Origin of the sequence: Burkholderia sp. USMB20 (genome assembly GCF_000949135.2) — a bacterium.
In the GTDB taxonomy this organism is placed as follows: Bacteria; Pseudomonadota; Gammaproteobacteria; order Burkholderiales; family Burkholderiaceae; genus Burkholderia.
Genome location: NZ_JTAN02000010.1, coordinates 228,326 through 284,499, shown reverse-complemented (window position 1 = coordinate 284,499; position 56,174 = coordinate 228,326). Strand labels below are relative to the sequence as shown.

At 69.1% G+C, this 56,174-nt stretch carries 56 protein-coding genes and 1 pseudogene (2 of these 57 running past the window's edge); 25 read left to right on the top strand and 32 right to left on the bottom strand.

The window, feature by feature from the left end:
- The 9 genes from flgJ to PL79_RS12470 all read right to left on the bottom strand — a co-directional run.
- Positions 1-113 carry the beginning of a flagellar assembly peptidoglycan hydrolase FlgJ gene (gene flgJ / locus PL79_RS12510; protein ID WP_044847879.1) on the bottom strand. Its footprint begins 886 nt before the window's first position, so the window shows 113 of its 999 coding nt (coding positions 1-113); it begins with the start codon at positions 111-113; its stop codon lies off the left edge, out of view.
- Positions 114-1,292: a flagellar basal body P-ring protein FlgI gene (locus PL79_RS12505; RefSeq protein WP_044847897.1), complete on the bottom strand. Its 1,179-nt coding sequence runs from the start codon at positions 1,290-1,292 to the stop codon at positions 114-116. It lies immediately after the preceding gene.
- Between the two features lie 5 nt (positions 1,293-1,297).
- On the bottom strand, positions 1,298-1,987 hold the full coding sequence (gene flgH, locus PL79_RS12500) for a flagellar basal body L-ring protein FlgH (protein WP_044847878.1): 690 nt from the start codon (positions 1,985-1,987) through the stop codon (positions 1,298-1,300).
- A gap of 21 nt (positions 1,988-2,008) precedes the next feature.
- On the bottom strand, positions 2,009-2,797 hold the full coding sequence (gene flgG, locus PL79_RS12495) for a flagellar basal-body rod protein FlgG (protein WP_014895799.1): 789 nt from the start codon (positions 2,795-2,797) through the stop codon (positions 2,009-2,011).
- A 35-nt stretch (positions 2,798-2,832) separates the two neighbouring features.
- Positions 2,833-3,591, bottom strand: a complete 759-nt coding sequence (gene flgF, locus PL79_RS12490; protein WP_044847877.1) for a flagellar basal-body rod protein FlgF — start codon at positions 3,589-3,591, stop codon at positions 2,833-2,835.
- Positions 3,592-3,611: 20 nt separating this feature from the next.
- Complete coding sequence (gene flgE, locus PL79_RS12485) at positions 3,612-4,853, bottom strand: flagellar hook protein FlgE (RefSeq protein WP_044847876.1); 1,242 nt, start codon at positions 4,851-4,853, stop codon at positions 3,612-3,614.
- Positions 4,854-4,881: 28 nt separating this feature from the next.
- On the bottom strand, positions 4,882-5,628 hold the full coding sequence (locus tag PL79_RS12480) for a flagellar hook assembly protein FlgD (RefSeq protein ID WP_044847875.1): 747 nt from the start codon (positions 5,626-5,628) through the stop codon (positions 4,882-4,884).
- A gap of 67 nt (positions 5,629-5,695) precedes the next feature.
- Positions 5,696-6,121, bottom strand: coding sequence for a flagellar basal body rod protein FlgC (gene flgC, locus PL79_RS12475; protein WP_044847874.1), 426 nt, complete (start codon positions 6,119-6,121; stop codon positions 5,696-5,698).
- 37 nt (positions 6,122-6,158) lie between these two features.
- Complete coding sequence (locus PL79_RS12470; protein ID WP_044847873.1) at positions 6,159-6,647, bottom strand: flagellar basal body rod protein FlgB; 489 nt, start codon at positions 6,645-6,647, stop codon at positions 6,159-6,161.
- A gap of 684 nt (positions 6,648-7,331) precedes the next feature.
- Here PL79_RS12470 and flgA point away from each other — a divergent pair.
- From flgA to PL79_RS12455, 3 genes are all read left to right on the top strand, one after another.
- Positions 7,332-8,141: a flagellar basal body P-ring formation chaperone FlgA gene (gene flgA / locus PL79_RS36605; protein WP_235879257.1), complete on the top strand. Its 810-nt coding sequence runs from the start codon at positions 7,332-7,334 to the stop codon at positions 8,139-8,141.
- Between the two features lie 119 nt (positions 8,142-8,260).
- Positions 8,261-8,593, top strand: coding sequence for a flagellar biosynthesis anti-sigma factor FlgM (flgM, locus tag PL79_RS12460; protein WP_044847871.1), 333 nt, complete (start codon positions 8,261-8,263; stop codon positions 8,591-8,593).
- Positions 8,594-8,678: 85 nt separating this feature from the next.
- Positions 8,679-9,119: a flagella synthesis protein FlgN gene (locus PL79_RS12455; RefSeq protein WP_039317824.1), complete on the top strand. Its 441-nt coding sequence runs from the start codon at positions 8,679-8,681 to the stop codon at positions 9,117-9,119.
- A 198-nt stretch (positions 9,120-9,317) separates the two neighbouring features.
- On the opposite strand, the gene PL79_RS12450 is transcribed toward PL79_RS12455, so the two are convergent.
- Positions 9,318-11,168 (bottom strand): M24 family metallopeptidase, encoded by a 1,851-nt coding sequence (locus PL79_RS12450; RefSeq protein ID WP_044847870.1) that lies wholly within the window; start codon positions 11,166-11,168, stop codon positions 9,318-9,320.
- 435 nt (positions 11,169-11,603) lie between these two features.
- Between PL79_RS12450 and PL79_RS12440 the strand changes: the two genes are divergently transcribed.
- Positions 11,604-12,416 carry a helix-turn-helix domain-containing protein gene (locus PL79_RS12440; RefSeq protein WP_044847869.1) on the top strand — a complete coding sequence of 271 codons (813 nt, stop codon included), beginning with the start codon at positions 11,604-11,606 and terminating at the stop codon, positions 12,414-12,416.
- 245 nt (positions 12,417-12,661) lie between these two features.
- Here the strand turns inward: PL79_RS12440 and PL79_RS12435 are convergent, their stop codons facing one another.
- The 4 genes from PL79_RS12435 to PL79_RS12420 are packed head-to-tail and all read right to left on the bottom strand — an operon-like array spanning position 12,662 to position 17,574.
- Positions 12,662-13,903 carry a multifunctional CCA addition/repair protein gene (locus PL79_RS12435; RefSeq protein WP_044847868.1) on the bottom strand — a complete coding sequence of 414 codons (1,242 nt, stop codon included), beginning with the start codon at positions 13,901-13,903 and terminating at the stop codon, positions 12,662-12,664.
- A complete protein-coding gene (locus PL79_RS12430) occupies positions 13,900-14,547 on the bottom strand; it encodes a glutathione S-transferase family protein (RefSeq protein ID WP_044847867.1) in 648 nt (215 codons plus the stop codon). The genes PL79_RS12435 and PL79_RS12430 overlap by 4 nt, the downstream gene beginning before the upstream one ends.
- A 54-nt stretch (positions 14,548-14,601) precedes the next feature.
- On the bottom strand, positions 14,602-15,564 hold the full coding sequence (locus PL79_RS12425; RefSeq protein ID WP_044847866.1) for a complex I NDUFA9 subunit family protein: 963 nt from the start codon (positions 15,562-15,564) through the stop codon (positions 14,602-14,604).
- A gap of 57 nt (positions 15,565-15,621) precedes the next feature.
- Positions 15,622-17,574: a lytic transglycosylase domain-containing protein gene (locus PL79_RS12420; RefSeq protein WP_044847865.1), complete on the bottom strand. Its 1,953-nt coding sequence runs from the start codon at positions 17,572-17,574 to the stop codon at positions 15,622-15,624.
- A gap of 8 nt (positions 17,575-17,582) precedes the next feature.
- Between PL79_RS12420 and PL79_RS12415 the strand changes: the two genes are divergently transcribed.
- Positions 17,583-18,188 (top strand): 5-formyltetrahydrofolate cyclo-ligase, encoded by a 606-nt coding sequence (locus PL79_RS12415; protein ID WP_044847864.1) that lies wholly within the window; start codon positions 17,583-17,585, stop codon positions 18,186-18,188.
- Positions 18,189-18,268: 80 nt separating this feature from the next.
- Here PL79_RS12415 and PL79_RS12410 read toward each other — a convergent pair whose 3' ends face one another.
- On the bottom strand, positions 18,269-18,781 hold the full coding sequence (locus PL79_RS12410) for a winged helix DNA-binding protein (RefSeq protein WP_044847863.1): 513 nt from the start codon (positions 18,779-18,781) through the stop codon (positions 18,269-18,271).
- Between the two features lie 148 nt (positions 18,782-18,929).
- Here PL79_RS12410 and pxpB point away from each other — a divergent pair, with 148 nt between their 5' ends.
- The 3 genes and pseudogenes from pxpB (at position 18,930) to pxpA (ending at position 21,465) form a co-directional block, all read left to right on the top strand.
- Positions 18,930-19,586 (top strand): 5-oxoprolinase subunit PxpB, encoded by a 657-nt coding sequence (pxpB, locus tag PL79_RS12405; protein ID WP_044847862.1) that lies wholly within the window; start codon positions 18,930-18,932, stop codon positions 19,584-19,586.
- A pseudogene (locus PL79_RS12400) lies at positions 19,583-20,646 on the top strand (biotin-dependent carboxyltransferase family protein). The gene pxpB and the pseudogene PL79_RS12400 overlap by 4 nt, the downstream one beginning before the upstream one ends.
- Before the next feature lie 54 nt (positions 20,647-20,700).
- The gene (gene pxpA / locus PL79_RS12395; RefSeq protein ID WP_044848860.1) at positions 20,701-21,465 is read left to right on the top strand and encodes a 5-oxoprolinase subunit PxpA; all 765 of its coding nucleotides are present in this window, start codon (positions 20,701-20,703) and stop codon (positions 21,463-21,465) included.
- Positions 21,466-22,035: 570 nt separating this feature from the next.
- Here pxpA and PL79_RS12390 read toward each other — a convergent pair.
- The 10 genes from PL79_RS12390 to PL79_RS12345 all read right to left on the bottom strand — a co-directional run bounded on the left by PL79_RS12390 (position 22,036) and on the right by PL79_RS12345 (position 33,401).
- Positions 22,036-23,181: a TraB/GumN family protein gene (locus PL79_RS12390; RefSeq protein ID WP_044848859.1), complete on the bottom strand. Its 1,146-nt coding sequence runs from the start codon at positions 23,179-23,181 to the stop codon at positions 22,036-22,038.
- Positions 23,174-24,190, bottom strand: coding sequence for a peptide ABC transporter ATP-binding protein (locus tag PL79_RS12385; protein WP_044848858.1), 1,017 nt, complete (start codon positions 24,188-24,190; stop codon positions 23,174-23,176). Before PL79_RS12385 ends, PL79_RS12390 begins: the two co-directional genes overlap by 8 nt.
- Complete coding sequence (locus PL79_RS12380) at positions 24,187-25,185, bottom strand: ABC transporter ATP-binding protein (protein ID WP_044848857.1); 999 nt, start codon at positions 25,183-25,185, stop codon at positions 24,187-24,189. The genes PL79_RS12385 and PL79_RS12380 overlap by 4 nt, the downstream gene beginning before the upstream one ends.
- A 2-nt stretch (positions 25,186-25,187) precedes the next feature.
- A complete protein-coding gene (locus PL79_RS12375; RefSeq protein WP_044848856.1) occupies positions 25,188-26,105 on the bottom strand; it encodes an ABC transporter permease subunit in 918 nt (305 codons plus the stop codon).
- 4 nt (positions 26,106-26,109) lie between these two features.
- Positions 26,110-27,120, bottom strand: a complete 1,011-nt coding sequence (locus tag PL79_RS12370) for an ABC transporter permease subunit (RefSeq protein WP_044848855.1) — start codon at positions 27,118-27,120, stop codon at positions 26,110-26,112.
- A 117-nt stretch (positions 27,121-27,237) separates the two neighbouring features.
- Positions 27,238-28,866 carry an ABC transporter substrate-binding protein gene (locus PL79_RS12365; protein ID WP_044848854.1) on the bottom strand — a complete coding sequence of 543 codons (1,629 nt, stop codon included), beginning with the start codon at positions 28,864-28,866 and terminating at the stop codon, positions 27,238-27,240.
- 313 nt (positions 28,867-29,179) lie between these two features.
- Entirely contained in the window at positions 29,180-30,487 is a 1,308-nt protein-coding gene (locus PL79_RS12360) for an MFS transporter (RefSeq protein ID WP_044848853.1), read from the bottom strand.
- A 188-nt stretch (positions 30,488-30,675) separates the two neighbouring features.
- Positions 30,676-30,987, bottom strand: coding sequence for a high-potential iron-sulfur protein (locus tag PL79_RS12355; protein ID WP_021163765.1), 312 nt, complete (start codon positions 30,985-30,987; stop codon positions 30,676-30,678).
- A gap of 172 nt (positions 30,988-31,159) precedes the next feature.
- Positions 31,160-32,269, bottom strand: a complete 1,110-nt coding sequence (locus tag PL79_RS12350) for an NAD(P)/FAD-dependent oxidoreductase (RefSeq protein WP_044848852.1) — start codon at positions 32,267-32,269, stop codon at positions 31,160-31,162.
- A gap of 151 nt (positions 32,270-32,420) precedes the next feature.
- Positions 32,421-33,401 (bottom strand): AAA family ATPase, encoded by a 981-nt coding sequence (locus PL79_RS12345; protein WP_044848851.1) that lies wholly within the window; start codon positions 33,399-33,401, stop codon positions 32,421-32,423.
- A gap of 227 nt (positions 33,402-33,628) precedes the next feature.
- On the opposite strand from PL79_RS12345, the gene PL79_RS12335 reads away from it, so the two are divergent.
- The 8 genes from PL79_RS12335 (at position 33,629) to PL79_RS12300 (ending at position 41,828) form a co-directional block, all read left to right on the top strand.
- Positions 33,629-34,357 (top strand): nitroreductase, encoded by a 729-nt coding sequence (locus PL79_RS12335; protein WP_044848850.1) that lies wholly within the window; start codon positions 33,629-33,631, stop codon positions 34,355-34,357.
- A gap of 147 nt (positions 34,358-34,504) precedes the next feature.
- Positions 34,505-34,993 (top strand): hypothetical protein, encoded by a 489-nt coding sequence (locus PL79_RS12330; RefSeq protein WP_044848849.1) that lies wholly within the window; start codon positions 34,505-34,507, stop codon positions 34,991-34,993.
- Between the two features lie 5 nt (positions 34,994-34,998).
- Positions 34,999-35,814, top strand: a complete 816-nt coding sequence (locus PL79_RS12325; RefSeq protein WP_044848848.1) for an endonuclease/exonuclease/phosphatase family protein — start codon at positions 34,999-35,001, stop codon at positions 35,812-35,814.
- A gap of 359 nt (positions 35,815-36,173) precedes the next feature.
- Positions 36,174-36,944 carry a ferredoxin--NADP reductase gene (locus tag PL79_RS12320; protein WP_044848847.1) on the top strand — a complete coding sequence of 257 codons (771 nt, stop codon included), beginning with the start codon at positions 36,174-36,176 and terminating at the stop codon, positions 36,942-36,944.
- Positions 36,945-37,360: 416 nt separating this feature from the next.
- Positions 37,361-38,176, top strand: a complete 816-nt coding sequence (gene rqpS, locus PL79_RS12315; RefSeq protein ID WP_044848846.1) for a quorum system sensor histidine kinase RqpS — start codon at positions 37,361-37,363, stop codon at positions 38,174-38,176.
- Positions 38,177-38,183: 7 nt separating this feature from the next.
- On the top strand, positions 38,184-38,840 hold the full coding sequence (gene rqpR / locus PL79_RS12310; RefSeq protein WP_044848845.1) for a response regulator transcription factor RqpR: 657 nt from the start codon (positions 38,184-38,186) through the stop codon (positions 38,838-38,840).
- Between the two features lie 214 nt (positions 38,841-39,054).
- Entirely contained in the window at positions 39,055-40,461 is a 1,407-nt protein-coding gene (locus PL79_RS12305; protein WP_044848844.1) for an amino acid permease, read from the top strand.
- A 341-nt stretch (positions 40,462-40,802) separates the two neighbouring features.
- Positions 40,803-41,828: an XdhC family protein gene (locus tag PL79_RS12300; protein WP_044848843.1), complete on the top strand. Its 1,026-nt coding sequence runs from the start codon at positions 40,803-40,805 to the stop codon at positions 41,826-41,828.
- A 166-nt stretch (positions 41,829-41,994) separates the two neighbouring features.
- On the opposite strand, the gene PL79_RS12295 is transcribed toward PL79_RS12300, so the two are convergent.
- The 6 genes from PL79_RS12295 to fliE form a co-directional block, all read right to left on the bottom strand.
- Complete coding sequence (locus PL79_RS12295; protein WP_044848842.1) at positions 41,995-42,729, bottom strand: PepSY-associated TM helix domain-containing protein; 735 nt, start codon at positions 42,727-42,729, stop codon at positions 41,995-41,997.
- Positions 42,730-43,136: 407 nt separating this feature from the next.
- Positions 43,137-43,457, bottom strand: coding sequence for an EscU/YscU/HrcU family type III secretion system export apparatus switch protein (locus PL79_RS12290; RefSeq protein ID WP_044848841.1), 321 nt, complete (start codon positions 43,455-43,457; stop codon positions 43,137-43,139).
- Positions 43,454-44,560, bottom strand: coding sequence for a flagellar hook-length control protein FliK (gene fliK, locus PL79_RS12285; protein WP_442861544.1), 1,107 nt, complete (start codon positions 44,558-44,560; stop codon positions 43,454-43,456). Before fliK ends, PL79_RS12290 begins: the two co-directional genes overlap by 4 nt.
- Positions 44,561-44,916: 356 nt before the next feature.
- The gene (locus tag PL79_RS12280) at positions 44,917-45,249 is read right to left on the bottom strand and encodes a flagellar protein FliT (RefSeq protein ID WP_044849239.1); all 333 of its coding nucleotides are present in this window, start codon (positions 45,247-45,249) and stop codon (positions 44,917-44,919) included.
- Positions 45,246-45,680, bottom strand: coding sequence for a flagellar export chaperone FliS (fliS, locus tag PL79_RS12275; RefSeq protein WP_044849240.1), 435 nt, complete (start codon positions 45,678-45,680; stop codon positions 45,246-45,248). Before fliS ends, PL79_RS12280 begins: the two co-directional genes overlap by 4 nt.
- 196 nt (positions 45,681-45,876) lie before the next feature.
- Entirely contained in the window at positions 45,877-46,221 is a 345-nt protein-coding gene (gene fliE, locus PL79_RS12270; RefSeq protein ID WP_044849241.1) for a flagellar hook-basal body complex protein FliE, read from the bottom strand.
- A gap of 251 nt (positions 46,222-46,472) precedes the next feature.
- Between fliE and fliF the strand changes: the two genes are divergently transcribed.
- The 7 genes from fliF to PL79_RS36595 all read left to right on the top strand — a co-directional run bounded on the left by fliF (position 46,473) and on the right by PL79_RS36595 (position 53,242).
- Entirely contained in the window at positions 46,473-48,236 is a 1,764-nt protein-coding gene (fliF, locus tag PL79_RS12260) for a flagellar basal-body MS-ring/collar protein FliF (protein WP_044849242.1), read from the top strand.
- Positions 48,226-49,221 (top strand): flagellar motor switch protein FliG, encoded by a 996-nt coding sequence (gene fliG / locus PL79_RS12255; RefSeq protein WP_044849243.1) that lies wholly within the window; start codon positions 48,226-48,228, stop codon positions 49,219-49,221. Before fliF ends, fliG begins: the two co-directional genes overlap by 11 nt.
- On the top strand, positions 49,214-49,897 hold the full coding sequence (fliH, locus tag PL79_RS12250; protein WP_044849244.1) for a flagellar assembly protein FliH: 684 nt from the start codon (positions 49,214-49,216) through the stop codon (positions 49,895-49,897). Before fliG ends, fliH begins: the two co-directional genes overlap by 8 nt.
- Positions 49,891-51,432 carry a flagellar protein export ATPase FliI gene (gene fliI / locus PL79_RS12245; RefSeq protein ID WP_044849245.1) on the top strand — a complete coding sequence of 514 codons (1,542 nt, stop codon included), beginning with the start codon at positions 49,891-49,893 and terminating at the stop codon, positions 51,430-51,432. The genes fliH and fliI overlap by 7 nt, the downstream gene beginning before the upstream one ends.
- A 5-nt stretch (positions 51,433-51,437) precedes the next feature.
- A complete protein-coding gene (gene fliJ, locus PL79_RS12240) occupies positions 51,438-51,896 on the top strand; it encodes a flagellar export protein FliJ (protein WP_044849246.1) in 459 nt (152 codons plus the stop codon).
- 31 nt (positions 51,897-51,927) lie between these two features.
- On the top strand, positions 51,928-52,539 hold the full coding sequence (locus PL79_RS36600) for a hypothetical protein (RefSeq protein WP_235879256.1): 612 nt from the start codon (positions 51,928-51,930) through the stop codon (positions 52,537-52,539).
- Positions 52,540-52,792: 253 nt separating this feature from the next.
- Positions 52,793-53,242 (top strand): flagellar hook-length control protein FliK, encoded by a 450-nt coding sequence (locus tag PL79_RS36595; RefSeq protein ID WP_235879255.1) that lies wholly within the window; start codon positions 52,793-52,795, stop codon positions 53,240-53,242.
- A gap of 43 nt (positions 53,243-53,285) precedes the next feature.
- Here PL79_RS36595 and PL79_RS12230 read toward each other — a convergent pair whose 3' ends face one another.
- Positions 53,286-54,926 carry a GMC family oxidoreductase gene (locus PL79_RS12230; protein ID WP_044847858.1) on the bottom strand — a complete coding sequence of 547 codons (1,641 nt, stop codon included), beginning with the start codon at positions 54,924-54,926 and terminating at the stop codon, positions 53,286-53,288.
- A gap of 217 nt (positions 54,927-55,143) precedes the next feature.
- On the opposite strand from PL79_RS12230, the gene PL79_RS12220 reads away from it, so the two are divergent.
- Positions 55,144-55,608: a hypothetical protein gene (locus PL79_RS12220; RefSeq protein ID WP_135801040.1), complete on the top strand. Its 465-nt coding sequence runs from the start codon at positions 55,144-55,146 to the stop codon at positions 55,606-55,608.
- A gap of 39 nt (positions 55,609-55,647) precedes the next feature.
- Positions 55,648-56,174 carry the 5' portion of a coniferyl aldehyde dehydrogenase gene (locus PL79_RS12215; protein WP_044847857.1) on the top strand. 916 nt of this gene lie beyond the right edge of the window, so only the first 527 of its 1,443 coding nucleotides appear in the window; the start codon lies at positions 55,648-55,650; its stop codon lies off the right edge, out of view.

Sequence of the window (56,174 nt, the reverse complement as noted above, 5' to 3'; positions counted from 1 at the left end):
TTCGCACCGGCCTGCGGCGACTGCTTCGCCTGCGCGCGCAGCGCGTCGAAGCCCTGCACGTCGAGGGCGAAGCGCTGCGTCAGGTCGTTCGCGTTCGGAAGATTCGCCGCCATTCAGATCACCTCCAGGTCTGCGCGCAGCGCGCCGGCCGCCTTCATCGCCTGCAGGATCGACATCAGGTCCGCCGGCGTCGCGCCGAGCGTGTTCAGCGCCTTCACGACGTCGGCCAGGTTCGCGCCGGCCGTCACCATCTTGAGCGCGCCGTTGTCCTGCTTCAGCTGGATCTGCGACTGCTGCGCGACCACCGTCTGCCCGTTCGAGAACGGCCCCGGCTGCGACACCACCGGCTGCGTGTTGACGACCACCGACAGGTTGCCGTGCGCGACCGCGCAGCTCTGCAGCGTGACCATCTGGTTCATCACGATCGAGCCGGTGCGCGCGTTCAGGATCACCTTCGCGGCGGCCTTGTCCGGGCTCACGTCGAGGTTCTGCAGGCGCGCCATGAACGCGACCTGCTGCGCGGAATCCGCCGGCGCGGCGAGCTGGATCGTGCGGCCGTCGAGCGCCGTCGCGGTGCCCGGGCCGAAGCTCGAATTGACCGCGGACACGATCCGCTGCGCGGTGCCGTAGTCCATGTCGTTCAGCTGCAGCTGCAGCACGCCGTTCATCTGCGCGATCGCGTTCGGCACCGCCCGCTCGACGATCGCGCCGCCGACGATCCGGCCGGCCGCGAGCTGGTTCACCTGCACGCGGCTGCCGTTCGCGCTGGCGCCCGCGCCGCCGACCGCCATGTTGCCCTGCGCGAGCGCGTACACCTGCCCGTCCGCGCCCTTCAGCGGCGTGAGCAGCAGCGTGCCGCCGCGCAGGCTCTTCGCGTTGCCGAGCGACGACACGGTCACGTCGAGCGCCTCGCCCGGCCGCGCGAACGGCGGCAGCGTCGCGGTCACCATCACGGCCGCGACGTTCTTCAGCTGCATGTTGTTCAGCGACGACGGCCCGCCGTTGGCCGAGCCGTTGTTGATCGAGATGCCGAGGTTCGCGAGCATGTTCGCGAGCGTCTGCGTCGTGAACGGCGTCTGCATCGTCTGGTCGCCCGTGCCGTCGAGGCCGACGACGAGGCCATAGCCGATCAGCGGGTTGTCGCGCACGCCCTGGATCTGCGCGAGGTCCTTCAGGCGCTCCGCGTGCGCGGGTGCCGCGCCGAGCGCGCACGCCGCCAGCACGAACGCGGCGGCGATCCGCGCGACGGCACGCGCACGGGACGACAGGCGGTGGAGAAGAGGCTGCTGCATCGTCATCACCACGGTGCGATGTTGAGGAAGAAGCGCTGCAGCCAGCCCATCGTCTCGGCTTCGTTGATGTAGCCCTTCGACGAGTATTCGATCTTCGCGTCGGCGACCTGCGTCGAATAGACGGAGTTCGCGCCCGAGATCGTGTTCGGGTTGACGACCCCCGAGAAGCGCACGAATTCGTTGCCCTGGTTGATCAGCATCTGCTTCTCGCCGCTGACCACGAGGTTGCCGTTCGGCAGCACGTTGGTGACGGTCACCGTGATCGTGCCGTTGAACGTGTTCGCCGCGCTCGCGCCGCCGGTGGCCGCGAACTTGTTGGTGCCGGCCGCCGACAGGTTCGCCTTCGCGAACAGCCCGCCGAGGAAGCCGGCCGTCGGCACGTTGAAGTCGGTGTTGCCCTGGCGGTTCGTGTTCGCGCCCGACGACTTGGTCGCGTTGATGTTCTCCGCGATCATGATCGTCAGGATGTCGCCGACGTTGCGCGGCCGCTGATCCTCGAACAGCGGCCGCCCCGCATAACCGGGGTTGTAGATCGAGCCGGGCGCCTGCATCGACATCGGCATCGGCGGCTGCGCCGTCATCGGCTGCTGGATGATCGGGTCGCGCGGAATCTGCGCGCAACCGGCGAGCGCAGCCACCGCGACCGCGCACGCGGCGCGGACGGGGGCTGACGGGAGGAGGCGAACCTGCTTCATGGCGACGACGGGACGTTCCGGTTAGCTCTTCATCTGCGTGACGGTCTGCAGCATCTGGTCGGACGTCGTCACGGCCTTGCTGTTGATCTCGTAGGCACGCTGCGTCTGGATCATGTTGACGAGCTCCTGCACGACGTTCACGTTCGACGCCTCGACATAGCCCTGGTTGAGCACGCCCGCGCCGTTCAGGCCCGGCTGCGACACGTTCGGCGCGCCCGACGACGTGGTCTCGGCGAACAGGTTCTCGCCCTTCGCCTCGAGGCCGGCCGGGTTGATGAAGGTCGCGATCTGCAGCGAGCCGATCTGCACCGCGTTGCTCGAGCCCGGCTGCGTGACCGACACGACGCCGTCCTTGCCGATCGTCAGCGACTGCGCGTTCTGCGGCACCGTGATCGCCGGCAGGATCTGGTAGCCGCTCGACGTGACGAGCTGGCCCTGTGCGTTGGTCTGGAACGATCCGTCGCGCGTGTACGCGTTCGTGCCGTCCGGCATCAGCACCTGGAAGAAGCCCGCGCCGTTGATCGCGACGTCCTTCGAGTTGCCGGTCTGCGTGAGGCCACCCTGCGTGTACAGACGCTCGGTCGCGACCTGCTGCACGCCGGTGCCGAGCTGCAGGCCCGACGGCAGCTCGGTCTGCTGCGTCGAGTTCGCGCCCGGCTGGCGGATGGTCTGGTACAGCAGATCCTCGAACACCGCGCGCGACGCCTTGAAGCCGTTCGTGCTGGTGTTCGCGAGGTTGTTCGAGATCACGTCCATCTGCGCCTGCTGCGCATTCATGCCGGTGGCGGCAATGTAGAGCGAACGGTTCATGTTGAATCTTCTCCTGGGTGCGAGGGCCGGGCCGCTCAGCTGAAGTTGAGCAACTGGTTCGCCGACTGCTCGTTCTGGTCGGCCGTCTGGATCAGCTTCGACTGCAGCTGGAACGCCCGTGCGTTGTCGATCATCGCGACCATCGCGGTCACCGGGTTCACGTTGCTGCCTTCGAGCGAATTCGGTGTGACGACCACGGTCGGGTCGGCGTCGGCCGGATTGCCGTCGGCGGTGCGGAACAGCCCGTCGTTGCCGCGCGCGAGCGTGGCCGGGTCGGGGTTCACGAGCTTCATCTGGTCGACGATCGCGACCGCCGTCGGCGGGTCGCCCGGCATCAGCGCGGACACCGTGCCGTCCTTGCCGATCGTCACTTCCGCGTTCGGCGGCACCGAGATCGGGCCGCCGTTGCCGAGCACCGGCAGGTTGCTCGCGTTGACGAGCTGGCCGTTTTCATCGACGTGCAGGTTGCCGGCGCGCGTGTAGGCCTCGCTGCCGTCGGCGGTCTGCACCGACAGCCAGCCGGCGCCCTGCACGGCGACGTCGAGCGGGTTGCCGGTGCGCGTGATCGGACCCGGCGCGTAATCCGCGCCGGGCGTCGACGCGAGCACGTAGGTGCGCGTCGTCGTCGGGTCGATGTTGCTGCCGTCGCCGAAATTCATCGGCACCGCGCGGTAGGTCGCGAGCTGCGCGCGAAAACCCGTCGTCGACGCGTTCGCGAGGTTGTTCGCGACGATCGCCTGCTGGTCGAGCGACTGCGACGCGCCCGTCATCGCCGTGTAGATCAGTCGGTCCATGGCTGCCGGTTATCCGCGCGTTACAGGTTGATGAGCGTCTGGTCGACGGTCTGCTGCGTCTTGATCGTCTGCGCGTTCGCCTGGTAGTTGCGCTGCGCGGTGATCAGGTTGACGAGCTGCGACGTCAGGTCGACGTTCGAGTTCTCCAACGCGCTGCCCTGCAGCGTGCCGTGGTTCGTGCTGCCCGGCGCGGAGATCTGCGGCACGCCCGACGCGGCCGTCTCGGCGTACTGGTTGCCGCCGAGGCTGGTCAGCCCGTTCGGGTTGTTGAAGTTCGCGATCGCGATCTGGCCGAGCACCGCCGTCTGGCCGTTCGAGTAGTTGCCGGTCAGCTTGCCGTCCGAGCCGATCGAGAAGGTCGTCAGCGTGCCGCTCGCGTAGCCGTCCTGCGCGAGGTTGTTCACGCCGTCCTTGCCGCCGTACTGCGTGGTGCCGGTCAGGTCGAGCGTGAGGTTCTGCGGCGTCGCCGAGCCGTCGGTGGTCGGCACGGTGAACTGGAACTGGCCGAGCGACGCGGTCGGCGTCGCGGAACCCGGCAGCGTCGTGCTCTGGATCGCGCCCGACGTGTCGAACGTGACCGTGCCGAGGTCGGTCGCGGTGCCGCCCTGCACGCCCGCGTAGGCTTCCCACGAGCCGGCCGCCGACTTCACGAAATACATGTTGACCGCCTGCGAGCCGCCGAGCGAGTCGTACACCTGGATCGACGTCGAATAGTTGTACGTCGTGGTGTCGGTCGGGTCGAACGGCGTCTTGGCCGGCACCGTGTCCTGCGAGTTCAGGTTGAACTGGCCGGTGATCTTGGTCGTCGGGGTCGGCGCGATGTTGGTCGTCGGCGCCTGCAGCGCCACGGTCTGCGCGGTGTTCAGCACGCCGTTCTTGCCGGCCGCGTAGCCCATCAGGTTCGCGCCCGCCGAGTTGACGATGAAGCCGTTCTTGTCGCGCTGGAACGTGCCGTCGCGCGAGTACGTCGTCACGCCGTTGTTCGACATCTGGAAGAAGCCGTTGCCGTTGATCGCGACGTCGAGCGACGAGTTCGTCGTGTTGATCGTGCCCTGGCCGAACTGCTGCTGCACCGACGCGAGCGTCGTGCCGATCCCGATCTGCGTGTTGACCGACGTCGCGAGCGAGTTCGCGTACATGTCGGAGAACTGCGCGGTGCTCGACTTGAAGCCGACCGTGTTCGCGTTCGCGATGTTGTTGCCGATCACGTCGAGCGCGTTCGATGCGCCGGCGAGGCCGCTCAGACCCTGTTGATAACCCATTTCGGTCTCCGTTTTCGAGAAAGCTGGATCAGTTGCTGGTGGTCGTGCCGCCGGACGACGACGACGCGGTGTTCGGGAAAATCGACGCGACCTGGGTCAAGCCCACCGTCGTGCCGTTCGACAGCACGAGCCCCGCCGTGCCGTCGGCCTGCTTGATCACGCTCTGTACCTGTGCGGCCGCGAGCACGGTCGGCGCGTACGTCTTGCCGTCGCTGCCCGTGTACTGCGCGCTCACGGTGTACTTGCCGTCCGGCAGCGCGTTGCCGGCCGTATCCGTCGGCGTCCAGTTGAACGGCACCGTGCCGGCCGACTGCTGGCCCGCGTTGATCGTGTTCACGACGACGCCCGCGCTGTTCTTCACGGTGATCGTCAGGTTCGACACGTCGCTCGTGAGCGACACGCCGAACGGCGATGCCGCGCCGCTCTTCACCGCGACGCTGTTGCCCGGCGCGAGCACGTTCGTGCCGATCAGCAGCGCGGCCTGCGTCTGCTGGCCGGCCGCGAGTTGCGTCGACAGCGACGTGAGCGACGTATTCAGCTGCGCGATGCCGCTCACCGTGTTGATCTGCGCGAGCTGCGACGTCATCTGCGAGCTGTCGACCGGGCTCGTCGGATCCTGGTTCTGCAACTGCGTGACGAGCAGCTTCAGGAACGTCGCCTGCAGGTCGCTCGCCGAGGTGCCGGTCGTCGACACGTTGTTGGTGTTCATCGTGTCGGTCGGCAGGGTCGACACGTTGGTGCCGCTGCTGCCGATCGTCGTGCTGGAGGAAGTCATCCTGGGTAGCCTTGTGTCGAAACGGTCGGGTCTGGGCCCGGGTGTGGAAGGTCGCTCGGCGCGCGGCTTACGTGCCGATCGTCAGCGTCTTGAGCATCAGCGTCTTCGCGGTGTTCAGCGTCTCGACGTTGGCCTGGTACGAGCGCGACGCCGAGATCATGTTCACCATCTCCTGCACCGGATCGACGTTCGGCATCTGCACGTAGCCGTTCGCGTCGGCGGCCGGGTTCGCCGGGTCGTAGGTCGACTTCATCGGCGACGGATCGTCGACGACCTTCGTCACGCGCACGCCGCCCACGCCCTGGCCGGACGCGGTGCGCGCGCCGCCCATCGGGTCGGTCGCGAATACGACCTGCTTGGCCTTGTACGGCTTGCCGTCGGGGCCGGTCGCGCTGTCGGCGTTTGCGAGGTTCGACGCGGTGACGTTCAGGCGCTGCGATTGCGCGGACAGCGCCGAACCGGCGACGCCGAAGATGTTCATCAACGAGGGCATGGAGGCTCCTGGTGCTTGTGCTCGGGTTCGGTTGCGCTTACGAGTTCGTCGAGATCGCGGCGATCATCGCCTTGATCTGCTGGGTCATCACGGTCATCCCGGTTTCGTAGTGCAGCGCGTTGTTCGCGAACTGCACGCGCTCGACGTCGAGATCGACCGTGTTGCCGTCGAGCGACGGCTGCAGCGGCATCCGGTACTGCGCGCGGCCGTAGTCATCGGCCGGGCCGCCGGTCGGCATCAGCTTCGCGGTGCCGGCCATGTGGCCGGGTGCCGTCGACGCCATCGTCATCCCGCTCGCCACGCCGGCCGGCTGCGCCATCGGCAGCTGCGCGGCGTTGCTCGGCGCGAGGCCGCCGCCGGCCTGCTTCAGCGAGCGCGCGAGGGTCGACGCGAAATCGGCGTCGCGAGCCTGGTAGCCGGGCGTGTCGGCGTTCGCGATGTTCGACGACAGCAGTTCCTGCCGATAGGCGCGCACGTCGAGCGCCTGTCGGCCGAACGCGAATTCGGCATCGAGTTTGTCCAGCATGTGTGCGTCTCTCCGTATGAAGCGCTGCACGCCCGTTGCGCCGGATGGCGACCCAAGGGGCTTTTTTCCATGACAGCGATGGTAGGCGGCGGGCGCAACCGGCAATCGGACGAATAACGCGGCAAAGGCCCCCTCTATTCATCGTTTGCGCGACGGCCCGGCTCCCTAGAATGCGAATCGGATCAACGGCTTCGAGGACACGGCGATGACAGGCAGCGCACTTCGCGGCAACCACGGACGCGGCACGCGCAGGTCGCGTGCGTTCGCGCTCGCCGCGGCGCTGTGGCTCGCGGTGCCGGCCGCGCACGCGGACGACGGGATGATCGTGATTCCCGGCCGCGGCGAAACGGCCGAGACCGCGCTCGCGCAGGCGAACGCGGCCAGTGGCGGTCAGTTCGGCGGGAATGCGGGGACGGCTTCGGGTACGGGTACAGGTGTGGCCACGACGGTCGGTGCAGTCGGTGCAGTCGGTGCGGGTGGCGCAGGTGGCGCGGGTGGCGCAGGTGGCGCGGGTGGTGCTGCCGGCGTGACCGGCGCGGCCGCGGCCGGCTACGCGGCGCAGCCGGCTGGCTCGATGGTCGTGATGAACGTCCCGCCGCCGGCTGCGTGCGCGCGACGCGGCGCGCTACGCCGCCCGCGCACGAACGCCACGACGCCGCGAACACGCGAACGCCGCGACGCAGTTTGGTCCCAGCGCGCCCGACCGGCGCGTCGCGACCCGTCGTCGCCGGGCAGCGACGCCATCGAATTCCACGCGACGCCATCGCCGCGCGCCTGCGCGCCCGCTCCGCTCAGCCGCGCCCCCCCGCGCGCACCTCGGCGCGCTCCCACGCGGCTCGAGCCGCCGCCGCGCCAGCGGCGACACCGCCCGGCCAGCAGGACCCCGACACGATCCGGCGCACGGCGCTCGCATTCCTGCAGCAGCAGGTCGCGGGCCTGCCGGGCAAGACGACCGCGACCGTCGCGGCCGCGTTTCCGCGCGGGCTCGCCGCGTGCACGACGCTCGAGCCGTTCCTGCCGACCGGCGCGCGCCTGTGGGGCCGCACGACGGTCGGCGTGCGCTGCGCGGGCGAGCGGCCGTGGACCGTCTACCTGCAGGCGAAGGTCGCCGTGCAGGCCACCTATTACGTCGCCGCGCGCCAGATCGCGCCCGGCGAGCCGCTCACCGCGGCCGACCTCGTCGCGCGCGAAGGCGACCTGACGGTGCTGCCGCTCGCGGTGATCACCGATCCCGCGCAGGCGGTCGGCGCGACCGCGCTGGCGCGGATCTCGGCCGGGCTGCCACTGCGCCAGGACATGCTGAAGAGCGCCGCGTCGGTGTCGGCCGGCCAGACGGTACGGGTCGTCGCGGCCGGGCCCGGCTTCACGATCTCGGCCGAGGGCAGCGCGCTCGCGAATGCGGCGCCGGGACAGTCGGTGCGGGTCCGGATGGCCGCGGGGCAAATCGTCACGGCGATCGTCAAGGATGCCGGGACCGTGGAAATTCCGCTGTAGGGCCGGATCGCACCGCAAGATTGTAAAGAATTGTTTATTCGGAGAATTTCGGGCTCACGATGCTAAAGTTCGGGCCGACCCGGCCGTTATCTGGGTCATACCGTCCAGGAAACCCCATCGTGAAGATCGATTCCACTCCGAACCCGAGCCCACTCGCGTCGACCGGCAACGGCGCGGCCCGCGCGCAATCCGGCGCGGCTTCGTCGTCGTCCGCGCAGGCGGCCGACGCAGGATCGACCGGCGGCGACACGAGCGTGAACCTGTCGGGTCTGTCCGGCCAGCTGCGTTCGCTGTCGGCCTCCGGCAGCGCCGACATCGACACGGCCCTCGTCCAGTCGATCAAGGACGCGCTGAACAACGGCACGTTGACGATCGACGTGAACAAGATCGCCGACGGCGTATTGAATACCGCCCGCGACCTGCTGCAACAGCAGCGCTCGCAGGGCAACTGAGCCGGCCCGGGGCCCGTCACGCCCTGACCGGTCCCCTGGTTTGCCGGCATGCGGCCCCGCGTGCCGGCGCGACGAGCATGACGCGATGAGAGAAGAGCTGCTGGCCACGGTCAACGACGAACACGCGACGGTCGAAGCGTTCGCGTCCCTGCTCGCCTACGAGGAAAAGGCGCTGACGACGCCGGAGCCGCTTGAAATGCTGCCCGGCATCGTCGAGAAGAAGAGCGCGCTGATCGACCGGCTCGCGCAGCTCGAACGCACGCGCGACACGCAGCTGTCCGCGCTCGGCTTTCCGGCCGGCAAGAAAGGGATGGACCAGGCCGCCGAGCGCGACGCACGCCTCGCCGGCCGCTGGCAGTTGCTGCTGCAGGCCGCCGAACGCGCGCGCCAGGCCAATGCGACCAACGGGATGCTGATCCGGATCCGGATGGACTACAACGAGCGCGCGCTCGCGGTGCTGCGCTCGGCGCCCGCGCCGGCCGGCGTCTACGGGCCCGACGGGCGGGTATCGGCGCTGATGCGCTGATTCTCCGACGTACTGATTCCCTGACGTACGGATTCCCTGACGCACCGATTCTCTGACGTACCGTTTCACTGACGTACCGTTTCACGGACATACCGATTCTCTGACGTACGGATTCCCGACGGACCGATCACGCCGGCGCATCGACGCGCCGCGCGTGCATCGCGCGGCCCGCCTGCGGCCGCGCGCCCCTTCCCCGCCTTACAGCAGCGGACACGCAGTGACCTGCGTGCCGCGTTCCACGCAAAGCCGTTCGTAGTCGCGCAGGTACGCGCGCTCGTCGTCGTTCAGCAGTTCGACGTCGATCAGGTCCCAGTCGTAGCCGACCGTGACGATGTTCTCGAACGCGACGGTGTCCGATGCGTCGTCGTCCGCGCGCACGATCACGATGTTCTCGATCCGCACGCCGCCCTTGCCCGCCACGTAGATGCCCGGCTCGACCGAAATCACCGCGTTCGGCACCAGCCCGTACTGCGCGCCCGGCGCGAACCGCACGCCGCCCTCGTGCACGTGGATCCCGACACCGTGCCCGGTGCCGTGACCGAAATCGTAGCCGTGGTCGCGGCATACCTGACGCACCGCCGCGTCGACGTCGCCGCCCGTCGCCGTCTTCGGGAAGCGCGTGACGAGCCCCTTGATGCAGGCCTTCAGCGCGACCGTGTAGATCTCGCGTTGCCACGGCTGCGCGACCGTCTCCGGCCGCGTGCGGCGCAGCACGACGCGCGTGCAGTCCGTCGCGAAACCGGCGTCGTAATACGCGCCGCTGTCGAGCAGCACGAGTTCGCCTTCGGTCAGCTCGACGTCGGCGCTCGCCGCCGTGTAGTGCGCGAACGCGCTGTTCGCGCCGTTCGCCGCGATGGACGGGAACGTCAGCGCGACCGCCGAGCGGGCGCCGTACGCGTCGTTGATCGTGCGGGCCAGGTCGTACTCGGTATGGCGCTGCCCCGGCTCGCCGGCCTTCGCCCAGCGCATCGTTTCGGCGATCGCCGCCGAACTGCGCGCGAACGCGTCGCGGAACCGGTCGAGCACCGCCGGCGTCTTGCCGGCGCGCAGCGCCTCGACCGGGTTGAAGTCGGCGTGCCGCGCGTGCGGCCACACGCGGCGCACCGACTCGACGAGCGCGCAGTTGACCGACTCGAAGCCGTAACACACGTGCTCGACCGCGAACCGCGCGAGGAAGCGCTCCAGTTCGGCGAAGTCGCGCCGGATCACGTGCAGCGCCGGATACGACGCCAGTTCGACCGGGCAGCGGTCGCAGCCCTCCGGCAGGAACAGCGCGACCTGCTCGCCGATAGCGAACAGGAAGCCGAGGTGCGACGACGCATTCGGGATGTGATAGCCGCGGCTGTTCAGCAGGTACGCGAGGTCGTCCGACGCGCACGTGAAGAACGCGGTCGTGCCGGGCGCAGCGCCGGTGTGCACGGCGAGCCGCCGGTTCAGCGCGTCGAGGTTCTGCGCGACGCTCGCGCCGGTCATCGCGTCCGGCAGCTCGAAGATCGGCCGCTCGACCACCCAGCCCGGCAGCGCGATCGCGCGGTCGATCTCGCGCTCGACGAGGCCCGTCCAGTCGAGCGACGCCGCCTGCGTCTGCTCGACCAGCCGGTCGCGCTGCGCGACGCTGATCCGCAGCGCGTCGTAGCCGACCCGTGCGAGCCGGCTCGCGTGCGCGAGCAGCCAGTCGGCCAGCGCCTGCCAGATCGTCACGCTCATCCCGAGCTTCTCGATGCGCACGCGCGCCGGGTCGCACTGCTGTTCGGCCTGCAGGTGATAGCGGCCGTCGACGAACAGCACGAACGGCGGCACACCGAGCGCCTCGGCGGTCGCCGCGCTCAGGAAGATGCCGCAGCCGGCCGAGCCGTCGAAGCCCGACAGCGCGTAGCGCGGATTGTTGCGGCGCGGCAGGTATTCGGTGATGTACTCGTCCTGCGACGTGACCACGACCGCGTCGAGCCGGGCGGCGTCGAGCAGGCGCGACAGGCCGGCCTGCGTGTCGGCGACGGACGCGTCGTACGGGGGAAGGCCGGAGAAGCTGTATTTCAGTCGATCGATCATCGGATACCCGTTATGGATTGTTGTCGGCGGCCGGCGGCGTCACGCGGCATGGCGCCCGCCTCACCCGGCACGCTGCCCGCGCGCGGACGACTCGCGGCCCGGCGGGCAGCCGGGCCGTGGTGCCGTTCCCGCAGCAGGCTCTCGGGAAAATTTTTGTCTCACTTAACTTTGTTTGATGCGTGCGACAGAATCTAGAGCACGGTGAAATTGAGGTCAAGCTAAAATTTTCGTAGGGCTAAAATTACCGGTGCGTGCGGTGCGCGACGGCGGCACCGCCGTGCGCGGCGTGGCGGCGGACCGGCGCGACTGCGCGGTACAATGCGCCCGCATCGTCGTCCCGACGGCCGTGCTTCGTGCGATTCGCGGAACGGCAACGTCCGGCGACTGCACCGCCCCCCTCGCTCGCCTCCCGACTCGTTGCCACGAAAGAGATCCATGGATTCAGACATCATGCGTATCGGCCAGCGCATTCGCCGCCTGCGCCGGGAAGCGAAGAAAACGCTGCTGGAAGTCGCGACCGAAGCGAACCTGTCGGTCGGGTTCCTGTCGCAGGTCGAGCGCCATCTGACCGGCATCTCGCTGTCATCGCTCGTCAACGTCGCGAAAGCGCTCGACGTACCGCTCAGCACGCTGATCGACCAGCCGCGCCAGGCGCAGCCCGACTCGCACGCGGGCCGCCGCGAACCGTACGCGGTCGACGCCGCGTCGCAGTGGTACGAGCGGCTGTCCACTACCTTCGACGGCAGCCAGATCAACGCGCTCAAGGTCCGGATGATGGAGGGCTACCGGTCGGAATGGGTCGCGCACGGCGGCGACGAGTTCGTGTACGTGCTGACCGGCCGGCTCTGCTACACGATCGGCAAGAAGGATTACCCGCTGTCGCCCGGTGATTCGCTGCACTTCGACGCGAGGAAGCGCCATCGCGTCGCGAACGTCGGCGACGGGCCCGCGGAGCTGATCGCGGTCGGCACGCTGCCCCTCTTCGACGACAACTGCGCCGAGTTGGGGTCCGCCGCGATGAAAATCAGGCTGCTCGCGCGCGATGCCGGCGCGACGCCGGGCGAGCCGCGCGTGAGCCGCCGCGAACCGGCACCGAAGCGGGAGCGCGACGCGGACGCCGCGCAGCCCGCCGACAAGCCGGCCCGCGCCGCGGCCAAGACGGCTGCCGGGAAGTCCCGTTCGGCCACCGGCAAACGTCCGGCTGCCGCCACGCCGGCGCGCCGCACCGCCGAGCGCATGAAGAAATGACGGCTGCCGGCCGGGCGGCGCACCGCTCGGCGCGGTCCGCACGATTTGCGGAATCGATTCACGGCCTGATTCACGGCCTGATTCACGGCCTGATTCACGGCCTGATTCGCAGCCGGATTCGCGGCCCGGTTCGCAAGCCGGTTCCCAGCCCCGGTTCCCAGTCCGATTCCCGGCCCGGTTTGCAACCCAGTTCACAGCCCGGTTCCCAGCCCCGGTCCGCGCCCCGATTCCCCCAACTCCCCCGCCTATTCCGCGATCGCCAGCGCCTGCTTGACGGCCTCGACCCGCGCGCGATGCACGGCGTCCTTGATCTGCATCGCATCGTTGCCGACACCGCGCGCGATCGCGCCCGCGTCGACGCTGCGCGCCGCCACCAGCGCCACGCGCAGCCGCTCGGCCTGCGGATACGGCTGCGTGTCGAGCCCGAGCCGGCCGCGCGCATCCGCTTCGCATGCCTGCAGCATCTCGGCGAAGCGCGCCGGCTTGCGCAGCGCGTCGCTGCGCTCGAAGAAGCGCACCAGCGCGGCCGCGCCCATTTCCATCACGCGATGCAGGTTGCCGTGCTCGCGCGCGACCACCAGCGCGAGATCGCGGCAATCGTTCGGCACGCGCAGCCGCTCACACAGCGGCTTGATGAGGTCGACGCTGCGGCCTTCGTGGCCGACATGGCGCGGCAGCACGTCGGCGGGCGTCGTCGCCTTGCCGAGATCGTGCGTGAGCGCCGCGAAGCGCACCGGCAGCGAGTAGCCCTGCTTCGCCGCATAGTCGACGACCATCATCACGTGCACGCCCGTATCGACTTCCGGGTGGTAGTCGGCGCGCTGCGGCACGCCCCACAGCGCGTCGACCTCGGGCAGGATGCGCGCGAGCGCGCCGCAGTCGCGCAGCACCGCGAACATCCGCGACGGTTTCGCCTCCATCAGCCCGCGCGCGATCTCCTGCCACACGCGCTCGGGCACCAGCGCATCCGCTTCGCCCGCGTCGACCATGCGCCGCATCAGCGCGAGCGTGTCGTCCGCGACCGTGAAATCGGCGAAGCGCGCGGCAAAGCGCGCGATCCGCAGGATCCGCACCGGATCCTCGACGAACGCGTCGCCGACATGCCGGAACACGCGTGCGCGCAGGTCGGCCTGCCCGTCGAACGGATCGATCACCGGGCCGACCAGCGCGCCCTCCGGGCTCACTTCGCGCGCCATCGCGTTGATCGTCAGGTCACGCCGCGCGAGGTCCTCTTCGAGCGTCACGTCCGGCGCATAGTAGAACTGGAAGCCGTGATAGCCGGCCGCCGTCTTGCGCTCGGTGCGCGCGAGCGCGTATTCCTCCTGCGTGCCCGGATGCAGGAACACGGGGAAATCCTTGCCGACCGGCCGGAAGCCCTGCGCGGCCATCTGCTCGGGCGTCGCGCCCACCACCACGTAGTCGCGGTCCTGCACCGGCACGCCGAGCAATTCGTCGCGGATCGCTCCGCCTACTGCGTAGATGTTCATGGCGTCGGTTCGTATTCGGCGATCACGTTGGTTTCGCGGCGCGCGCCATCGATCCAGCGCTGCACCGCCGGCAGTGCCGTCACGCGCGCCGCATACCCGGCCGCTTCCGGCGACAGCGCCGGCGCATACGTGTTGAAGCGCATCACGACGGGCGCATACATCGCATCGGCGATGCCGAATTCGCCGAACAGGAACGGGCCGCCCGAGGCCTCGATGCACGCGCTCCACAGCGCGTCGATGCGCGCGACGTCGGCGAGCGCCTCGGGCGTCGCGCCGCGCCCCGGCATCGACGCACGCACGCTCATTCCCATCTGCGTGCGCAGCGCGGCGAAGCCCGAATGCATCTCGGCCGAGATGCAGCGCGCATGCGCGCGATCGAGCGGATCGGCCGGCCACATCGGGAACTGCGGATAGCGCTCGGCGAGCGTCTCGGCAATCGCGAGCGAATCCCAGATCGCGACGCCGTGGTCGTCGATCAGGCACGGCACCTTGCCGGTCGGCGAATACTCGCGGATGCGCGCGGCCGTGTCGTCGCGACGCAGCTCGATCGCGATCTCGTCGAACGGGATGCCGAAATGCGCGAGCAGCAGCCACGGCCGCATCGACCACGACGAGTAGTTCTTGTCTCCAATGACGAGTTTCATGGCGGTGTTCCGGAAAGCGCGAAAGTGAATGAAGGAAGCGACGGTCCGCGGCGCCTAGCGGCGGCGCGAGCGGAACCAGTCGAAGCGGGAGCGCCGCGCGGCATGGCCGAGATACGCGGGCGCGATACTCTCGAGACTCGCGGGCGAGATCCCGAGTTCCGGTGCGAGCGGCCCGGACAGCACGTTCGGCACCGACATCGACGCGAGATTGTCGCGCGTGATCACCGGCTCGCCGGGCAGGCATTCGAACACGCTCGCCTGCAGCCGCGCGAGCGCGTCGGGCAGCCGCACGATGCGTGCCTGCCGGCCGACCAGCGTGCCGCAATAACGCACCAGCTGCTCGAGCGTGTAGACGGTCGGGCCGCCGAGTTCGTAGGTCTTGCCGTGCGCGGCCGCGAGATCCAGCGTGTTGACGAACGCGCGCACGACATCGCCGACGAACACCGGCTGGAAGCGCGCGTCGGGCATCGCGAGCGGCAGCACCGGCAGCGTGCGCTGCAGGTTCGCGAACGTGTTCAGGAATGCGTCGCCGGGGCCGAACACGACCGACGGGCGGAAGATCGTCAGCGCGAGCGAATCGGTCGCCGCGACCGCATGCAGCGCGGCCTCGCCGTCGCCCTTCGAGCGCTGGTACATGCTCGGGCCGTGCGAATCGGCGCCGAGCGCGCTCATGTGCAGCACGCGCCGCACGCCGACTTCGACGCACGCGGCGGCCAGCGCGGCCGGCAGCGCGACGTGCGCGCGCTCGAACCCGGGCCCGTACGGCGTGCCGCGGCCGCCGTGCAGCACGCCGACGAGATTGACGGCCGCATGCGCGCCGGCGACGAACCGGGCGAGCGTGCGCGTATCGAGCGCGTCGAGCTCGACGATCTCGACCGGCAGCATCTGCAGGTGGCGTGCGTGCTCGCGCCGCCGCGTGCCGATCCGCACCTGCTTGCCGGCGTCGATCAGCGCGTTGACGAGCCGGCTGCCGATGAAGCCGGTGCCGCCCAGCAGCGCGACGGTCTGGCGATCCATGTTCGGGTCCTCAAAAGAACACTGCCGCGTCTCGCGCGGCAGTGTGAAGATTGCGGATCAGGGCGAGATCATGCCTAGGCGTTTCTTCAACGACTGCGGTTTGCCCTCGAAGAGCGCCGCGTAGTAGACGGTATTCGACAGCACGTTCTTCACGTAGTCGCGCGTCTCGTTGAACGGAATCGTCTCCGCGAAGATCGCGCCTTCGACCGGCTGCGTCAACACCTGGCGCCACTGGCGCGGCCGGCCCGGGCCCGCGTTGTAGCCGGCGGTTGCCAGCACCGGCGAGCTGTCGAAGTTGTTGTAGATGTCCGCCAGATACCAGGTGCCGAGCTGGATGTTGGTATTGATGTCGTGCATCTGCGCACGCGTGATCGTGCCCATCCCGAGCTTCTTCGCGACGAGCTGCGCGGTAGCCGGCATCAGCTGCATCAGGCCGCCCGCGCCGACCGACGAACGCGCGTTCGTGATGAAGCGCGACTCCTGGCGGATCAGCCCGTATGCCCATTCGATGTCGAGGCCCGACGACTGCGCGTAGCGCTCGACGATGTCACGGTACGGCGACGGGTAGCGCAGCGTGAAGTCGTGCTCGGCCTTCGTGCGGTCGGCCGTGTTGACGGTGCGGTCGAGCAGGTCGATGCGCTTGCCGTATTCGGCGGCCGCGAGCAGCTGGCGATCGGTCATCCCGCGCAGCGGCCAGTTCCATTCGCGGTTGCCTTCGAGACGCAGGTTCAGCCCGTAGAAGCGTTGCGCGAGCGCGAAGCCCGGGATCTTGCTCATCGCGTCGACGTCGCCATCGCTCACCTTCGTGCGCGGCGGGATCGACGTGCGCTGGCCGAGCTCTTCGCCGGCGAGCTGCCCGTAGAAGTTGTACTGGCCCGCGACCTGCTCGAATTCCTGGTTCGCCTGCAGCGTGTCGCCGCTCTGCTTGAGCGCGCGCGCATGCCAGTAGATCCATGCCGGATCGTCGCGCAGTGACGGCGGCATCTGTTCGATCGACCAGCGCACCATCGGCCAGTTGCCGGCGAGCAGCGCGGCGCGCGTGCGCCATTCGTAGCCCGGGTTCGACAGCGGCGCGTTCGCGGATTTCGCATACCAGACCGACGCGAGCGCCGAGCGCTTGATCGCGCCCTGGTAGCCGATCGCGCCCCACGCGATCGCCTGCTCCTGCTTCGTCAGCGAGCCGGCGATCGAGGTCAGCATCCCGGCCGCCGCGTCCGGATCGTTGCGCGCCATGCGGCCGAGCGCGATCAGCGCGAGCTGGTGCGATGCCGCGTCGGGGCCGACGCCGCGCGCGAGGTACAGCGGCGGCGCGCTGGTCGCCTGGTCGAAACCGACCGGGCGCGCGCCGAGCGCGTCGACGATCTTGCCGCCGAGCGTCGTGTAGTTCTGCTCGTACGCGAGGCGCGCCTGCTGCCACACGTCGTCGCTCGTGAACTGCTGGTTGACGGTGAGCGCCGTAATCAGGTCGACACAGGCGTCGCCGTAGTATTTCGGCTCGACGAGCAGCGCACGCGCCGCCTCGGCGACGTTCTCGCCGCGCGCCGCGCGCGATTCGAGCGCGTAGCACTTGACCTGCGTGTCGTCGTCGAGCACGAAGCGCTTGTACTGGTCGTCGAAGTTGCGCCAGTCGTGACGCGCGCCGAGCACGAGCAGGTAGTCGTTGCGCAGGCGGTCGGCGATCGCCTGGCCGTCGTAGCGCTGCAGGAACGACTGCACCGGCGCGTCCGGTGCGTCGACGCGTGCGCGGCCGGTCGAATCGAACAGCTGCGGCTTGATCTGGAAATACTCGACGTAGGACGGGACCGGATAGTTCGGGATCATCGACGCGAGCTGCGCGGCCTTCGCGGCGTCGTTGCGGCGCGCGGCCTCGCGCAGCTGCACGAAGATCTGGTCGTCCCCGGCGAGCGTGTCGTCGCCCGGTGCGGCGCACGCGGCCGTGCCCGCGACGAGCGCGGCGGCCGAAAGCGTGAGCGCGACCGCGCGATATACTCGGAAAAGGCTGTTCGACATCGTTATGAATGGAGCACGAAGTGAGCGAAAGCATAGCATGCAACCCTGTGCCGAACCCGAAGGTTGCACTGCGCAAAACGCTGTCCGGCGCGCGTCGCGACGCCGCGTCGCAGCCCGCTGCGAACGCCGCGCTCGACGCGCGGCTGCGCCTGTTGCTCGAGCGCCTCGCGCCCGCGACGGTCGGCTTCTACTGGCCGCTGCCGGGCGAATTCGACGCGCGCGACGCGGTGCTCGCGTGGGCCGCGGCCGGCACGGGCCGCCGCGCCGCGCTGCCGGTGATCGGCGAGCGTCACACGCCGCTCGCGTTCCATGCGTGGGATGCGGATACGCCGATGCGCGAAGGCCATCACCGGATTCCGGAACCGGCGTCGGGCGTCGTCGTCGTGCCCGACCTGCTGCTGATTCCGTGCGTGGGATTCGATCTGCAGCGCTACCGGCTCGGCTACGGCGGCGGCTACTACGACCGCACGCTCGCGGTGTGGCCCGGCGACACGCTGCCGGTGACGGTCGGCATCGCGTATGAAGCGTGCCGCGTCGATGCGCTGCCGGCCGAGGCGCACGATCTCGCGATGCGCTGGATCGTGACCGACGGCGCGCTTTACCCCGCCGCCTGATGACGCGGCGCGCGCTGCTGCGTGAGCGGCATGCCGCGCGTCACCGCGCTCACCGCGTTCACCCTCCCGTCCGCAATCGTTTACAGCGACGCCGCCGCGCGCGCGGCCGTGTCGTAGAGGCCCGATGCGTGGCGCAGCAACTGCGCCGCGTCGCCGATCTGCTCGTTGGTGAGGCCGCTGTCCTTGAGCGTCTCGATCAGGCAGTGCTCGCGCACCTCCCGATACTTCAGGCACAGCTCGCGGCCCGCGTCGGTCGCGAAGAAGAACACCTCCTTGCCGCTCTTCTCGCTCTTCACATAGCCGCGCGCGATCAGTTTTTTCAGCGCATAGGTCGCGACGTGCGTATCCTCGATATTGAGCACGAAGCAGATGTCGGCGAGCTTCTTCTTGCGTTCGCGGTGGCTCACGTGATGCAGCAGCGACACCTCGACCGCCGTCATGTCCTTCGCGCCCGCGGCCGACATGCAGCGCACCATCCAGCGGTTGAATGCGTTGCCGGCCATGATGAGCCCGTATTCGAGTTCCGACAGCTCCGCGCTCGAATCGGAAACGAGGTGTTCGGATGACACGATCTTGGTCGCAGGACGCTTCATGGAAAGGCGGAGCAAGCCGGATGACAGGGTGTGCCGAGTGTACGCCAGAAGCCCGGACATACGGGCTAGGCGAAAACGCTTATTGGGAAGTTGTCGATATTTTATTGACAATGTGCGCTAACATTGCCGTCCGAACCGTGCCAGTCCGATGACGCAACCCCGCATTTATCCGCTCGGCGATGCCGCCCTCGTCTGCGAGGTACCGCCGCCCGCCACGCTCGATTGCCAGCGCCGCGTCTGGGCCGTCGCCGAGGTCGCGCGCGCGTGGCCCGACGTGATCGACGTCGTGCCGGGCATGAACAACCTGACGATCGTGTTCGACGCGCTCGCCACGACGGCCGACTCGCTCACGCCGGCGCTGCGCGACGCGTGGGAAACCGCCGACGTCGAGCACGCGGACGGCCGGGAAATCGACATCCCGGTCGAATACGGCGGTGCCGCCGGTCCCGACCTCGCCGCCGTCGCCGCGCACACCGGGCTGTCGGCCGACGAAGTCGTCGCGCGCCACGCGGCCGGCGCCTACGTCGTGTTCTTCGTCGGCTTCCAGCCGGGCTTCGCGTATCTCGGCGGCCTCGATGCGTCGCTGCACACGCCGCGCCGCGCGGCCCCGCGCCTCGAGGTGCCGGCCGGCTCGGTCGGCATCGGCGGTGCGCAGACGGGCATCTATCCGGCCACATCGCCCGGCGGCTGGCAGCTGATCGGCCGCACGTCGCACGTGCTGTTCGACCCGGCGCGGCCGCAGCCCACGCTGCTGCTGCCCGGCGACCGCGTACGCTTCACCATTGCCGGAGTCGACGCGACATGAGCCAGAACACCGCACCGGGCACGATCGAGGTCGTCCGCGCCGGCCCGCTGTCGACCGTGCAGGATCTCGGCCGCCGCGGCACGCGCCATCTCGGCGTCGCGCAGGGCGGCGCGCTCGACGGCCTCGCGCTCGAGGTCGGCAACCGGCTCGTCGGCAACCGCCCCGACGCGGCGGCCGTCGAAATCACGATCGGCCCGGCCGCGTTCCGCTTCACGCGCGCGACGCGCATCGCGATCACCGGCACCGAATTCGGCGCGACGCTCGACGGCCGGCCCGTGTATTCCTGGTGGAGCCTGCCGGTCGACGCCGGCCAGACGCTGTGCTGCCGGCCGCGAAACGCGGCATGCGCGGCTACCTGTGCATCGCGGGCGGCATCGACGTGCTGCCGATGCTCGGCTCGCGCAGCACCGATCTCGCGTCGCGCTTCGGCGGCCTTGCGGCGGCGCGCGCTGCGCGACGGCGACCGGCTCCGGTCGGCGTGCCGCCGGCCGGCGCCGGCTGCCTCGCGGCGACGCGCCCGAATTCGCGTGAAGGCGCCCGCGTGGTGCGCGTTCGTGCCGTCGACGAACCGCCGCGCCGCCACCGGCCCGCGCATGCGCCGTGGGCGATGCCCGTGCGCGTGCTGCCGGGCCCCGACTACGCGTCGTTCGCGGCCGATTCGCAGCAGGCGTTCTGGGACGAGGAATGGCTCGTCACCGCGAACAGCAACCGGATGGGCTATCGTCTCGCCGGCGCCGAACTGGTGCGCGAGCGGCCGGTCGAGCTGCTGTCGCACGCGGTGCTGCCCGGCACGATCCAGGTGCCGCCGAACGGCCAGCCGATCGTGCTGATGCACGACGCGCAGACCACCGGCGGCTATCCGAAGATCGGCACGGTGATCCGCGCGGATCTCTGGAAACTCGCACAGGCGCGGCTCAACCTGCCGATCCGCTTCGTGCGCACGACACCCGACGCCGCGCGCGCCGCCCTGGTCGCAGAACGTGCCTATCTGCGCCAGATCGACGTCGCGATCGAGATGCGCGAGGAAACGCGCCGCCGCGCGCAATCGCGCGCGGCGTGACAATGACGGAAGCAGGACGAAGGACGCGCCACGCACCCGTGGACGAGGAACATCATGGAAATCGATCTGAATGCCGATCTCGGTGAAGGATGCGGATCGGACGAGGCGCTGCTCGACCTCGTCACGTCGGCGAACATCGCGTGCGGCTGGCATGCGGGCGGCGCCAACGCGATGCGCGACTGCGTGCGCTGGGCCGTGCAGAAAGGCGTGTCGATCGGCGCGCACCCGAGCTTTCACGACCCGGAGAATTTCGGCCGCAAGGAAATGCAGCTGCCGGCCGGCGACATCTATGCGGGCGTGCTGTACCAGCTCGGCGCGCTGTCGGCGATCGCGCAGGCCGAGGGCGGCCGCATCGCGCACGTGAAGCCGCACGGCGCGCTGTACAACCAGGCCGCGCGCGACCCGCTGATCGCCGACGCGGTGGTGTCCGCGATCCACGACTTCGATCCGTCGCTGGCCGTGTTCGGGCTCGCGAACAGCGTGTTCGTCGCGGCCGCGCGCCACGCGGGGCTCGCCGCGGTGGAGGAAGTGTTCGCCGATCGCGGCTACCGCGCGGACGGCTCGCTCGTGCCGCGCAGCCAGCCCGGCGCGCTGATCGACGATGAAGATGCGGTGCTCGCGCGCACGCTCGACATGGTGCGCGAGCGGCAGGTGCGGGCAGTGAGCGGCGAGTGGGTGCCGCTCAACGCGCAGACGGTCTGCCTGCACGGCGACGGCCCGCATGCGCTCGCGTTCGCGAAACGGATCCGCGCGGCGCTCGAAGCGGCGGGGGTCGACGTCGTCGCGCCCGGCGCGCTGCAGGCCGGGGAAGACGCATGACGGCGTGACGCGTCGTCGAAGCGCTCAGCCGTCGCAGGTCGAAAACCGCCGCCACAAAAGAAAAAAGCGCCCTCGTGGCGCTTTTCTGTTGGCGCAATCGCCGCGGACTTCGCCGTCTGTCGATTCGCCCCCCGAAACCGTCTGTCGACGGTGACCGGAAACATGCTCCGGATCAAAAAACGTCCGCCGCCGCCCGCTTGCTGCTTCCCCCGGTCGGACGACGGAACGTTGCTTATGCCGCAAGTCTGTCGCATGCATTTGTTGTGCCGACGATGTTTGGCCCCGCCGTGCATGCAGACACTCCGCGGCCGGCACGTTACATACGTGCCGGCTACGCTAACCCCGCGCTTTGTTTTCTGCTACCCCGTAGAACTTATCTATTCTTTTCATTTTTTCAACTTGTGGGATGAAGAATAGAGATTGGCAGAACCGGATGTCAATCGTTTTAAACGCTATTTCCTGAAGATTCGAGGGTTTTCCTTATCGAGCCGCGTGGCCGCGCGGGCGCCTCGCAGCGCGTGCATCTCGTCGATCAAACAGGGGAGGATCGGCGCGCGGTGCGCGGCGCAATCAGTTCGCGTCGACCTGATACCCTTGCTGGCGCAACAATTCGAGCACGCCGCGCGGGCCGCCCAGATGCAGCGCGCCGATGGCCACGAATACCGGCCGGTTCGGCGCGGCGATTGCCGTCATCCGTGCAACGAAGCGCCGGTTGCGCTCGTACAGGATCTTGTTGTCGATCGACGCCGACAGCGCCTTCGAACGGGCCAGCCGCTCGCTCTTCGCGACCGCCCACGCCGAGATCGCGTCGGCGTCGCCAATTCGCCACAGCCGGTGCAGCGCCTTGATGTCGTCGGCGTTCTGCGCCGGGGTCTGCACCATGTCCTGCGCGAGCATCTCGCGCTGCTCGGCGAGCGTCAGCCCGGTGAACGCGCGCATCTGCTCGGCGAGCGTCTCGAGCCCGATCACGCGGCCGCCCTTCTTCTTCAGGAACACGTTCTGCAGCTGCGCCTCGGTGCCGTACTCGGTCTGCAGGCCGGCCGCCAGCGAGTCGTAGGTTTCGACGACCAGCGCCGCGAGCCACGGCCGCATCCGGCGGATCTCCGCGAGCGCGGCCGGGTTGCCGCGCAGGCGCGCCGCTAGGCGCTGCCACTGCGGCTCGGGCAGCAGGCGCTGCAGGCACGGGTAGCGGCACACGCCGTACTTCGACACGTCGTCCTGCGATTCGAGGAGATCGTCCGGCGACAGCTCGAGCGCGAGCGTCGGCGACGCGGCGAGCGCCGCGAGGATGCGCGGCCGGAACGGCTGCGCGGGCGGATAGTCGGACGGGTCGCCCGTGTGCAGCGTGCCGAGCACGTACAGCGTGACCCTGCCCCGGGTGGCGACATAGAACGGCATGCGCGCCGGCTGCACGCGCACCGTGCCGCGCGCGACCGTGCCGTTCGACACGGACGGCACGTGGAAGCCCGGCAGGTTCATGCCGGGCGGCGGAACCTGCGACGGATGGATCGGCGAACTCGCCGGCGCGCGCCCTTCGGCACGCGCGGCGTCGACCGGGACCAGCACGCTGGCCGCCACGCACGCGCCGGCCAGCGCCGCGCCCGTGACCGTGCGCACGCTCCAGCGCCGTGCATTGCGACACGCGCGCATCACGCGCGCGCGGCCGCCCCCCGAACGGCGCACGCCAGGCGCGCGCGCCGCCAAACCATCAGGCATTCACCTCCCCTACCTCCTCGGCGCGATGGCAGGCCACGCGGCGTCCGTCGACGTCGCGCAGCTGCGGTTCCTCGACGCGGCAGCGCTCGACCGCGTACGGGCAGCGCTGGTGAAACGCGCAGCCCGACGGCGGATTGAGCGGCGACGGCAGCTCGCCCTGCAGCTTGATCTGCACGCGGCGGTCTTCCTCGAAGATCGCCGGCGTCGCCGACATCAGCGCGCGCGTGTACGGATGGCGCGGATGCGCGTAGATCGTCGCCTTGTCGCCGAGCTCCGCGACGCTGCCGAAGTACATCACCATCACGTCGTCGGCGACGTGCTCGACCACCGACAGGTTGTGCGAGATGAACACGTAGCTCGTCTTGAACTGCTCCTGCAGGTCCATGAACAGGTTCAGGATCTGCGCCTGGATCGACACGTCGAGCGCGGACACCGGTTCGTCGGCGACTACGATCCGCGGATCGAGGATCATCGCGCGCGCGATCGCGACCCGCTGGCGCTGGCCGCCCGAGAACATGTGCGGATAACGCTTCGCGTGCTCGGGCCGCAGGCCGACCGTGCGCATGATCTGCGCGACGCGCTGCGCGCGTTCGGCGGCCGTCAGGTTCGCGTTGATCTCGAGCGGCTCGGAGAGCGTCTGCTCGACGGTCTTGCGCGGGTTCAGCGACGCGAACGGGTTCTGGAACACCATCTGCACGCGACGGCGCAGGTCGGCGACCGTCTCGCGGCTCGCGCCGGCCACGTCCTTGCCGTCGATCGTCAGGTGGCCCGAGGTGGGCGTCTCGATCATCGTGAGCTGGCGCGCGAGCGTCGATTTCCCGCAGCCCGACTCGCCGACGACGGCGAGCGTCTTGCCGCGCTTGAGCGTGAACGACACGCCGTTCAGCGCCTTCACCGTGCCCTGCCCGAACATCCCGCGCTTGACCGTGTAGTGCTTCGCGAGCCGGTCGGCGACCAGCACCGCTTCCTCGTCGTGCGGCGTGGCACGCGTTTCGTGGACTGCATTCATCGTGCGCCTCCCGTCAGGTCGAGGTTGGAAACATTGAGCGGCTTGATGCAGCGCGCGCGCATCGCATCGTTGGCCGGCACCAGCGTATCGAGCGCCGGACGCGCCTTGCGGCAATCGTCGACGACGTACTTGCAGCGCGGCGCGAACAGGCACCCGGACGGGCGATCATCGCGGCCCGGCACCATGCCCGGCAATGCGGCAAGGCGACGCGCCCCCTGATTGTGCTCGGGAATCGCCGCGAGCAGCGCTTCGGTATACGGATGATGCGGCGCACGGAAGATGTCCGGCACGCGATTGGTCTCGATGACCTCGCCCGCATACATCACCGCGACGCGCTGCGCGACCTCCGACACGACGGCCAGGTCGTGCGAGATCAGCACGAGCGCCATCCCGCGCTCCTTCTGCAGCTTCACGAGCAGGTCCATGATCTGCGCCTGGATCGTCACGTCGAGCGCGGTGGTCGGCTCGTCGGCGATCAGCAGCTTCGGGTTGCACGCGACCGCCATCGCGATCATCACGCGCTGGTTCATGCCGCCCGACATCTGGTGCGGGAACGCCGTGATGCGGTTCTTCGCATCCGGAATGCCGACCTGGTCGAGCAGCTCGAGCGCGCGCCGGTGCAGCGCGTCGCCGCGCAGGCCTTCGTGCAGCTTCAGCACCTCCTTGATCTGGTAGCCGACCGTGTAGCTCGGGTTCAGGCTCGTCAGCGCGTCCTGGAACACCATCGCGATGTCCTTGCCGACGATCTTGCGGCGCGCCTTCGGCGACGCCTTCAGCAGGTCCACGCCGTTGAACGTGACCTCGTCGGCCGTCACCTTGCCCGGCGCATCGATCAGGCCCATCAGCGCCATCATCGTCACGCTCTTGCCCGAGCCCGATTCGCCGACGACGCCCACCACCTCGCCCGGCGCGATCGACAGGTTGATCCGGTCGACCGCGGGCAGGCCGTTGAAGTTCACCGCGAGATTGCGGATAGTCAGTAGATCTTGGCTCATGGTCACGCCATCCGCTTCAGTTTGGGATCGAGCGCGTCGCGCAGCCCGTCGCCGAGCAGGTTGATCGCGAGCACCGAAATCAGGATCGACAGGCCCGGCATCGTCACGATCCACCATGCGTTGTCGATGTAGTCGCGCGCGGACGCGAGCATCGCGCCCCACTCGGCGGTCGGCGGCTGCACGCCGAGGCCGAGGAAGCCGAGCGCGGCCGCGTCGAGGATGGCCGACGAGAAGCCGAGCGTCGCCTGCACGATCAGCGGCGCCGTGCAGTTCGGCAGCACCTGCGAGAACATCAGGCGCAGCGTGCCGGCACCGGCCACGCGCGACGCCGTCACGTACTCCTTCTGCAGCTCGCCGAGCGCGGATGCGCGCGTGAGGCGCACGTAGGCCGGCAGCGCGACGATCGCGATCGCGAACATCGTGTTGGTGAGGCCCGGGCCGATGATCGCGACGACCGCGACCGCGAGCAGCAGCGACGGCAGCGCGAGCAGCACGTCCATGATGCGCATCACGGGCGTGTCGGCCCACTTCTGGAAGAACGCGGCGATCAGCCCGAGCACGATGCCGGGGATCAGCGCGAGCACGACCGACACGAAGCCGATCCAGAACGACATGCGCGCGCCGAACATCAGGCGCGAAAGGATGTCGCGGCCCGCTTCGTCGGTGCCGAGGATGAACTGCCAGTTGCCGCCCGCGAGCCATGCGGGCGGGATCTTCACGTAGTCGCGGTATTGCTCGACCGGGCTGTGCGGCGCGATCAGCGGCGCGAACAGCGCGACGAGGATCAGCACCAGCACGACGATGCCGGCGCCGACGGCGCCGCGGTTGCGCGAGAAATTGGCCCAGAACTCGCGCAGCGCGAGCGCACGGCCGCCGGCCGGCGCGGATTCGCTCGGCAGGGTGTTTTGCAGATTGCTCATGGGATTACCTCGTGTGGCGGATGCGCGGATTCAGCACGCCGTACAGCAGGTCGACGACCAGGTTCACGACGATCACGAGCGTCGCGATCAGCAGGATGCCGCCCTGGACGACCGGATAGTCGCGGCGGCCGATCGCATCGATCAGCCACTTGCCGACACCGGGCCACGAAAAGAGCGTCTCGGTCAGCACGGCGCCGGCCAGCAGCGTGCCGATCTGCAGGCCGATCACGGTGACGACCGGGATCAGCGCATTGCGCAGCGCATGCACGACGACCACGCGCACGGGCGACAGCCCCTTCGCGCGCGCCGTGCGGATGTAGTCCTCGCGCAGCACTTCGAGCATCGACGAGCGCGTCATCCGCGCGATCACCGCGAGCGGGATCGTGCCGAGCACGATCGCCGGCAGGATCAGGTGGCTGACCGCCGATTTGAACGCGCCTTCGTCGGGTGCGAGCAGCGCGTCGATCAGCATGAAGCCGGTCGGATGCGGGAAATCGTATTCGACCGCGATGCGGCCCGACACGGGCGTCCAGCCGAGGTACGACGAAAACACCATGATGAGGATCAGCCCCCACCAGAAGATCGGCATCGAGTAGCCGGTGAGCGCGGTGCCCATCACGCCATGATCGACGACCGAGCCGCGCCGCAGCGCGGCGATCACGCCGGCCGGCAGCCCGACCGCGAGCGCGAACACGAGCGCGCACAGCGACAGTTCGACGGTCGCCGGGAAGCGCGCGAAGAATTCGCCCGCGACGCTGGTGTTGGTGATGATCGACGTGCCGAGGTCGCCATGCAGCGCCCGGCCGATGTAGTGGATGTACTGCAGGGGCAGCGGCTGGTCGAGCCCGAGGCGTTTCATGGCCTCCGCATGCATCGCGGGATCGACGCCGCGCTCGCCCATCATCACTTCGATGGGGTCGCCCGGTATCAGGTGAATCAGCGCAAACGCCAGGATGGTGATGCCGATGAAGGTCGGGATCACCATGCCCACGCGGCGCAACACGAATGTGAACATGATGCGTCTCGTATTTTCTTGTGGGAAATGTACGACCGGCGACGAGGGGCTTTTGGCCCCTCGTCGCCGGATGATTTCAAGCCGGTCTTCTCAAGACGACAGCTTACGCCAGGCCGGTTACTTCACGCTGACACCGTCGAAACGCGCATAGCCGAGCGGCTCGATGCGCATGTCGACCACGTTCTTGCGTACCGGCTGGTAGACCGTCGAGTTCGCGATCGGCGAGAACGGCAGCTGCTGCGCGAAGATCTGCTGGGCCTGCGTGTAGATCTTCGTGCGCGCGTCCTGGCCCGTCGTCGTGCGACCCTTCTGGATCAGGTCGTCGAACGGCTTGTAGCACCAGTGCGAGAAGTTGTTGCCCTTGATCGCCTCGCAGCCGAGCAGCGTGCCGAGCCAGTTGTCGGGGTCGCCGTTGTCGCCCGTCCAGCCGATCAGCATCGTGTCCTGCTCGCCCGTGTGCGCGCGCTTGATGTACTCGCCCCACTCGTACGTGACGATCTTCGCCTTCACGCCGATCTTCGCCCAGTCGGCCTGGATCATCTCGGCCATCAGGCGGGCGTTCGGGTTGTATGCGCGCTGCACCGGCATCGCCCACAGCGTGATGTCGAAACCGTTCGGATAGCCGGCCTTCGCGAGCAGCGCCTTCGCCTTCTCGGTGTCGTTCGGGGCCATCTTCAGGTTCTTGTCGTACGACCATTGGGTCGGCGGCATCGGCGCGCTGGCGGCCTGGCCGGCACCCTGATAGACGGATTCGAGAATCGCCTTCTTGTTGATCGCCATGTCGAGCGCCTGACGCACTTCGAGCTTGTCGACCGGCTTGTGCTCGACGTTGTACGCGAGGTAGCCGAGGTTGAAGCCCGGCTGCGACGGCATGTCGATGCCCGAGTCGGCCTTCAGCGCCGCGATGTCGGCCGGACGCGGATAGCTCATCACCTGGCACTCGTTGCGCTTGATCTTCTGCACGCGCACGCCCGGGTCGGGCGTGATCGAGAAGATCAGCTTCGACAGCTTCACCGCACCCTTCTTCCAGTAATCAGGATTGCCATCGAAACGGATCGTCGCGTCCTTCGTATAGCTGCGGAAGATGAACGGGCCCGTGCCGACCGGCTTCTGGTTGATGTCGGCGGCCTTGCCGGCCTTCATCAGCTGGTCGCCGTACTCGGCCGACAGGATCGACGCGAATTCCATCGCCATGTTCTGGATGAACGGCGCGTTCGGCTCGGACAGCGTGAACTTCACGGTGTACGGATCGACCTTCTCGATCTTCGTGATCAGCTTGTCGAGGCCCATGTCGGTGAAGTACGGGAACGACACCGGGTAGGCCTTGCGGAACGCATTGTTCGGATCGAGCATGCGCTCGAACGAGAACACGACGTCGTCCGCGTTGAATTCACGCGTCGGCTTGAAGAAGTCGGTCGTGTGGAACTTCACGCCATGACGCAGGTGGAACGTGTACACCTTGCCGTCGGACGAGACGTCCCACTTCTCGGCGAGGCCGGGCTCGACCTTGGTGCCGCCGCGCTCGAATTCGACGAGGCGGTTGTAGACGGTGAACGTGGCGGCGGTGAAATCGACGCCGGTCGTGAATTGCGCGGAATCAAAACCCGCCGGGCTGCCTTCTGAGCAGTAGACGAGCGTTTTGTTCGGGATCTGTGCGAATGCAGAACCCGCGACGCCGAGCGATGCCGCTGCCACGCCTGCGATGGCGGTAACACGCAGGGTGTGCAACAGACGGTTGTATTCCATGTTTCCTCCAGGTCTCCAGATCGGAACCGGTCCCCCTGGGGGCCGGGTACGCGGATATTACTTGAGCTAGCGATTTTGCAACAAGCTGGAGAAAAAACTCTTCTAGACGCGCATCCACGCGGGTTTTTGCCGATGTCTTGCACACGCGAAAAGTGCCTCTGCGCGCGCGAGCGGCCATTTCGTTCATCCCGCGCATGTTTCGTTCGACAACTAAACAATTCGGGCGCGAACGCAGAGGGTTGTCGCGCCGTGCTCGGGGCCAGGCCGCACATCGTTGCGGCTTCCGAAACGATGCATGCGATGCAATGCAATGTCAGGCCGGCGCGTCGAGATCCGCGCTGCGCGCGGGCACGAACGCGACCGCGACGATCGACAGTGCGATTCCCGCCATCACGTAATAGGTCGGCGCGAGCGGCGTGCCCGTCACCTTGATCAGCCACGTGACGATGAACTGCCCGAAACCGCCGAACAGCATCACCGCGACGTTGTACGCGATCGACAGCCCGGTCGAGCGCACGTTGGCCGGGAACAGCTCGGCGATCATCGCGCCGAACGGCCCGTAGTAGCCGGCGAGCGTCACCGACAGCACGGCCTGCACCACGATCAGCCGCGCGATGCTCGGCGCCGCGTCGAGCCACGCGAACAGCGGATACATCAGCACGAGCGTCAGCCCGAGCGACCACAAAGACAGACCCTTGCGGCCGATGCGGTCCGACCATGCGCCCGCGACCGGCGACAGCACCATCAGCAGCAGGTTGCCGATGATCACCGCATAGAACGATTGCGCATACGGCAGCTTCAGCTGCTTCACCGCGAAGGTCGGCAGATAGCTGATCAGCACGTAGACCGTCACCGTCAGCGCGATCACCGAGCCGAGCCCGCACAGCACCTCGCGCGGATGGCGCGTGAACACTTCGCCGAGCGTTGCGCGGCGTGCGCTTTGCTGCGCATGCAGGAACGCTTCGGAATCGGCGAGATGACGGCGGATGTAGAAACCGATCGGGCCGATCACGAGCCCGAGGATGAACGGCACGCGCCAGCCCCAGCTGCGCAGCGCGTCGTGCGACAGCCCGCGCGTGACCGCCGCGCCGACGAGCGCGCCGATCAGCAGCGCGCCCGCCTGGCTCGCCATCTGCCAGCTGCCGTAGAAGCCGCGTTTCGAGAACGGCGCGGCTTCGATCAGCAGCGCCGTTGCGCTGCCGAATTCACCGCCCGCCGAGAAGCCTTGCAGCAGGCGGCCGAGCACGATCAGGAGCGGGCCGCCGATGCCGATCGCCGCATAGGGCGGCGCGATCGCGAGCAGGAAGATGCCGGCCGTCATCAGCAGGATCACGAGCGACAGCGCGGCCTTGCGGCCCGCGCGGTCGGCGTGAAGCCCGAACACGATGCCGCCGATCGGGCGCATGAAGAACGCGACGCCGAAGGTCGCGGTGGTCAGGAGCAGCGACGAGTATTCGCTGGTCGTCGGGAAGAACAGTTCGGCGATCACGACGGTCATGAAGCCGAACACCGTGAAGTCGTACCACTCGAGCGCGTTGCCGATCACGGCGGCGACTACCGCGCGGCGGTTCAGCGCGCGCTCGGGCCGGATCGTTTTCGTTGAATTCGCAATCGTCGCCATGCGAGCCTCGTTCTCGTGAATCCGCCGTATCGGGCGCGGCGCGCGGAGGGCCCGCGGCGCGTTGGTTTGCAGCGAGTGTAGAAAGCGACGGAACCGTTTTCAAGCATAAAAAACGCCCGCCATCGTCCGATGGCGGGCGTTTTGCGGTTTTCGCCACATTGCGGCATCGCACGATGCCGCCGCGGGCATCAACCCATCTTCGAGAATGCGCTGCACCAGCCCTTCGCCGATACCTGCTTGCCCGGGAATGCACCGCACGGGCCCGACGCCGAGCCCTTCTTGCCCTGGTACAGCATGCAGGCCGCGCAATCCTGGCCCGCTGCGTATTTCGGATACTTCGTCTTGTCGACCTTCGTCGCATCGGCCTTGTAGCCGAGCGCCACGGCGGTCGGATCCGTTTCCGACAGCATCGGCGCATCGGCCAGCGCTTCGCGCGACAGCGCCAGCGCGGACACGGCGCCGATGCTCGTGATCAGGAAACTCCGACGGGATGTTTTCATGGGGGACTCGCTCCAACGTTATCGGTTTGAAAGCCGTTCTGGCGACGGCCGTTCAACAGAATAACGCTCAAGCGCATCAATGTGCGCGCCGAAATGCCGGAGATAAGGGATTTCACACGGGTCTCGCCCGGGGTTTCGCACGGCCGACCCGCACGGATGCGGGCCGTGTGCGTCAGCCATGCGACGTCATGTCGGCGACGCGCTGCGCGAGCGCGAGCGACGCGGTCAGCCCCGGCGACTCGATGCCGAACAGGTTCACGAGGCCGCGCACGCCGTGCTGCGCCGTGCCTTGCACGATGAAGTCGGCCGGCGGCTCGCCGGGCCCTGCGAGCTTCGGCCGGATCCCCGCGTAGGCCGGCTGCAGCGCGTCGTCCGGCAGGTCGGGCCAGTACGTGCGGATCGACGTGTAGAACGCCTGCGCGCGCGCCGGATCGACTTCGTAGCGCAGCGCATCGACCCACTCGACGTCCGGGCCGAAGCGCGCCTGCCCGGCGAGATCGAGCGTCAGATGCACGCCGAGCCCCGCGCGGTCGGGCATCGGATAGACGAGATGCGAGAACGGCGCGCGCCCGGACAGGCTGAAGTAGTTGCCGCGCGCGAGATAGAGCGGCGGCACCCAGCGCGGATCGAGGCCGCGCGTGCGGCGCGCGAGCGCCTGCGCGCCGAGGCCCGCGCTGTTGATCACGCACGCGGCCTCGATTTCGGTCGGCGCGTCGCCGCCGGTGCGCACGACGAAGCGGCCGCCGCGCAACACGTCGATCGACTCGACCGGGGATTTCAGCGCGCACACCGCGCCGTCGCGCTCCGCGTCGCCGAGCAGCGCGAGCATCAGCTGGTGGCTGTCGACGATGCCGGTGCTCGGCGAAAACAGCGCCTCCACGCAATCGAGCGCGGGCTCGAGCGTCTGCGCCTCGGTGCGCGTGAGCGGCATCAGGTCGAGCACGCCGTTTTCCGCCGCGCGCGCGGCGATCGCCTTCAACTGCTTCACCTGCGCGGCGCTCGTCGCGACGAGCAGCTTGCCCACGCGCCGGTGCGGCACGTGACGCGTCTCGCAGAACTCGTACAGCAGGTCGCGCCCGCGCACGCACGACATCGCCTTCAGCGAGCCGCGCGCGTAGTAGAGCCCCGCGTGAATCACCTCGCTGTTGCGCGAACTCGTGCCCGTGCCGATTGCGTCGGCCGCCTCGAGCACGATCGTTTCGCGTCCGCGCGCGGCCTGTTCCCGCGCAATCGCAAGACCGACGACACCCGCGCCGATCACCACACAATCCATCTGCTCCATGGCGTTTCGCGTCGCTCACGCGTCGAGGGGAGAGAAGAGAATTGTACGTCCCGGTTCGCCCGCCTGCCGAACGCGCGTGCATCGGCATGTCGCGTGCGCCGCGCCGCACGGCGCGACGCGCGCAGGCCGCGGCGAGGCGCGCGCCGCCGGCTCAGAACCCGATCGGCCGGCGCTTCGCCGCGCCCTCGTCGGCGCGGATGTCGGACGGTGCGATCACGTCCCGGCCGTCGAGCCGCGCGGCGCCGAACGCATGCAGCAGCGCACGGCGCATCGTGCGCGGCGGCGTCGCGGCCAGCACGTCGAGCGCGTCGTCGTCGAGCGTGTCGGGGAAGCGCCGCCCCCACGCGTGCGACGTGCGGATCTCGTCGTAGATCGTCTGCGCGATCCGGCGCGCGCCGGCCGCGTCCGGCGGCGCGATCTCGTACACGTTCATCCGGTTCAGCAGCGGCTCCGGGATCGCCTGCGCATCGTTCGCGGTCGCGACCCAGATCACGTTGCCCGCATCGATCGGCACCTCGGCGAATTCGTCGACGAACGCGCGCGCGGTGTCGTGCTCGAGCAACGCGTACAGCGCGCCGAGCGGATCGTATTGCGCGTCGCTGCCCGCCTTGTCGATCTCGTCGACCGCGATCACCGGGTTCGCGTAGCTGCCGTTGACGAGCGCTTCGAACACCTTGCCGGGCTTCGCGTTCTTCCATTGCGACGACGCGCCCGACAGGATCCAGCCGGCCGTCAGCGAACTCATCGGCACGTAGTGGTACGCGGTGCCGAGCAGCTGTGCGAGCGCCTTCGCGAAATGCGTCTTGCCGATGCCGGGCGGCCCAAGCAGCAGGATCGGCATCAGTTCGAGCCGGTCGTCGGTCTCGAGGCACAGCGCGACCTGCTTGCGCACGTCGTCGAGGGGCTCGGTGAAATTGGGCAGCGCGTCGCCGAGTTCGTCGAACGACGGCATCCGGTTCGGCTTCACGCAAAAGCGCAGATTGCCGGTCTTGAGCATCCGCTCGTAGGTAGCGCGCAGTGCGTCGCTCGCGCTCTCGTTCAGCTCGTTCAACGCGGTCTCGACCTGCTCGAGGTCGTACACCGTGCTGAAGGACGCCACCGCCAGTTCCTGTTTCACCATCGCCGTCGTCATACCAACCTCGCCGCTGCTGCCGTCACTCGATCATCAGACCCTTACGATTTCAGTGTAGCGATCCCGCATCGGCGTGCAAGCAAGCAGCCACCGCGGTCTGCTGCTAACACCGTGCGCGCGCTGCGGCGTCGCGCCGCGCGGCGTATGATCGAAGGTTCACCGGCCGTCGCGCCGGCCTCGCCACGGCGCCCGCGCGGCGCCGCGCGCTTCGTCTCGAAGGGTTGCCGATGTCCGTCCCCGCTGCTGTCTCGCGCGTCGATCCCGACGCGATCCACGCCGTCGACGCTGTCGACGCCGCGCTCAAGTCGCGCCGCGCGATTCGCGCGTTCCTGCCGACGCCCGTGCCGCGCGACACACTCGAGGCGATCCTCGAAGCCGCGAGCCGCGCGCCGTCGGGCACCAACATCCAGCCGTGGCACGTGTACGTCGCGACCGGCGCGACCCGCGACGCGCTCGCCGCGGCCCTCACCGCGGCATACGACGATCCGGCGCGCGACGAGAAATACGTCGCCGAGTACGACTACTATCCGCGCGAATGGGTGTCGCCGTACCTCGACCGGCGCCGCAAGGTCGGCTGGGACCTGTATGGTCTGTTGAACATCGGCCGCGACGAAAAGGCCCGCATGCACGCGCAGCACGCGCGCAACTTCCGCTTCTTCGATGCGCCGGTCGCGCTGTTCTTCACGCTCGACCGCGTGATGACGCACGGCGCATGGCTCGACTGCGGGATGTTCCTGCAGGGCGTGATGACGGCCGCACGCGCACGCGGCCTCGACACCTGTCCGCAAGCCGCGTTCGTGCCGTTCCACCGGATCGTCGCCGAGCATCTCGGCATCCCGGCCAACGAGCAACTCGTGTGCGGGATGTCGCTCGGCCATGCGGACCCGCACGCGATCGAGAACCGCCTCGTCACCGAGCGCGCGAGCGTCGCCGAGTTCGCGCGCTTTTTCGCTTGAAAACGCGTGACGCGCACCTACCTTTCGATCAGGACCAAATCGTGCTGCGAACCCGCGGCGACGCATCGTGTCACGCGACCGTCCGGATCGATCGGGCGTAAGATGTGCGTCCGTTCCCCGCTACCCCCGCGTTTCCGGAGAAGTTTCATGCTGAAACACGGCCTGGCCGTCCTGCTCGCGAGCGCCGCGCTCGCGGCCCATGCGCAGAGCGCCGCACCGGCAGCCGTCGCATGGGAGATCCAGGTGGTGCGCGACGGTCAGACGATCGACACGTTCCAGCAACGCACCACCGTCGGTCAGACCCGCACCGACACCCATCGCTATCCGTCCGCCGTGCCCGTCGGCTGCGGCAACGCCGCGCGCGTCGTGCCGACCGAGCGCTCGCGCTCGGTGACGGTCGCGCCGCTCACCGTCGACGACGCCGCCCGCACCGTGTCGCTCGCGCTCGACGTGCAGGAAACCCTCGACGACGAAAACGCGACGCGCAGCGATCCGTGCGTGCCCGCGTCGCCGCGGCAAATCGTCGCGAGCCATCCGGGGCTGTCGGTCGGCGGCGACGCATGGACCGACTGGACGCTCGTCGAGCAGCGCCCGCATCTCGTCTACCGCGTGCGCGCGCACGTCGCGAAGGACTGAGCGCCATGTCCGCCGACGCCCTGTCCCTGCCGTTCGCCGAACCGCACGCCGCGCCCGACGAAATCACCGCGGTCAGCTGGAACCTGCACAAGGGCCGCTCGCCGCTCGGCTTCACCGCATGGAACGCGATGCGCAACTGGATGCAGTCGACGCACGCCGACGTGTATTTCCTGCAGGAAGCGATGGCGCGCCGCATGCCGCGCCCGATGCTCGCCCCCGGCTTCGGCGCGCCGATGGACGACGCGGTCGACGACGTGTGGCACTGCCAGGCCACCGAGATCGCGCAGGCGCTCGACTGGCAGATCGCGCTCGGACCGAACGTGTTCAAGCCGTCGTGGCGGCACGGCAACGCGATCCTGTCGCCGCACCCGCTGGACCTCGGCGGCCGCTGGGACATCTCCGCGCACCGCTTCGAGCGGCGCGGGCTGCTGGTCGCGCGCGCGACGCTCGCCGGCGCGCGGCCCGTCACGCTGCTGTGCGCGCACCTCGCGCTCACGCGTGCGGCGCGGCTGCGCCAGATGCACTGGATCGCGCACTGGATCGTGCGCAACGCGGGCGACGACCCGCTCGTGCTCGCCGGCGACTTCAACGACTGGCGCAACGATTCGGTCGCGCTGTTCGGCGAGATCGGGCTGTCCGAAGTCGCAACGCTGCTCGGCGAGTCGGGCCGCACGTTCCCCGCGTTCTCCCCGGCGCTCGCACTCGACAAGATGTTCGTGCGCGGGCTGACGCCGCTCGAATGGCAGGCGCCGTCCGGCGAAACCGCGTGGCTGTCGGACCACCTGCCGTATATCGCGCGGCTGCGCCTCGATTCGCAGTGACGCGGCAGCACCGCATGCCCGCGACGACCTGCGCGCGTATCGCGGCGGCCGGTTCACCTGCCTGACCGGCTCGGAAGCGTGCGCGTTCCGGACCCGCGTGTTCGCGGCGCGAAGCTCGCTGCAGATTACCGAAAGCTGTTTGCAAGATTCCGTTGCGCCAAATCCGCGCAGCCGCGCGGGTCAAGCCCGCATCTGCCCCAAGCAGGGTAAAATAACGAGTTCCTCAAACGTCTGTCATCGAGAAGGCGCGTGTCCGACGCGCCGGCCGGCCGATCCGCGATCGGGCCGACGCACTCGGTTTTTTTGCCCGTTTTTGGGCCCGTTACACGCGTCCGCTACGCGCGTCCGTTTTCAAAGCCATGAGCAAATACGACACCGCCACCGTCCAATCCGTCCATCACTGGACCGACACGCTTTTCAGCTTCACCTGCACCCGTGAGCCGAGCCTGCGCTTCAACAACGGCGAATTCACGATGGTCGGCCTCGAGGTCGACGGCAAGCCGCTCGCGCGTGCCTACTCGATCGTCAGCCCGAACTACGAAGAGCACCTCGAATTCTTCAGCATCAAGGTCCAGAACGGCCCGCTGACGTCGCGCCTGCAGCACCTGAAGGTGGGCGACTCGGTGCTGATCGGCAAGAAGCCGACCGGCACGCTCGTCGCCGACAACCTGCTGCCCGGCAAGACGCTGTGGATGCTGTCGACCGGCACGGGCCTCGCGCCGTTCATGTCGATCATCCGCGACCCGGACATCTACGAACGCTTCGACAAGGTCATCCTGACGCACACCTGCCGCCTGAAGGGCGAGCTGGCGTACATGGACTACATCAAGCACGACCTGCCGGGCCACGAGTATCTCGGCGACATCATCAAGGAAAAGCTCGTCTACTACCCGACGGTCACGCGCGAAGCGTTCGACAACGAGGGCCGGATCACCGACCTGATCGCGACGGGCAAGCTGTTCGCCGACCTCGGCGTGCCGGCGTTCTCGCCGGAAAACGACCGCGTGATGCTGTGCGGCAGCACCGCGATGCTGAAGGACACGACCGACCTGCTGAAGCAGGCCGGCCTCGTCGAAGGCAAGAACAACGCGCCGGGTCACTACGTGATCGAGCGCGCATTCGTGGACTGATCGAGCCCCGAATTTGTGCCGTATCAAGAACCGGAGCAAAAGCTCCGGTTTTTTTTCGTCCCTACTTGGCGAATTCGTAACAAACTGGGACCATTCCATGTCAAATCGTTACATTTGGATACGCGCAGCGCCGGTGCTTTCGTGTCGGTGTTTTTCCTACAGCCAGCTTCATTCCGATTATTCACATTTACCCTTAAACCTCCGTCTGACATGACCTTTTCAAAATTTTTGAGATATTATTCGGCCCGCATGGTTGGCGTCGGGACGGTCATCGAAGGGTCGGACTCAAACGTTACAAATTGTAACTTCTGTTACCTCGGCAAGGGACGATTCTCTGACGGCGACCGTCATCGAAACGGCAGCCGATCCACGCAGCCGGCCGGTGCCCGAACCGCTTTCTGACAGCAGGGAGAGTCATGGATACGTCGCTCAACGCGCCCCCGGGCGCCCACGCCCCGTTCCCGTCGCAGCCGCGCGTGCCTGGCGACGGCGCGGCAGCCCCCGTGGCCGAAGCCCTGCCCAACCGCGACACGTCCGCCGCCCGGATCGCGGCGCTGTCTCTTCAGCTGACGGCCGCCGACGAAGCGGCCCGCCGCCATCTGGCCGGCGAACTGCATGACGGGCTCGGCGCCGAACTTACCGCCGCGCGTTTCGCGCTCGCAAACGTTCAAACGTGGCTGCCGGCCGATGCGCCGGAGGGCTGCCTGCGCGCGCTCGAGCTGGCGCAGCGGTCGCTCGACGCCGCGACCGACGCCAACCGCCGGCTGATCGACGAGCGCGACACGCCAGCACTCGACGGCGGCGTCGTCGGCGCACTGTCGACGTGGGCCGACAGCCACGCGGCCCGCACCGGCCTGCGTACGAGCTTCGTCTGCGCGGCCGACGCGCGGCTCACGCAACTCGGCGGCGCCGGCGCGCTCGCGATCTTCCGTGTCGCGCAGGAAGCGCTGTCGAACGTCGCGAAGCATGCGCGCGCGGCGTCCGTCGACGTGCAGATCGACACGGACGCCACGCATCTGTCCCTGATCGTCACCGACGACGGGACCGGTTTTACCCGCAGCCGGCGCGCCGGCTACGGCCTCGCCGGGATGCGCGCACGCTGCGAGGCGTTCGGCGGCAGCTTCGACGCGCGTGCGCCGGAAGCGGGCCGCGGCACGCGCGTCATCGCGCGCTTCGCGTGGGACTCGCTGTTCGCGGTGCCGGCCGCCGCGCGCCGCGCGTCGCTTTCGTGAGGTCGTCATGAGCCTGAACATCCTGCTCGTGGACGATCATGCGATCGTCCGCCAAGGGATCCGCCACCTGCTGATCGACCGCGGTGTCGCGCGCGACGTGACCGAAGCCGAGACCGGCAGCGATGCGATGGCCGCGGTCGACCGCCAGGCCTTCGACGTGATCCTGCTCGACATCTCGCTGCCGGACGCGAACGGCATCGAGGTGCTCAAGCGCATCAAGCGCAAGCTGCCGGGCGCGCCGGTGCTGATGTTCTCGATGTACCGCGAGGATCAGTACGCGGTGCGCGCGCTGAAGGCCGGCGCATCCGGCTACCTGTCGAAGACGGTGAATGCCGCGCAGATGATCGGCGCGATCCAGCAGGTCGCGGCCGGCCGCAAGTACGTGAGCCCGGCGATGGCCGAGGCGCTCGCCGAATACGTGTCGTTCGAGAACGAACCGCTGCCGCACGAGAAGCTGTCCGACCGCGAATACCAGACGCTCTGCATGCTCGCGTCGGGCAAGCGCCTCACCGACATCGCGAACACGCTGTCGCTGTCGGTGAAGACGGTCAGCGTGTACCGGTCGCGGCTGCTCGAGAAGATGCGGCTGTCGAACAACGCGGAACTGACGTTCTACGTGATGAGCAACCGGCTCGTCGAGATGACGCCCGCGTCGGGCGCCTGATCCGCCGGATTCACCGGAATCGCGCCGTTCACCGCGCCGACCTGCGCCGCGCCGGCGCCGGCCGCCGAATGCTGCGCGCAAGCGCTTGTTTTGTCGGGCGATTCCGGAGCACGCCGCTGCGCCGCAGCGGGTCTTTCACGCCAAATCGGCTAAAATTGCGGGTTTTCACTCACTCGGCGCCGCCGCACTCGCGCGCGCCGGAGACACATCCGCAATGTCCCTCTTCCGCAAGAAAAACGTCGATCGCATGATCGCCGGCGCGCACGGCGCCGGGCTCAAGAAAGCGCTCGGCGCAATCGACCTCACCTTCCTCGGCATCGGCGCGATCATCGGCACCGGTATCTTCGTGCTGACCGGCACGGGCGCCGTGCAGGCCGGCCCCGCGCTGATGCTGTCGTTCGTGATTGCCGCGATCGCATGCGGCCTCGCGGCGCTGTCGTACGCCGAATTCGCGTCGACGATTCCGGTCGCGGGCTCGATCTACACGTACTCGTACGCGACGCTCGGCGAGCTCGTCGCGTGGATCATCGGCTGGGACCTGATGCTCGAATACGGCCTCGCGGCGTCGGCCGTGTCGGTCGGCTGGTCGGGTTACCTGCAGTCGCTGCTGCAGGGCTTCGGGCTCTCGCTGCCGACCGTGCTGACGGCCGCACCCGGCGCGATTCCGGGCGTCGTCACGTGGTTCAACCTGCCGGCGTTCCTCGTGATGGTGGTGATCACGACGCTGCTGTCGATCGGCATCCGCGAGTCGACCCGCATCAACAACATCATGGTGTTCATCAAGGTGTCGGTCGTGCTGCTCGTGATCGCGGTCGGCGTGTTCCACGTGACGCCCGCGAACTGGAAGCCGTTCATGCCGCACGGCTGGAACGGCGTGTTCGGCGCTGCGGCCGTGATGTTCTTCGCGTTCATCGGCTTCGACGCGGTGTCGTCGGCGGCCGAGGAAGTGAAGAACCCGAAGCGCGACCTGCCGATCGGCATCATCGCGTCGCTCGCGGTGTGCGCGGTGCTGTACGTGACGGTCGCGGCGGTCGCGACCGGCATCGTGCCGTCGGCGCAGTACGCGAACGTGTCGCACCCGATCTCGTATGCGCTGCAGATCGCCGGCGAGAAGTGGGTCGCGGGCTTCATCGACCTCGGCGCGGTGCTCGGCATGCTGACCGTGATCCTCGTGATGAGCTACGGCCAGACGCGGATCATCTTCGCGATGTCGCGCGACGGGCTGCTGCCGGCGACGCTGTCGCGCGTGCATCCGCGCTACGCGACACCGTTCCTGACGACCTGGCTCGTCGGCCTGTTCTTCGGGCTGATCGCCGCGCTCGTGCCGCTCAACGTGCTCGCCGAGCTGATCAACATCGGCACGCTCGCCGCGTTCTCGATGGTGTCGATCGCGGTGCTGGTGCTGCGCCGCACGCACCCGGAACTGCCGCGCGCGTTCCGCTGCCCGGGCGTGCCGGTGGTGCCGATCCTCGCGGTCGGCGCGTGCCTGTTCCTGATGCTGAACCTGCAGCCCGTCACGTGGGCCGCGTTCGGCATCTGGCTCGTGATCGGCCTCGTGATCTACTTCCTGTATTCGCGGCGCCACTCGAAGCTCGCGCACGGTCACCACGACGCGCATTGACCGCCGCCGCTGCGCGCGCACACCGCGCGCAGCACCCAGCGTGTAGCGGTACGACGCCACGCCGGGCCGGCACCGGCCCCATGCGCCCCGCTCCCTCCCGCCTGAATCGTCCCCGCCCGAATCGTCCCTGCCACAGGCGCACCCGCGCGGGCGGCGCGACATGCGCCGCTTCGCCCCGCCCGCGCACGATCGCTGCCCGATCGTCGCGATTTCTTGCCCGATCGTCCGGATTTTGCCGCCACGATCTGCACGCTGCCGGCACGCGCGCGCCGGCCGGTTCATAATCCCGCCATCGAACGACGGCCCGGCCCGGCGGGCCGTCCGGCAACAGGAACAGGATGATGGAAAGCGTCGATCTCGATGTACTGAAATCCAGCGCGCGCTGGCTCGACGAAGGGCGCCGCGTGCTGCTCGTGACGGTCGTGAAGACGTGGGGCTCGTCGCCGCGCCCCGAAGGCGCGATGCTCGCGGTGCGCGAGGACGGGCTCGTGGTCGGCTCCGTGTCCGGCGGATGCATCGAGGACGACCTGATCGCCCGCGTGCATGCGAGCGGGATCGCGGCCGACGCGCGCCCGGAAGCCGTCAAGTACGGCGTGACGGCCGAGGAAGCGCACCGCTTCGGGCTGCCCTGCGGCGGCACGATCCAGCTCGTGCTGGAGCCGCTCACGCGCGACAGCGGGATCGCCGCGTTGTGCGCGGAAGTCGAAGCCGGCCGCCTCGTCACGCGCACGATGACGCTCGCGACCGGGCGCGCGTCGCTGTCACCCGCGCAGGCGACCGACGGGCTCGCGTTCGACGGCGAGCGGCTCGTGACGATCCACGGGCCGCGCTACCGGATGCTCGTGATCGGCGCCGGGCAATTGTCGCGCTATCTGTGCCAGATCGCGGTCGGCCTCGACTATCAGGTGACGGTTTGCGATCCGCGCGAGGAATACACGGATGCGTGGGATGTGCCGGGCACGCGCGTCGTGCACACGATGCCCGACGACACGGTGCTCGACATGAAGCTCGACGCGCGTTCGGCCGTGATCGCGCTCACGCACGACCCGAAGCTCGACGATCTCGCGCTGATGGAGGCGTTGAAGACGCCCGCGTTCTACGTGGGCGCGCTCGGCTCGCGACGCAACAATGCGGCGCGGCGCGAGCGGCTGCTCGAATTCGACCTGAGCGAGGCGGAACTTGCGCGGCTGCACGGGCCGGCCGGCATCTACATCGGCAGCCGCACGCCGCCCGAAATCGCGATCTCGATCCTCGCCGAAGTGACGGCCGCGAAGAACAACGTGTCGCTGCCGACGATCCTGCAGGTCGAGGGCGCGAAGGCCGCCCGCGAAATCGCGGCAAACGGCGGCGCGGCCTGCGGCCTCTGAGGCCCCCTCCAAACCGGTCGCTTCGCGCCAGCCCCCCAAGGAGACTTCCTTCGGGGCGGAAAACCTGGGGCGGCCCGGCGTTTTCTTGACGCCGTCGCTGCGGTGCAAGGCCGCGCCGGATGGCCGTCATGCGTCGGCGGAAAACCGGCGCGCGTCGATGCCGACGTCAGGCAAGGCCCGCGGCGAGCGCGGCGGCGACCGAGCCGGCCACCAGCACGACGCCGACCGTGCGGCGCTTGTTCAGCTCCGTCCACAGCAGCACGCCCGTCAGCGATAGCAGGATCAGCGAACCCGCGATCGTGTCCATCAGCAGCACCCAGCCGAGATTCATGCCGACGCCGCGATGCAGGTTGTTCAGCGTCGTCAGGAACGTGTTGCCGCTGCGCTTCACCGACACGTAGCCGTTGCCGACCCAGTATTCCGCCTGCAGGTTCTGGTGCGGACCGAACAGGCCCATCTGCCAGTGCTCGGGCTGCATCACGCGCTTGTCGCCCCAGGCGACCGGCTGCGCAGGCTCCTTGCGCACGCGGCCCGGCCGGCCGTCGAAGTGCAGTTCCTGCTGGAGCCACTTCGTCATCGCGGCGGGCGACTTCGGCACCGGGTCCGGCAGCGCGATCTGCATCTGTTCGACCTGCGGTTCGCCGGTCGGGATCTTCAGCGGCGGCGCACGGTGGTTCAGCAGCACGCCCGTCACGCCGAACAGCAATCCGAGCACCGCGCCCCACAATCCGACCCAGCCGTGCACCTTGCGCAGCCATTTGATGAAGGTCGCGCGGCGCGAGCGCTGGCGGCGCGCCGCCAGTTCGGCGTCGCTCAGGGGCCGTGCGGCCGGATGCAGCACGGTAACGCCCGCGGGGGGCCTGCCCGCCTGCGGCGGGGCGATCGTTTCGGGCGCGTTCACGCGAGAGTATCCATTCGTTCAAAGCAACGGGCGGCGCACGGAAAACGTACGCCGCCCGGACAGCATGAAAATGAGAATGGATATCATTACACAAATGACGCGACCGCTCAATCCGCCGGCACACGACGGAGCGGGCGAGAAAGTCCAGAGATAACCGAAAAAGCATGCTGATCGCGCGCAGATTCCGGTCAATAGACGAAAAATGACGACGAAATGATCGCGAAAGCCCGGACAGCATTTCGCAAGAAAACCGGGTAGGCGGGCGGCTGGGCGAGCTTCGGCTTCGGCTTCGGCTTCGGCTTCGGCTTCGGCTTCGGCTTCGGCTTCGGCTTCGGCTTCGGCTTCGGTGCGGGCGCGGGCGCGGGCGTAGGCGCAGCGCCTCAGCGCCTCAGCGCCTCAGCGACTACTCAGCGGCGCAGCGGCGGCAACGGAAAGCGCGGCGCGGCGTCACCCGGTTCGGGCTCGGTGCGATCGAGCGCATACAGCCACGCGAGCAGATCCGCGACGGCCTGGTAAAGCTGCGGCGGAATCCGGTCGTCGAGGTCGACCTGCATCAGCAGCGACACCATCTCCGGCGCGGTATGCACGTACAGCCCCGCATCACGGGCGCGCGCGACGATCATCTCGGCGAGCAGGCCATACCCCTTCGCGACCACGCGCGGCGCGGCATCGCCGCCTTTCGGATCGTAGACGAGCGCGGCCGCGCGCTTGCGCGACGTCATGCTCATCGCGGCACCTCGTCGTCGGTGCCCGGCATGCCGCCAGCCGCACTGCGCGCATACGCGGCAGCGGCGGCCTGCGCGACGAGCGGATCGAAGCCGTCCGGCTCGTCGCCGACCGCGCGGATCGACAGTCCGCCGAGCTGCAGGCCCGATCCCTCGAACCGTTGCCGCAACGTCGCCTCGTTTCGCGTGAGCCGGTCGGCGCCGGCCGAATTCGCGCGCAGCCGCGCGACGAGCTGCTTGCCGTTCAACACCAGCTCCGCGTCGACCGTGCCGAGCGACGGCAACGTGAGCGTCAGCCGGGTGCGCCAGGCGATCCCGTCCCCCGTGTCGTCGCCGCCGCGCGACGCGCGGCCGCCCGGCTCGTCGGGCTCGATCGTCCAGTCGAGCCGCGCGCCGGGCCATGCCTCGCCCGCCCAGCGAAACTGGTCCGTCGCGAGTGCGTCGAGCTGCTGCCGGACGATCGGCACGGCGGCCGGATGCACGGGAGCCGATGCCGGCGCCTGCGGATCGGCCGACGCGGCGGCCAGTTCGGCGCGCGCCGGCGTCCAGCGCGGGTCGGGATGGTCGCCGAGCGGGTCGGTCAGCGCGGCCGTGGCCGACGCGGTACCGGGCCGTGCGGCCGGCTGCGTGTTCTGCACGAGCTCGTGCGGCACCGCACCGCCCGGCGCGGGCGCGCCCGGCTGCATGGCGGATCGCGGCGCGGCCGCCGGCAACGGCAGACGCGGCGCGAGCAGTTCGTCGAGCACATCGGGCGCATCGTGCTGCGCGGCATCCGGGGCGGGCTGCACCGGCACGGTCGTGAGGCGCGCCTGCGGTTCGCGCATCAGCGCGGCGAGCGGGCGCTGGCCGGCCAGCCACTGCGCGAGATGGGATTCGTAGAAGAGGCCGCTTTCGCTCACGGCCTGCGCGAGCGCGGCGCGCAGCGCCGCGACGGGCGGTGCGGCAGCCGCAGCGCGCGTGGCCGCGACGTCGGATGCGGGCGACGCGGTTGAAGAAGTGCTGGAAGAAGCGGTGTAGGAAGCAGTGGAAGAAGCGGCGGCCGAAGCGGCCGGATCGGAGGCGCTCTGCCCGACCGGCGGCGCGGTCGCCGCGACGCCCAGCAGCACGGAAGGTCGGCCAGCAGCGGCGTGCGCCCGGCGATCACGGCGTCGCGACACCGCCCGAGCGCGAGATCGCATCGAGCACGAGCGCGACATCGGACAGCGCGTCTGCGCGGACGCCGGCGGCGCGGCCGGCGTGGCCCCGCCGCGGCGGCGACGACGCGCCGCACCCGGCGTGCCGACTTGCGCGGTCGCGCGCCGCCGGCGGGCGCCGTCACGGTGCCGGCCAGCAGGCTGTCGAGGCGGCTCGCCAGCAGGGCGGCCGCAACGGAGTCGATACCGGTCATGATCGAAGCCTGCTCACCTCAGCCACATCGTTGCGAAGCCGGGCGCGCGGCTACCGCCGCCCCGGCAAACGGGCACTATCCGCGAGCGCGGTAGAGATCGGTCAATACCTCGGTCGAGCGCCGCGCCTCGAACAGCGCGGACAACCGCGCGACTTCCGGGCTCGCGAGATCGCGGATCGCGGCGTCGTCGGCGAGGATGCGGCGAATCAGCGCGAGCTTGCGGCCGAGGTCCGCTTCGTCGAGCGCGACGCCCGGAGCGGCCGCCTTCAATCCGTCGACGAGCCTCAGGAATTCGGCCTGCAACTCCGGCAGCGCCCGCCAGTCCGCGCCGCGCGCCGCGCACAGCATGCGGCCGGACACGGCCGCGAGCGCCTCGTAGCGAGCGAAGTATTCGGCCTTGAGATTCATCGCGCCGCGCCCGCCGCCTGTTGCGCGGCCATGCGCGCGACTTCCGGAGCGATGCCCGTCCACGCTTCCTCGAGCGTCGCGAGCAGCCCGTCGACCTCGACCAGCATCGCGTCGCTCGCGTGCATGTTGGCTTCCAGCAGGCGCCGGCCGATATAGGTGTACAGCGCGTCGAGGCGCTCGGCGATCTGGCCGCCCGCGTCGCGATTCAGCGACACCTGCAGGCCGTTCTCGACGATCCCGATCGCCTTGCCGATCGCTTCGCCGCGTGCGGACACGTTGCCCTGCTGCAAATGCATGCGCGCGAGCGCGATGGCCTGCCGCGCGCCCTGATACAGCATCGCGATCAGCCGGTGCGGGGAGGCGCCCATCACCCCCGTCTCGACGCCGACACGCGCGTACGCACTGGCTCCAGCGTGTCCTGGGGAAAACATGCGCTTCTCCTTGTGATGCGTTGGCTATGCGGTGGCCGCCGCCTTGCGATGCACGACGCGGCCTCGTTCCAGAGTTATCGGAACGGAATTGGAAAGCTTTAGGTGCGCGGGCCGCCGGCGCGGCAGGCAGGCTGCTCCCCTGGGCGGCTGCCCCGGGAAGCCCGTCGCCGGATGCCCGTCGCCGGTTGCCCGCGGGTCAAACCGACATCTGCATGATGTCGTTGTACGCGCTCACGAGCTTGTTGCGGACCTGGAGCCCGAACTGGAAACCGATGTTGGCCTTCTGCATGTCGACCATCACGTCGTTCAGCGACACGTTCGCCGCGCCGACCTCGAACGCGTGCGCCTCGCCGAGCGCGTGCTGCTGGTCGCCGCTGATCTTGTCGAGCGACGCCTTCATCGCGCTCGCGAACGTGCCGGCCGTCGCGGCGCCCGAGCCGGCGAGCGCTGCCGCCGGGCTCCCGACGCCGCCGCTCGCCTGCGCGGCCATCGCCTGCATCTGTTGCAACACCGAACCGATTCCGCTGACGTTGGCAGCCATGCTGTCCCCAGACCTGTAAGAAATGAGACCCGGGCACACCGGGCGTTTCCGACGGCGCCGCACGACGCGCACCATGCCGGATCGCGAAAAAGGATAGCAGCGCGGCGCGCGCCAAAGCCGCGAAAGTACGGGGGAAACCCCGCTCTTTTCGGTCGATCGGAGTCGCGCCCGGGTCCCGATAATCGCATCGTGTCATTGTCCGTCCGCTCGTCCGAGCGGCTCAGTCGTCCCGCTCCGGAGAAACTCCACGCATGGATTCGCAGGCCAACTCGCTGATCAACCCCGACGCCCGCACGGGCCTCGCCAGCCCGGTGCCAGGCGCCACCGCGGCCGCCGCGTTGCCGGGAGCAGGCGGCGCCGGCGCGGACTTCGGGTTCGGCGGCTTCGCGGAACGCATCCCCGGCATCTCGCGGATGAAGGGCAACCCGAAGCTGCCGTTCGTGATCGCGGTCGCGTTCGCCGTCGCCGCGATCACCGCGCTCGTGCTGTGGAGCCGCGCGCCCGACTATCGCGTGCTGTACAGCAACCTGTCGGACCGCGACGGCGGCGCGATCATCACCGCGCTCCAGCAGGCAAACGTTCCCTACAAGTTCGCCGACGCGGGCGGCGCGATCCTGGTGCCGTCGAACCAGGTGCACGAAACGCGCCTGAAGCTCGCCGCGATGGGCCTGCCCAAGGGCGGCTCGGTCGGCTTCGAGCTGATGGACAACCAGAAATTCGGCATCAGCCAGTTCGCGGAGCAGGTGAACTACCAGCGCGCGCTCGAAGGCGAGCTGCAGCGCACGATCGAGTCGATCAACGCGGTGAAAACGGCGCGCGTGCATCTCGCGATCCCGAAGCCGTCGGTGTTCGTGCGCGACAAGGAAGCGCCGAGCGCGTCGGTGTTCGTGGACCTCTACCCGGGCCGCGTGCTCGACGAGGGCCAGGTCCAGGCGATCACGCGGATGGTGTCGTCCGGCGTGCCCGACATGCCGGCCAAGAACGTGACGATCGTCGACCAGGACGGCAACCTGCTGACCCAGACGGCGTCGGCCTCCGGCCTCGACGCGAGCCAGCTCAAGTACGTGCAGCAGGTCGAGCGCAACACGCAGAAGCGCATCGACGCGATCCTCGCGCCGATCTTCGGCGCCGGCAACGCGCGCTCGCAGGTCAGCGCCGACGTCGATTTCTCCAGGCTCGAGCAGACCTCGGAAAGCTACGGCCCGAACGCTTCGCCGCAGCAGACCGCGATCCGCAGCCAGCAGACCAGCACGGCCACCGAACTCGCGCAGGGCGGCGCCTCGGGCGTGCCGGGCGCGCTGTCGAACACGCCGCCGCAGCCGGCCTCCGCCCCGATCGTCGCCGGCAACGGCCAGAGCGGGCCGCAGTCGACGCCCGTCAGCGACCGCAAGGACCAGACGACCAACTACGAACTCGACAAGACGATCCGCCACGTCGAGCAGCCGATGGGCAACGTGAAGCGGCTGTCGGTCGCCGTCGTCGTCAATTACCAGCCGGTGGCCGACGCGAAGGGCCACGTGACGATGCAGCCGCTGCCACCCGCGAAGCTCGCGCAGATCGAGCAGCTCGTGAAGGACGCGATGGGCTATGACGAGAAGCGCGGCGACTCGGTGAACGTCGTGAACAGCGCGTTCTCGACCGCGAGCGATCCGTACGCCGACCTGCCGTGGTGGCGCCAGCCGGACATGATCGCGATGGCGAAGGAAGCCGCGAAGTGGCTCGGCATCGCGGCGGCCGCGGCGGCGCTCTATTTCATGTTCGTGCGCCCGGCGATGCGCCGCGCGTTTCCGCCGCCCGAGCCGGCCGCGCCGGCGCTCGCGGCGCCGGAGGATGCGGTCGTGCTCGACGGCCTGCCCGCCCCGGACAAGGCCGACGAGCCCGATGCGCTGCTGCTCGGCTTCGAGAACGAAAAGAACCGCTACGAACGCAACCTCGACTACGCGCGCACGATCGCCCGCCAGGATCCGAAGATCGTCGCCACCGTCGTGAAGAACTGGGTGTCCGATGAACGCTGAAGGCCTGACCAAGAGCGCGCTGCTGCTGATGTCGATCGGCGAGGAAGAGGCCGCTGAAGTATTCAAGTTCCTCGCGCCGCGCGAGGTGCAGAAGATCGGCGCCGCGATGGCCGCGCTGAAGAACGTCACGCGCGAGCAGGTCGAGGACGTGCTGCAGGAGTTCGCGAGGGAAGCCGAGCAGCACACCGCGCTGTCGCTCGATTCGAGCGAGTACATCCGCTCGGTGCTGACCAAGGCGCTCGGCGAGGACAAGGCCGGCGTGCTGATCGACCGGATCCTGCAGGGCAGCGACACGAGCGGCATCGAGGGCCTGAAGTGGATGGACTCGGGCGCGGTGGCCGAATTGATCAAGAACGAGCATCCGCAGATCATCGCGACCATCCTCGTGCACCTCGACCGCGACCAGGCGTCCGAGATCGCATCGTGCTTCACCGAGCGGCTGCGCAACGACGTGCTGCTGCGGATCGCGACGCTCGACGGCATCCAGCCGGCCGCGCTGCGCGAGCTCGACGACGTGCTGACCGGCCTGCTGTCCGGCAGCGACAACCTGAAGCGCAGCCCGATGGGCGGCATCCGCACCGCGGCCGAGATCCTGAACTTCATGACGAGCAATCATGAGGAAGGCGTGCTCGAAAGCGTGCGCCAGTACGACGCGGAGCTCGCGCAGAAGATCATCGACCAGATGTTCGTGTTCGAGAACCTGCTCGACCTCGAGGATCGCGCGATCCAGATGGTGCTGAAGGAAGTCGAGTCGGAAACGCTGATCATCGCGCTGAAGGGCGCGCCGCCCGCGCTGCGCCAGAAGTTCCTCGCGAACATGTCGCAGCGCGCGGCCGAACTGCTCGCCGAGGACCTCGACGCGCGCGGCCCGGTGCGCGTGTCCGAAGTCGAGACGCAGCAGCGCCGCATCCTGCAGATCGTGCGCAACCTCGCCGAAAGCGGCCAGGTCGTGATCGGCGGCAAGGCGGAAGACGCGTATGTCTGATTCCGCGCGCGAGCCCGCCGGCACCCTCACCGCGTACCAGCGGTGGGAGATGGCGTCGTTCGATCCGCCGCCGCCCCCGCCGCCGCCCGACGCTGCCGCAGCGGCCGCCGCCGCGCTCGCCGCGGACCTGCAGCGCGTGCGCGACGCCGCGCATGCCGAAGGCCATGCGGCCGGTCACGTCGAAGGGCAGGCACTGGGTTACCAGGCCGGTTTCGACCAGGGCCGCGAGCAGGGCTTCGAAGCCGGCCAGGCCGAAGCCCGCGAACAGGCAGCGCAGCTCGCGGCGCTCGCCGCGTCGTTCCGCGAAGCCGTGTCGAGCGTCGAGCACGATCTCGCGTCCGACCTCGCGCAGCTCGCGCTCGACATCGCGCAGCAGGTCGTGCGCCAGCACGTGAAGCACGATCCCGCCGCGCTCGTCGCGGCGGTGCGCGACGTGCTCGCCGCCGAACCGGCGCTGTCCGGCGCGCCGCATCTCGCGGTGAATCCGGCCGACCTGCCCGTCGTCGAAGCCTATCTGCAGGACGAACTCGATACGCTCGGCTGGAACGTGCGCACCGACGCGTCGATCGAGCGCGGCGGCTGCCGCGCGCACGCCGCGACGGGCGAGGTCGACGCGACGCTGCCCACCCGCTGGCAGCGCGTCGCCGCCGCGATCGGCAAGGTGAGCGCATGGTGACGCCCACGCCCGCATCCATCCTGCACGACGGGATGACGCCGCTCGAGCGCGAACTCGCGCTCGCGTCGTTCGGCCCCGACGGTCCGCACGACACCGCGCACGACGCGCCGGCACACGCGACGGATGCCGCCTGCGACACGCCGCGCGCGCCGCACAATCCGCATCTCGCGCACTGGCGCACGCACCTGAACGGGCTCGCGACACGCAGCCACCGCGCGCTGCCGCTGCGGCCGTGCGGGCGCCTCACGCGCGCCGCGGGCCTCGTGCTCGAGGCGATCGGGCTGCGCCTGTCGGTCGGCGCCGAATGCACGATCGAATTGCCGCCCGGCAGCACGCTGCCGCACGCGGAAGCGGAAGTCGTCGGGTTCTCCGGCGATCGCCTGTTCCTGATGCCGACCACCGACGTCGCCGGCGTCCTGCCCGGCGCGCGCGTATGGCCGCTGGAGGCCGCGCCCGTCGCCGATCCGCTCGCGGGCGCCAAGCGGCTGCCGGTCGGCTGGGAAATGCTCGGGCGCGTCGTCGACGCGTCGGGCCGCCCGCTCGACGGCCTCGGCCCGCTCGGGTCGAAGGTCGATGCGCCGCTGTCGGCGCCGTCGATCAACCCGCTCGATCGCGAGCCGATCCACCACGTGCTCGACGTCGGCGTGCGCGCGATCAACGGCCTGCTCACCGTCGGCCGCGGGCAGCGGATGGGCCTGTTCGCCGGCTCCGGCGTCGGCAAGTCGGTGCTGCTCGGCACGATGGCGCGCTACACCAGCGCGGAAGTGATCGTGATCGGGCTGATCGGCGAACGCGGCCGCGAAGTGAAGGAATTCATCGAACAGATCCTCGGCGAGGACGGGCTCGCGCGCTCGGTCGTCGTCGCGGCGCCGGCCGACGTGTCGCCGCTGCTGCGGATGCAGGGCGCCGCCTACGCGACGTCGCTCGCCGAGTATTTCCGCGACCAGGGCAAGCACGTGCTGCTGCTGATGGATTCGCTGACGCGCTACGCGATGGCGCAGCGCGAGATCGCGCTCGCGATCGGCGAGCCGCCCGCGACCAAGGGTTATCCGCCGTCGGTGTTCGCGAAGCTGCCCGCGCTCGTCGAGCGCACCGGCAACGGGCCCGAAGGCGGCGGCTCGATCACCGCGTTCTACACGGTGCTGACCGAAGGCGACGACCAGCAGGACCCGATCGCCGACTCGGCGCGCGCGATCCTCGATGGCCACGTCGTGCTGTCGCGCGCGCTCGCCGAGGCCGGCCACTATCCGGCGATCGACATCGAGGCGTCGATCAGCCGCGCGATGACCGCGCTGATCGACGAACCGCATCTCGACCGCGTTCGGCAGTTCAAGCAGATGCTGTCGCGCTACCAGCGCAATCGCGACCTGATCGCGGTCGGCGCCTATGCGCCCGGCCGCGACGCGCAGCTCGACCGCGCGATCGCGCTCTACCCGCGCATCGAATCGTTCCTGCAGCAGGGCTTTCGCGAATGCGCACCGTTCGAATCGAGCCTCGCCGCGCTCGATGCGCTGTTCGACGTACACGGAGGCTGATCCCGATGGCACACGGCTTTCCCCTTCAACTGCTGCTCGATCGCGCGCAGGAAGATCTCGACACGGCCGCGAAGCAGCTCGGCACCGCGCAGCGCGACCGCACCGCGGCCGCCGAGCAGCTCGATGCGCTGCTGCGCTATCGCGACGAATACCACGCACGCTTCGCGCAGTCCGCGCAGAGCGGGATGCCGGCCGGCAACTGGCGCAATTTCCAGGCGTTCATCGACACGCTCGACGCTGCGATCGCACAGCAGCGTAACGTGCTGGCCGCAGCCGAACGCCGCATCGACGAGGCGCGCCCGAACTGGCAACAGAAGAAACGCACCGTCGGCTCATACGAAATCCTGCAGGCGCGCGGCGTCGCGCAGGAAGCGCAGCGTACCGCGAAGCGCGAACAGCGCGACGCCGACGAACACGCCGCGAAGATCCTGCGCATGCGGGCCGACGCGGCCCGCTCGGCGTAGCCGCTCACCGCTTTCGAACGAGAGGATCGTCATGCCTCCCCTGCCCCTGCTCGGCGCGCTGCTCGACACCGCCGGCACCGCACTCAAGGCCGTCCGCGACGCGGGTTCGTCGGCCGCCGCCGGCAAGACCGCCGGCAACGATGCCGCCACCAGCCCGGCCGCCGTGCCGTTCGCGCAGACGCTGAAGCAGAGCGTCGGCACGCGGCACGACGCGGCGAATGCCGGCAAGCCGGACGCCACGACGAAACAGTGTCGGCAGGCCGCCGCCGGCACGAAGCCGTCAGGCACAGGCGAACAGCCGACGACGACGCGAACGGACGCCCAATCCGACGCCGCCGCGCTCGCAGCGGCCGCCGCCGTGCAGGCGAGCTGCTGGCTCGCACGACGACGCGGCGCCGGCCGATGCCGACAGCACCGGCACTGCCGCCAGACGCGGCCTGTCGGCCCGACCGCCCAGCCGCGTGACAATCATGCGCAGGGATGCGGCGCCGACCGGCTGCCCCCGCGGGGTCCGGACGCGCTGCAGACCGCACTCGCGAAGCTGACCGGGCGGGCGCGATCGGATGCCGCGACGGGCGCGCGGGGGCGCGGCGGCCGCAGCGCCCGACCGCAGCGACGACGTGGCCTCGGCGCGCCCCGCTGACGCGAAGGTCCGACGTTCGACCGCGCGCTCGCCGAGCCAAAGCGCGCCGCGACGCAGCAGCCCGCACGCAGCCGCCCACCGGCGTGCAGGCCGGCGCAACGGCCCACCGCGCGCAACATGATTCGCGGCCGCCGAAGAAACCGCCAGCGGCGCCGACGCAACGGTCGCTGCCGCCGCCACGGCTGCGGCAGCCGTCCAGGCGAACCTCCAGGCATCGCCCGCCGCAAGCACGATCGCCGCGGCCAACCCGCACGTGCTGGCCCCGCACGTCGGCACCGCCGACTGGACGGATGCGCTGAGCCAGAAGGTCGTGTTCCTGTCGAATGCGCACCAGCAGAGCGCCGAGCTGACGCTGAACCCGCCGGACCTCGGCCCGCTGCAGGTCGTGCTGCGCGTCGCGGACAACCACGCGCATGCACTGTTCGTATCGCAGCACGCGCAGGTGCGTGACGCGGTGGAAGCCGCGCTGCCGAAGCTGCGCGAGGCGATGGAAGCGGGCGGGCTCGGCCTGGGCAGCGCGACGGTCAGCGACGGCGGCTTCGCGTCGCAGCAGCAGAACCCGCAGCAAAGCTTCGCCGGCGGCCGGTCGTCGCCGCGCGCGCGCGCCGGATCGTCAGCCGTCGACGCACCGGTCGACGCCGCGCAATCCGCATCGGCCGCCGCCACCGTGAACCGCGCGGGCCTCGTCGATACGTTCGCCTGAGCATCGCGTCGCTCGCGTGCCGGTATGTGCCGGTATGTGCCGCTCAGCGGCCGTGCGCGGCCGCGGCCGCCTCGCCGCGCGGCACGCCGCCCCGGCGCGCCGCGACGATGAAGTCCGCCGCGCGTTCGCCGATCATCACCGACGGCGCATTCGTGTTCCCGCCGATCAGCGTCGGCATCACCGACGCATCCACCACCCGCAGCCTTTCGACACCCCGCACGCGCAGTTGCGGATCCACGACCGCGCGCGCATCCGAGCCCATCCGACAGGTGCCGACCGGGTGATAGATCGTGTCGGCGTGCGCGACGATCGTCGCGCGCAGCTCGGCTTCGCTCTGGCCCGCCCGCGTGTACAGCTCGCGCCCGCCCTGCGACGCGAGCGGCGCCTGCGACAGGATCCGGCGCATCGCCTGCGCCCCGCGCACGAGCAGGTCGAGATCGCGCGTATCGCTGAAGAAACGCGGATCGATCAGCGGCGCGTCGCGCGCATCGCCGCTCGCGAGCGCGACCGTGCCGCGGCTGAACGGGCGCAACGCGCACACGTGCAGCGAATAACCGAAGCCCCAGTGCATCTTGCGGTTGTGATCGTCGACGAGCGCCGTGCAGAAATGCAGTTGCAGGTCCGGACGATCGAGCGACGGATCGCTCTTGATGAAGCCGCCGGCCTCCGCGACGTTGCTCGTCATCATCCCCGTGCGGCTCGAGAAATAGCGCGCGAGCGCCGGCGTCATCTTCGCGATCCCGCGCAGGCAGATGCCGACCAGCTCCGACGAATTCACGCGCGTGTTGATGATGAAGTCGATATGGTCGATCAGGTTGGTGCCGACATCCGGCGCGTCCTGCACGACCGCGATCCCGTGCCGGCGCAGTTGTTCCGCCGGCCCGATCCCCGAGCACATCAGCAGTTGCGGCGAATTGAACGCGCCGGCCGACAGGATCACTTCCGCGCGCGCGCCGAGCGTCTCGACGCGTCCGTCGCGCGACACCACCACACCGACCGCGCGCTTGCCGTCGAAGCCCACACGCAGCACCGTCGCATCGGTGATCACATGCAGGTTCGGTCGGTCGCGGTCGTAGATGTATGCACGTGCAACGCTGCAGCGCGAGCCGTCGCGATGCGTGACCTGATAGAAGCCGACGCCTTCCTGCGTCGCGCCGTTGAAGTCGTCGTTGAGCGGATAACCGGCCGCGTGCGCGGCCTGGATGAATCGTTCGGAGAACGGATTGCGAAAGCGCAGATCGGACACCGTCAGCGGCCCGTCCGCACCGTGCCAGGCGTCGGCGCCGCGCGCGTTGCCTTCCGCGCGACGGAAATACGGCAGCACGTCCTGCCAGCCCCAGCCCGTCGCACCGAGTTGTGCCCACTCGTCGTAGTCGCCCGGATGGCCGCGCGTGTAGATCATCGCGTTGATCGCGCTCGAACCGCCCATCCCGCGTCCGCGCGGCTGGTAGCCGCGGCGGCCGCCGAGGCCCGGCTGCGGCACCGTTTCGTAACCGTAGTTCGTGCCGAGCTTGAACGGCACGAGCGCCGCGATCCCCACCGGCATGTTGACGAGCAGGTTGCGCGCCGTGTGCGAACCGGCCTCGATCAACGCGATCGTCGCGTCGGGGCATGCATCGGCGAGGCGGCTCGCGAGGCTCGACCCGCCCGATCCTCCGCCGACGATGATGTAGTCGTATTGCATGTCACGTCTCCTTCGTGTCATGAACGGCACCCGGCGCGGCCCGGCTCCCGCTTGTAATGTTCGGGCATTGTAGGAATGGCCGTCGCGCGCGCGGCACGCCGATTCAAGAGCGATTCCTCTAAACGCCCGCGTGAACTAAATTTAAGATGTATCGAGGAATTCGACGCGATGCAGCGGCCGCCAGAAGCCGCGCCGTCGCGAAACTGGGGAGACGACGATGCAGCGCGACGTACTGCAGGCCGCGTGCCGACCGGATTGCCCGGACGCACCGTGCGCGGCCCGCATTTCATTTCAAACGGGTGCCTTGGCGGTGACGTGCAACACCGTGCGCGCGGCCGGTCGAAATCGAACGACGCCGCGTATCGCCGACCGTTTGAACGGCGCGTCGCATGCGCGGCTCGACCGGCCGATTCATGCGTCGTCGCGCGCATCGCGTCATGCCGCTTCGGTGCGCCGGCAAGCATCGGCAATTCGCGATCGCGCACCATTCGGAAGTCGCAGCGAGCCGTACGCGCACCCCGGGCGATCCCGTTTTCGAACACGAATACCGTCGCGCGGATACGACGCTTGCCGCACGTTGCACCCTGTTTTCGACCGTGCATTGCATCCGGCCCCGTGCCGCGCGACGCGCGCCATCCCGACCCGCCCCACCACGCTCGCCGAGCGGGTACGTGCGGCCTGACTGCTGGCCGACGTGCCACGCCCAACTGGAGTAGACGACATGAAGAACGACCTGCCCGAACTGGCCCCGCAAACGGCGCCGTCGGTCGATGCGCTGACGTCGCTGCTGCGCGACCAGCGCGCGGCCTACCTGCGCGCGCCGTATCCGGAGTGGGACACCCGCGCGCAGCACCTGCGCGCGCTGCGCACGATGCTGCTCGATCACGCGGATGCGCTCGCCGATGCGATCAGCGCCGACTTCGGGCATCGCGCGAAGCAGGAAGTGCTGCTGTCGGAAATCTGGATGGCGAAGGAAGAGATCGACGATGCGCTCAAGCACGGCAAGCGCTGGATGAAGCCCATCCGCAAGCCGATGAACAAGTGGCTGCGGCCGGCGCGCGCGAAGGTGCTGCCGCAGCCACTCGGCGTGGTCGGCATCGTCGTGCCGTGGAACTATCCGCTCCTGCTCGCGGCCGGGCCGCTGATCTGCGCGCTCGCGGCCGGCAACCGCGCGATCATCAAGATGTCCGAACTGACGCCGCGCACGTCGGCGCTGTTCGAGCAACTGATTGCGAAGACCTTCTCGCG

Coding starts and splice junctions, on each gene's coding strand:
- PL79_RS12505 (WP_044847897.1), bottom strand. CDS start 1,292: ATGCAGCAGCCTCTTCTCCACCGCCTGTCGTCCCGTGCGCGTGCCGTC.
- flgH (WP_044847878.1), bottom strand. CDS start 1,987: ATGAAGCAGGTTCGCCTCCTCCCGTCAGCCCCCGTCCGCGCCGCGTGC.
- flgG (WP_014895799.1), bottom strand. CDS start 2,797: ATGAACCGTTCGCTCTACATTGCCGCCACCGGCATGAATGCGCAGCAG.
- flgF (WP_044847877.1), bottom strand. CDS start 3,591: ATGGACCGACTGATCTACACGGCGATGACGGGCGCGTCGCAGTCGCTC.
- flgE (WP_044847876.1), bottom strand. CDS start 4,853: ATGGGTTATCAACAGGGTCTGAGCGGCCTCGCCGGCGCATCGAACGCG.
- PL79_RS12480 (WP_044847875.1), bottom strand. CDS start 5,628: ATGACTTCCTCCAGCACGACGATCGGCAGCAGCGGCACCAACGTGTCG.
- flgC (WP_044847874.1), bottom strand. CDS start 6,121: ATGCCCTCGTTGATGAACATCTTCGGCGTCGCCGGTTCGGCGCTGTCC.
- PL79_RS12470 (WP_044847873.1), bottom strand. CDS start 6,647: ATGCTGGACAAACTCGATGCCGAATTCGCGTTCGGCCGACAGGCGCTC.
- PL79_RS12455 (WP_039317824.1), top strand. CDS start 8,679: ATGAGAGAAGAGCTGCTGGCCACGGTCAACGACGAACACGCGACGGTC.
- PL79_RS12450 (WP_044847870.1), bottom strand. CDS start 11,168: ATGATCGATCGACTGAAATACAGCTTCTCCGGCCTTCCCCCGTACGAC.
- PL79_RS12440 (WP_044847869.1), top strand. CDS start 11,604: ATGGATTCAGACATCATGCGTATCGGCCAGCGCATTCGCCGCCTGCGC.
- PL79_RS12435 (WP_044847868.1), bottom strand. CDS start 13,903: ATGAACATCTACGCAGTAGGCGGAGCGATCCGCGACGAATTGCTCGGC.
- PL79_RS12430 (WP_044847867.1), bottom strand. CDS start 14,547: ATGAAACTCGTCATTGGAGACAAGAACTACTCGTCGTGGTCGATGCGG.
- PL79_RS12425 (WP_044847866.1), bottom strand. CDS start 15,564: ATGGATCGCCAGACCGTCGCGCTGCTGGGCGGCACCGGCTTCATCGGC.
- PL79_RS12420 (WP_044847865.1), bottom strand. CDS start 17,574: ATGTCGAACAGCCTTTTCCGAGTATATCGCGCGGTCGCGCTCACGCTT.
- PL79_RS12415 (WP_044847864.1), top strand. CDS start 17,583: ATGGAGCACGAAGTGAGCGAAAGCATAGCATGCAACCCTGTGCCGAAC.
- PL79_RS12410 (WP_044847863.1), bottom strand. CDS start 18,781: ATGAAGCGTCCTGCGACCAAGATCGTGTCATCCGAACACCTCGTTTCC.
- pxpB (WP_044847862.1), top strand. CDS start 18,930: ATGACGCAACCCCGCATTTATCCGCTCGGCGATGCCGCCCTCGTCTGC.
- pxpA (WP_044848860.1), top strand. CDS start 20,701: ATGGAAATCGATCTGAATGCCGATCTCGGTGAAGGATGCGGATCGGAC.
- PL79_RS12390 (WP_044848859.1), bottom strand. CDS start 23,181: ATGCCTGATGGTTTGGCGGCGCGCGCGCCTGGCGTGCGCCGTTCGGGG.
- PL79_RS12385 (WP_044848858.1), bottom strand. CDS start 24,190: ATGAATGCAGTCCACGAAACGCGTGCCACGCCGCACGACGAGGAAGCG.
- PL79_RS12380 (WP_044848857.1), bottom strand. CDS start 25,185: ATGAGCCAAGATCTACTGACTATCCGCAATCTCGCGGTGAACTTCAAC.
- PL79_RS12375 (WP_044848856.1), bottom strand. CDS start 26,105: ATGAGCAATCTGCAAAACACCCTGCCGAGCGAATCCGCGCCGGCCGGC.
- PL79_RS12370 (WP_044848855.1), bottom strand. CDS start 27,120: ATGTTCACATTCGTGTTGCGCCGCGTGGGCATGGTGATCCCGACCTTC.
- PL79_RS12365 (WP_044848854.1), bottom strand. CDS start 28,866: ATGGAATACAACCGTCTGTTGCACACCCTGCGTGTTACCGCCATCGCA.
- PL79_RS12360 (WP_044848853.1), bottom strand. CDS start 30,487: ATGGCGACGATTGCGAATTCAACGAAAACGATCCGGCCCGAGCGCGCG.
- PL79_RS12355 (WP_021163765.1), bottom strand. CDS start 30,987: ATGAAAACATCCCGTCGGAGTTTCCTGATCACGAGCATCGGCGCCGTG.
- PL79_RS12350 (WP_044848852.1), bottom strand. CDS start 32,269: ATGGAGCAGATGGATTGTGTGGTGATCGGCGCGGGTGTCGTCGGTCTT.
- PL79_RS12345 (WP_044848851.1), bottom strand. CDS start 33,401: ATGACGACGGCGATGGTGAAACAGGAACTGGCGGTGGCGTCCTTCAGC.
- PL79_RS12335 (WP_044848850.1), top strand. CDS start 33,629: ATGTCCGTCCCCGCTGCTGTCTCGCGCGTCGATCCCGACGCGATCCAC.
- PL79_RS12330 (WP_044848849.1), top strand. CDS start 34,505: ATGCTGAAACACGGCCTGGCCGTCCTGCTCGCGAGCGCCGCGCTCGCG.
- PL79_RS12325 (WP_044848848.1), top strand. CDS start 34,999: ATGTCCGCCGACGCCCTGTCCCTGCCGTTCGCCGAACCGCACGCCGCG.
- PL79_RS12320 (WP_044848847.1), top strand. CDS start 36,174: ATGAGCAAATACGACACCGCCACCGTCCAATCCGTCCATCACTGGACC.
- rqpS (WP_044848846.1), top strand. CDS start 37,361: ATGGATACGTCGCTCAACGCGCCCCCGGGCGCCCACGCCCCGTTCCCG.
- rqpR (WP_044848845.1), top strand. CDS start 38,184: ATGAGCCTGAACATCCTGCTCGTGGACGATCATGCGATCGTCCGCCAA.
- PL79_RS12305 (WP_044848844.1), top strand. CDS start 39,055: ATGTCCCTCTTCCGCAAGAAAAACGTCGATCGCATGATCGCCGGCGCG.
- PL79_RS12300 (WP_044848843.1), top strand. CDS start 40,803: ATGGAAAGCGTCGATCTCGATGTACTGAAATCCAGCGCGCGCTGGCTC.
- PL79_RS12290 (WP_044848841.1), bottom strand. CDS start 43,457: ATGAGCATGACGTCGCGCAAGCGCGCGGCCGCGCTCGTCTACGATCCG.
- PL79_RS12280 (WP_044849239.1), bottom strand. CDS start 45,249: ATGAATCTCAAGGCCGAATACTTCGCTCGCTACGAGGCGCTCGCGGCC.
- fliS (WP_044849240.1), bottom strand. CDS start 45,680: ATGTTTTCCCCAGGACACGCTGGAGCCAGTGCGTACGCGCGTGTCGGC.
- fliE (WP_044849241.1), bottom strand. CDS start 46,221: ATGGCTGCCAACGTCAGCGGAATCGGTTCGGTGTTGCAACAGATGCAG.
- fliF (WP_044849242.1), top strand. CDS start 46,473: ATGGATTCGCAGGCCAACTCGCTGATCAACCCCGACGCCCGCACGGGC.
- fliG (WP_044849243.1), top strand. CDS start 48,226: ATGAACGCTGAAGGCCTGACCAAGAGCGCGCTGCTGCTGATGTCGATC.
- fliH (WP_044849244.1), top strand. CDS start 49,214: ATGTCTGATTCCGCGCGCGAGCCCGCCGGCACCCTCACCGCGTACCAG.
- fliI (WP_044849245.1), top strand. CDS start 49,891: ATGGTGACGCCCACGCCCGCATCCATCCTGCACGACGGGATGACGCCG.
- fliJ (WP_044849246.1), top strand. CDS start 51,438: ATGGCACACGGCTTTCCCCTTCAACTGCTGCTCGATCGCGCGCAGGAA.
- PL79_RS36600 (WP_235879256.1), top strand. CDS start 51,928: ATGCCTCCCCTGCCCCTGCTCGGCGCGCTGCTCGACACCGCCGGCACC.
- PL79_RS12230 (WP_044847858.1), bottom strand. CDS start 54,926: ATGCAATACGACTACATCATCGTCGGCGGAGGATCGGGCGGGTCGAGC.
- PL79_RS12220 (WP_135801040.1), top strand. CDS start 55,144: ATGCAGCGCGACGTACTGCAGGCCGCGTGCCGACCGGATTGCCCGGAC.